63 protein-coding genes (1 of these 63 running past the window's edge) are annotated in these 55,715 nt (G+C 48.2%); 42 read left to right on the top strand and 21 right to left on the bottom strand.

From position 1 onward, the window contains the following. From AC58UW_RS17655 to AC58UW_RS17675, 5 genes are all read right to left on the bottom strand, one after another. Positions 1–290 carry the 5' portion of a spore germination protein GerPE gene (locus AC58UW_RS17655; protein WP_497421930.1) on the bottom strand. Its footprint begins 172 nt before the window's first position, so the window shows 290 of its 462 coding nt (coding positions 1–290); its start codon is at positions 288–290; the stop codon falls past the left edge of the window. Between the two features lie 3 nt (positions 291–293). Further along, positions 294–473 (bottom strand): spore germination protein GerPD, encoded by a 180-nt coding sequence (locus AC58UW_RS17660; protein ID WP_497422027.1) that lies wholly within the window; start codon positions 471–473, stop codon positions 294–296. Positions 474–478: 5 nt separating this feature from the next. Continuing rightward, positions 479–1,210, bottom strand: coding sequence for a spore germination protein GerPC (gene gerPC, locus AC58UW_RS17665; RefSeq protein WP_497421931.1), 732 nt, complete (start codon positions 1,208–1,210; stop codon positions 479–481). Between the two features lie 71 nt (positions 1,211–1,281). Continuing rightward, on the bottom strand, positions 1,282–1,491 hold the full coding sequence (locus AC58UW_RS17670) for a spore germination protein GerPB (RefSeq protein WP_145667757.1): 210 nt from the start codon (positions 1,489–1,491) through the stop codon (positions 1,282–1,284). A gap of 35 nt (positions 1,492–1,526) precedes the next feature. Then, entirely contained in the window at positions 1,527–1,754 is a 228-nt protein-coding gene (locus tag AC58UW_RS17675; RefSeq protein WP_145667755.1) for a spore germination protein, read from the bottom strand. 135 nt (positions 1,755–1,889) lie between these two features. Between AC58UW_RS17675 and AC58UW_RS17680 the strand changes: the two genes are divergently transcribed. Continuing rightward, complete coding sequence (locus AC58UW_RS17680; protein WP_497421932.1) at positions 1,890–2,348, top strand: Hsp20/alpha crystallin family protein; 459 nt, start codon at positions 1,890–1,892, stop codon at positions 2,346–2,348. Positions 2,349–2,546: 198 nt separating this feature from the next. Here the strand turns inward: AC58UW_RS17680 and AC58UW_RS17685 are convergent, their stop codons facing one another. The 3 genes from AC58UW_RS17685 to AC58UW_RS17695 all read right to left on the bottom strand — a co-directional run bounded on the left by AC58UW_RS17685 (position 2,547) and on the right by AC58UW_RS17695 (position 5,394). Then, entirely contained in the window at positions 2,547–3,068 is a 522-nt protein-coding gene (locus AC58UW_RS17685; protein WP_497421933.1) for a C40 family peptidase, read from the bottom strand. A gap of 203 nt (positions 3,069–3,271) precedes the next feature. Then, a complete protein-coding gene (locus AC58UW_RS17690; RefSeq protein WP_497421934.1) occupies positions 3,272–4,639 on the bottom strand; it encodes a sensor histidine kinase in 1,368 nt (455 codons plus the stop codon). Next, positions 4,636–5,394, bottom strand: coding sequence for a response regulator transcription factor (locus AC58UW_RS17695; protein ID WP_497421935.1), 759 nt, complete (start codon positions 5,392–5,394; stop codon positions 4,636–4,638). Before AC58UW_RS17695 ends, AC58UW_RS17690 begins: the two co-directional genes overlap by 4 nt. Positions 5,395–5,687: 293 nt before the next feature. Between AC58UW_RS17695 and AC58UW_RS17700 the strand changes: the two genes are divergently transcribed. Further along, a complete protein-coding gene (locus tag AC58UW_RS17700) occupies positions 5,688–6,011 on the top strand; it encodes a hypothetical protein (RefSeq protein ID WP_497421936.1) in 324 nt (107 codons plus the stop codon). Positions 6,012–6,104: 93 nt separating this feature from the next. Here AC58UW_RS17700 and AC58UW_RS17705 read toward each other — a convergent pair whose 3' ends face one another. Continuing rightward, on the bottom strand, positions 6,105–7,070 hold the full coding sequence (locus tag AC58UW_RS17705; RefSeq protein ID WP_497421937.1) for an aldolase catalytic domain-containing protein: 966 nt from the start codon (positions 7,068–7,070) through the stop codon (positions 6,105–6,107). A 248-nt stretch (positions 7,071–7,318) separates the two neighbouring features. Here AC58UW_RS17705 and AC58UW_RS17710 point away from each other — a divergent pair, with 248 nt between their 5' ends. The 4 genes from AC58UW_RS17710 (at position 7,319) to AC58UW_RS17725 (ending at position 10,704) form a co-directional block, all read left to right on the top strand. Further along, a complete protein-coding gene (locus AC58UW_RS17710; RefSeq protein ID WP_497421938.1) occupies positions 7,319–7,699 on the top strand; it encodes a hypothetical protein in 381 nt (126 codons plus the stop codon). Next, the gene (locus AC58UW_RS17715) at positions 7,677–8,177 is read left to right on the top strand and encodes a hypothetical protein (RefSeq protein ID WP_497421939.1); all 501 of its coding nucleotides are present in this window, start codon (positions 7,677–7,679) and stop codon (positions 8,175–8,177) included. Before AC58UW_RS17710 ends, AC58UW_RS17715 begins: the two co-directional genes overlap by 23 nt. A gap of 216 nt (positions 8,178–8,393) precedes the next feature. Next, a complete protein-coding gene (locus AC58UW_RS17720) occupies positions 8,394–9,170 on the top strand; it encodes a hypothetical protein (RefSeq protein WP_497421940.1) in 777 nt (258 codons plus the stop codon). 178 nt (positions 9,171–9,348) lie between these two features. Further along, positions 9,349–10,704, top strand: coding sequence for a dicarboxylate/amino acid:cation symporter (locus tag AC58UW_RS17725; RefSeq protein WP_497421941.1), 1,356 nt, complete (start codon positions 9,349–9,351; stop codon positions 10,702–10,704). A gap of 376 nt (positions 10,705–11,080) precedes the next feature. On the opposite strand, the gene AC58UW_RS17730 is transcribed toward AC58UW_RS17725, so the two are convergent. Together AC58UW_RS17730 and AC58UW_RS17735 are read right to left on the bottom strand one after the other, a co-directional pair. Next, a complete protein-coding gene (locus AC58UW_RS17730) occupies positions 11,081–12,337 on the bottom strand; it encodes a BaiN/RdsA family NAD(P)/FAD-dependent oxidoreductase (RefSeq protein ID WP_497421942.1) in 1,257 nt (418 codons plus the stop codon). A gap of 156 nt (positions 12,338–12,493) precedes the next feature. Further along, positions 12,494–13,375, bottom strand: coding sequence for an FAD:protein FMN transferase (locus AC58UW_RS17735; protein WP_497421943.1), 882 nt, complete (start codon positions 13,373–13,375; stop codon positions 12,494–12,496). Between the two features lie 243 nt (positions 13,376–13,618). Between AC58UW_RS17735 and AC58UW_RS17740 the strand changes: the two genes are divergently transcribed. The 3 genes from AC58UW_RS17740 to AC58UW_RS17750 all read left to right on the top strand — a co-directional run bounded on the left by AC58UW_RS17740 (position 13,619) and on the right by AC58UW_RS17750 (position 17,768). Then, positions 13,619–14,302 carry a response regulator transcription factor gene (locus AC58UW_RS17740; RefSeq protein WP_167052859.1) on the top strand — a complete coding sequence of 228 codons (684 nt, stop codon included), beginning with the start codon at positions 13,619–13,621 and terminating at the stop codon, positions 14,300–14,302. Then, positions 14,299–15,822, top strand: a complete 1,524-nt coding sequence (locus AC58UW_RS17745; RefSeq protein ID WP_497421944.1) for a sensor histidine kinase — start codon at positions 14,299–14,301, stop codon at positions 15,820–15,822. Before AC58UW_RS17740 ends, AC58UW_RS17745 begins: the two co-directional genes overlap by 4 nt. 851 nt (positions 15,823–16,673) lie before the next feature. Next, entirely contained in the window at positions 16,674–17,768 is a 1,095-nt protein-coding gene (locus tag AC58UW_RS17750) for a hypothetical protein (RefSeq protein ID WP_497421945.1), read from the top strand. A 59-nt stretch (positions 17,769–17,827) separates the two neighbouring features. Here the strand turns inward: AC58UW_RS17750 and AC58UW_RS17755 are convergent, their stop codons facing one another. After that, positions 17,828–18,868, bottom strand: coding sequence for a metallophosphoesterase family protein (locus AC58UW_RS17755; RefSeq protein WP_497421946.1), 1,041 nt, complete (start codon positions 18,866–18,868; stop codon positions 17,828–17,830). A gap of 175 nt (positions 18,869–19,043) precedes the next feature. Between AC58UW_RS17755 and AC58UW_RS17760 the strand changes: the two genes are divergently transcribed. From AC58UW_RS17760 to AC58UW_RS17770, 3 genes are read left to right on the top strand one after another with little or no spacing between them, the layout of a single operon-like run. Continuing rightward, positions 19,044–19,412 carry a GntR family transcriptional regulator gene (locus tag AC58UW_RS17760; RefSeq protein WP_497421947.1) on the top strand — a complete coding sequence of 123 codons (369 nt, stop codon included), beginning with the start codon at positions 19,044–19,046 and terminating at the stop codon, positions 19,410–19,412. Continuing rightward, positions 19,412–20,308, top strand: coding sequence for an ABC transporter ATP-binding protein (locus AC58UW_RS17765; RefSeq protein ID WP_497421948.1), 897 nt, complete (start codon positions 19,412–19,414; stop codon positions 20,306–20,308). Before AC58UW_RS17760 ends, AC58UW_RS17765 begins: the two co-directional genes overlap by 1 nt. 41 nt (positions 20,309–20,349) lie before the next feature. Beyond that, positions 20,350–20,988, top strand: a complete 639-nt coding sequence (locus AC58UW_RS17770) for a hypothetical protein (protein WP_497421949.1) — start codon at positions 20,350–20,352, stop codon at positions 20,986–20,988. Positions 20,989–21,036: 48 nt separating this feature from the next. On the opposite strand, the gene AC58UW_RS17775 is transcribed toward AC58UW_RS17770, so the two are convergent. Further along, a complete protein-coding gene (locus AC58UW_RS17775) occupies positions 21,037–21,267 on the bottom strand; it encodes a spore germination protein (protein ID WP_127458720.1) in 231 nt (76 codons plus the stop codon). 189 nt (positions 21,268–21,456) lie between these two features. Here AC58UW_RS17775 and AC58UW_RS17780 point away from each other — a divergent pair, with 189 nt between their 5' ends. The 10 genes from AC58UW_RS17780 (at position 21,457) to nadE (ending at position 28,564) form a co-directional block, all read left to right on the top strand. Then, positions 21,457–21,777 carry a LiaF transmembrane domain-containing protein gene (locus AC58UW_RS17780; protein WP_497421950.1) on the top strand — a complete coding sequence of 107 codons (321 nt, stop codon included), beginning with the start codon at positions 21,457–21,459 and terminating at the stop codon, positions 21,775–21,777. A gap of 39 nt (positions 21,778–21,816) precedes the next feature. Further along, positions 21,817–22,512, top strand: a complete 696-nt coding sequence (locus tag AC58UW_RS17785; RefSeq protein ID WP_497421951.1) for a PspA/IM30 family protein — start codon at positions 21,817–21,819, stop codon at positions 22,510–22,512. Continuing rightward, positions 22,481–22,942, top strand: coding sequence for a PspC domain-containing protein (locus AC58UW_RS17790; RefSeq protein WP_497421952.1), 462 nt, complete (start codon positions 22,481–22,483; stop codon positions 22,940–22,942). Before AC58UW_RS17785 ends, AC58UW_RS17790 begins: the two co-directional genes overlap by 32 nt. Positions 22,943–22,945: 3 nt before the next feature. Then, positions 22,946–23,632, top strand: coding sequence for a PspA/IM30 family protein (locus AC58UW_RS17795; protein ID WP_497421953.1), 687 nt, complete (start codon positions 22,946–22,948; stop codon positions 23,630–23,632). 252 nt (positions 23,633–23,884) lie between these two features. Beyond that, entirely contained in the window at positions 23,885–24,406 is a 522-nt protein-coding gene (locus AC58UW_RS17800; RefSeq protein ID WP_497421954.1) for a DoxX family protein, read from the top strand. A 194-nt stretch (positions 24,407–24,600) separates the two neighbouring features. After that, positions 24,601–25,485, top strand: coding sequence for a polysaccharide deacetylase family protein (locus tag AC58UW_RS17805; protein WP_497421955.1), 885 nt, complete (start codon positions 24,601–24,603; stop codon positions 25,483–25,485). A gap of 64 nt (positions 25,486–25,549) precedes the next feature. Beyond that, a complete protein-coding gene (locus tag AC58UW_RS17810; protein WP_497421956.1) occupies positions 25,550–26,434 on the top strand; it encodes a prolipoprotein diacylglyceryl transferase family protein in 885 nt (294 codons plus the stop codon). Continuing rightward, a complete protein-coding gene (locus AC58UW_RS17815; RefSeq protein WP_497421957.1) occupies positions 26,431–26,817 on the top strand; it encodes a DUF3905 domain-containing protein in 387 nt (128 codons plus the stop codon). Before AC58UW_RS17810 ends, AC58UW_RS17815 begins: the two co-directional genes overlap by 4 nt. 346 nt (positions 26,818–27,163) lie before the next feature. Further along, positions 27,164–27,601 carry a BrxA/BrxB family bacilliredoxin gene (locus AC58UW_RS17820; protein WP_145669054.1) on the top strand — a complete coding sequence of 146 codons (438 nt, stop codon included), beginning with the start codon at positions 27,164–27,166 and terminating at the stop codon, positions 27,599–27,601. A gap of 153 nt (positions 27,602–27,754) precedes the next feature. Then, positions 27,755–28,564 carry an NAD(+) synthase gene (gene nadE, locus AC58UW_RS17825; protein ID WP_497421958.1) on the top strand — a complete coding sequence of 270 codons (810 nt, stop codon included), beginning with the start codon at positions 27,755–27,757 and terminating at the stop codon, positions 28,562–28,564. Between the two features lie 316 nt (positions 28,565–28,880). On the opposite strand, the gene AC58UW_RS17830 is transcribed toward nadE, so the two are convergent. After that, positions 28,881–29,858, bottom strand: a complete 978-nt coding sequence (locus AC58UW_RS17830) for an aldo/keto reductase (protein ID WP_497421959.1) — start codon at positions 29,856–29,858, stop codon at positions 28,881–28,883. Between the two features lie 297 nt (positions 29,859–30,155). On the opposite strand from AC58UW_RS17830, the gene acpS reads away from it, so the two are divergent. After that, positions 30,156–30,542 carry a holo-ACP synthase gene (gene acpS / locus AC58UW_RS17835; protein ID WP_497422028.1) on the top strand — a complete coding sequence of 129 codons (387 nt, stop codon included), beginning with the start codon at positions 30,156–30,158 and terminating at the stop codon, positions 30,540–30,542. Positions 30,543–30,547: 5 nt separating this feature from the next. Here acpS and AC58UW_RS17840 read toward each other — a convergent pair whose 3' ends face one another. Together AC58UW_RS17840 and AC58UW_RS17845 are read right to left on the bottom strand one after the other, a co-directional pair. After that, the gene (locus AC58UW_RS17840) at positions 30,548–30,949 is read right to left on the bottom strand and encodes a c-type cytochrome (protein WP_497421960.1); all 402 of its coding nucleotides are present in this window, start codon (positions 30,947–30,949) and stop codon (positions 30,548–30,550) included. A gap of 263 nt (positions 30,950–31,212) precedes the next feature. Further along, a complete protein-coding gene (locus AC58UW_RS17845; RefSeq protein ID WP_497421961.1) occupies positions 31,213–31,776 on the bottom strand; it encodes a hypothetical protein in 564 nt (187 codons plus the stop codon). 99 nt (positions 31,777–31,875) lie between these two features. Between AC58UW_RS17845 and mutY the strand changes: the two genes are divergently transcribed. After that, on the top strand, positions 31,876–32,997 hold the full coding sequence (mutY, locus tag AC58UW_RS17850; protein ID WP_497421962.1) for an A/G-specific adenine glycosylase: 1,122 nt from the start codon (positions 31,876–31,878) through the stop codon (positions 32,995–32,997). 35 nt (positions 32,998–33,032) lie between these two features. Here the strand turns inward: mutY and AC58UW_RS17855 are convergent, their stop codons facing one another. The 3 genes from AC58UW_RS17855 to yfhS form a co-directional block, all read right to left on the bottom strand. Beyond that, positions 33,033–33,716, bottom strand: a complete 684-nt coding sequence (locus AC58UW_RS17855) for a Crp/Fnr family transcriptional regulator (protein WP_497421963.1) — start codon at positions 33,714–33,716, stop codon at positions 33,033–33,035. 193 nt (positions 33,717–33,909) lie between these two features. After that, entirely contained in the window at positions 33,910–34,521 is a 612-nt protein-coding gene (locus AC58UW_RS17860; protein ID WP_497421964.1) for a superoxide dismutase, read from the bottom strand. A gap of 87 nt (positions 34,522–34,608) precedes the next feature. Then, positions 34,609–34,827: a mother cell protein YfhS gene (gene yfhS, locus AC58UW_RS17865; RefSeq protein ID WP_497421965.1), complete on the bottom strand. Its 219-nt coding sequence runs from the start codon at positions 34,825–34,827 to the stop codon at positions 34,609–34,611. A gap of 166 nt (positions 34,828–34,993) precedes the next feature. Between yfhS and AC58UW_RS17870 the strand changes: the two genes are divergently transcribed. From AC58UW_RS17870 to AC58UW_RS17880, 3 genes are read left to right on the top strand one after another with little or no spacing between them, the layout of a single operon-like run. Continuing rightward, on the top strand, positions 34,994–36,550 hold the full coding sequence (locus AC58UW_RS17870; protein WP_497421966.1) for a spore germination protein: 1,557 nt from the start codon (positions 34,994–34,996) through the stop codon (positions 36,548–36,550). Then, complete coding sequence (locus tag AC58UW_RS17875) at positions 36,550–37,659, top strand: GerAB/ArcD/ProY family transporter (RefSeq protein WP_497421967.1); 1,110 nt, start codon at positions 36,550–36,552, stop codon at positions 37,657–37,659. Before AC58UW_RS17870 ends, AC58UW_RS17875 begins: the two co-directional genes overlap by 1 nt. Continuing rightward, a complete protein-coding gene (locus AC58UW_RS17880) occupies positions 37,659–38,774 on the top strand; it encodes a Ger(x)C family spore germination protein (protein WP_497421968.1) in 1,116 nt (371 codons plus the stop codon). Before AC58UW_RS17875 ends, AC58UW_RS17880 begins: the two co-directional genes overlap by 1 nt. Before the next feature lie 45 nt (positions 38,775–38,819). On the opposite strand, the gene AC58UW_RS17885 is transcribed toward AC58UW_RS17880, so the two are convergent. Next, a complete protein-coding gene (locus AC58UW_RS17885) occupies positions 38,820–40,694 on the bottom strand; it encodes a PAS domain-containing sensor histidine kinase (protein WP_497421969.1) in 1,875 nt (624 codons plus the stop codon). 208 nt (positions 40,695–40,902) lie between these two features. Between AC58UW_RS17885 and AC58UW_RS17890 the strand changes: the two genes are divergently transcribed. From AC58UW_RS17890 to AC58UW_RS17955, 14 genes are all read left to right on the top strand, one after another. Further along, positions 40,903–42,258 (top strand): TrkH family potassium uptake protein, encoded by a 1,356-nt coding sequence (locus AC58UW_RS17890; RefSeq protein ID WP_497421970.1) that lies wholly within the window; start codon positions 40,903–40,905, stop codon positions 42,256–42,258. Between the two features lie 176 nt (positions 42,259–42,434). Next, complete coding sequence (locus tag AC58UW_RS17895; protein WP_497421971.1) at positions 42,435–42,824, top strand: hypothetical protein; 390 nt, start codon at positions 42,435–42,437, stop codon at positions 42,822–42,824. Continuing rightward, a complete protein-coding gene (locus tag AC58UW_RS17900) occupies positions 42,805–43,317 on the top strand; it encodes a hypothetical protein (protein ID WP_497421972.1) in 513 nt (170 codons plus the stop codon). Before AC58UW_RS17895 ends, AC58UW_RS17900 begins: the two co-directional genes overlap by 20 nt. Before the next feature lie 153 nt (positions 43,318–43,470). After that, the gene (locus AC58UW_RS17905; RefSeq protein ID WP_497421973.1) at positions 43,471–44,673 is read left to right on the top strand and encodes an MFS transporter; all 1,203 of its coding nucleotides are present in this window, start codon (positions 43,471–43,473) and stop codon (positions 44,671–44,673) included. Between the two features lie 586 nt (positions 44,674–45,259). Next, entirely contained in the window at positions 45,260–45,691 is a 432-nt protein-coding gene (locus AC58UW_RS17910; protein ID WP_497373911.1) for a GNAT family N-acetyltransferase, read from the top strand. A gap of 141 nt (positions 45,692–45,832) precedes the next feature. Further along, positions 45,833–46,387 carry a DUF402 domain-containing protein gene (locus AC58UW_RS17915; protein ID WP_497421974.1) on the top strand — a complete coding sequence of 185 codons (555 nt, stop codon included), beginning with the start codon at positions 45,833–45,835 and terminating at the stop codon, positions 46,385–46,387. Further along, entirely contained in the window at positions 46,388–46,993 is a 606-nt protein-coding gene (gene lepB / locus AC58UW_RS17920) for a signal peptidase I (protein WP_497421975.1), read from the top strand. Positions 46,994–47,040: 47 nt separating this feature from the next. Then, a complete protein-coding gene (gene queG, locus AC58UW_RS17925) occupies positions 47,041–48,243 on the top strand; it encodes a tRNA epoxyqueuosine(34) reductase QueG (protein WP_497422029.1) in 1,203 nt (400 codons plus the stop codon). Beyond that, positions 48,240–48,803 carry a methylated-DNA--[protein]-cysteine S-methyltransferase gene (locus AC58UW_RS17930; RefSeq protein WP_497421976.1) on the top strand — a complete coding sequence of 188 codons (564 nt, stop codon included), beginning with the start codon at positions 48,240–48,242 and terminating at the stop codon, positions 48,801–48,803. The genes queG and AC58UW_RS17930 overlap by 4 nt, the downstream gene beginning before the upstream one ends. A 66-nt stretch (positions 48,804–48,869) precedes the next feature. Next, the gene (locus tag AC58UW_RS17935) at positions 48,870–49,901 is read left to right on the top strand and encodes an HD-GYP domain-containing protein (RefSeq protein WP_497421977.1); all 1,032 of its coding nucleotides are present in this window, start codon (positions 48,870–48,872) and stop codon (positions 49,899–49,901) included. 90 nt (positions 49,902–49,991) lie between these two features. Beyond that, on the top strand, positions 49,992–50,201 hold the full coding sequence (locus AC58UW_RS17940; RefSeq protein ID WP_047687552.1) for a YneF family protein: 210 nt from the start codon (positions 49,992–49,994) through the stop codon (positions 50,199–50,201). Positions 50,202–50,334: 133 nt separating this feature from the next. Next, complete coding sequence (locus AC58UW_RS17945; RefSeq protein ID WP_497421978.1) at positions 50,335–50,913, top strand: TetR/AcrR family transcriptional regulator; 579 nt, start codon at positions 50,335–50,337, stop codon at positions 50,911–50,913. Positions 50,914–50,940: 27 nt separating this feature from the next. Beyond that, positions 50,941–51,531 carry a GTP cyclohydrolase I FolE gene (folE, locus tag AC58UW_RS17950; RefSeq protein ID WP_497421979.1) on the top strand — a complete coding sequence of 197 codons (591 nt, stop codon included), beginning with the start codon at positions 50,941–50,943 and terminating at the stop codon, positions 51,529–51,531. A gap of 234 nt (positions 51,532–51,765) precedes the next feature. Continuing rightward, positions 51,766–53,085, top strand: coding sequence for a deoxyguanosinetriphosphate triphosphohydrolase family protein (locus AC58UW_RS17955; protein WP_497421980.1), 1,320 nt, complete (start codon positions 51,766–51,768; stop codon positions 53,083–53,085). 503 nt (positions 53,086–53,588) lie between these two features. On the opposite strand, the gene AC58UW_RS17960 is transcribed toward AC58UW_RS17955, so the two are convergent. Continuing rightward, positions 53,589–54,590: an alpha/beta hydrolase gene (locus AC58UW_RS17960; RefSeq protein WP_497421981.1), complete on the bottom strand. Its 1,002-nt coding sequence runs from the start codon at positions 54,588–54,590 to the stop codon at positions 53,589–53,591. 310 nt (positions 54,591–54,900) lie between these two features. Between AC58UW_RS17960 and AC58UW_RS17965 the strand changes: the two genes are divergently transcribed. Next, positions 54,901–55,644 (top strand): IclR family transcriptional regulator, encoded by a 744-nt coding sequence (locus tag AC58UW_RS17965; protein ID WP_497421982.1) that lies wholly within the window; start codon positions 54,901–54,903, stop codon positions 55,642–55,644. Positions 55,645–55,715: the final 71 nt, after the last annotated feature.

Genomic DNA, 55,715 nt, shown 5'->3' on the forward strand with positions numbered 1-55,715 from the left:
ACAGAGGTCGAATTAACGCCAAGAACTCTGATGCCTCGCACTCGGATATAGGAGCCTAAGTTATCCACACACATTGTAAATGGCTCTGGTGGTTGAGGCGTGGGAATAGGACGTTGATAGAAGGGATAAGCTTTGAAGCTGCCTTCATTTCCATAATAGATCGGAACTTCGCGCTGCACGGCATAGACGTTGGTATCCAGTGTAGTGGTAACGTTATCTCCAACCTGCATGACGCTGCTGGCGCCAATGGAATTCACGTAGACATAGCCGACAATAGAGAGGCGAGCCATCATCTAAGCCTCAGGCGGAAGAGGGACAAATGGCGAGATGATGACGGATTCCGGAGGTGTGTCGAACATAGAAGACAAGGAGATGACTTCCGTATCGCCGATAAGAAAGACGGAGGAGCTGGCAACCCCGACGATGCGTACATCGCCTACGAAAATTTGTTTGTTTTCCACATGTAAGTTCATCATAATTAACCCTCATTTCTCGGCAGACTGGATATGTAGCTTTCAACGGCGCTGATAATGTCTTGCTTTGTTTTATCAATAATGCTGGTTGTTACAGCTTCCATGGGTTCTTTAAATCCTACGCCGCGGTATTGATTGACATAATGCTGGATACGGGCATCTAATTGCTTGCGAATATCGTCTATGATAAGGTCTTTGTAATCTTCGTCCAAATGGTACTGGTATTTGTTCTCCAAGTTCAGCATATCGGACTGGAGCCCATATTGCAGATAATGCGCAATGCCTTTCGAAACGTCCTGCTGCATCGCGGATCCTGAAGGGGCTTGCCCCTCTGTCCCTTGCTGCTTTCTCATATTATCGGTCTGCATGGGTCCAATCCCGAATTCTTGCCCTTGTCCTTGCCCCCCCATCCCCATCCCTTGTCCTTGGTAATAAGGATTCTGATTTTGCCCAGCATCCTTGCCGACTGAGGCGCCATTGACTGTGAAGTCGTCGACATTATCCAGCGAGGTCGGGCTGATGCCTATGGTTAAGGTTCCGTCCAGTTTTTCAACTTTCAGTTGGTCGAAGTTATATTCGATTTTATCGATGTGGAATCGTTTCTGGTCTTTTATAGCATCGAGGTCGGATCGCAGCTTCGTGACGGTTTCTTCCAGCTTATCGATACGCTGCTTCTGCATTTCAATATAGGCGGAAAGCTGCTGGGCCCATTGCTGCCATGTGATTGAGTTATGCATATATGGCACCTCCTTCCGGTTTCATTAGAAAACCATTCATGACACGCATGATGGTCATTTCATAGCGGCGATCAGGTAGGCGGCGGCAAACGAACGAGGGAAACGGGATTCACTTCACTCGAACCAAGCTCTGGCGTAGGCTCAACAAAACCGCCTGTATTATAGAGGTTAGATAAGGAACGGATAGAACCTGCGGTGCCGATTTGAAGAACGGAGGAGTTGGCAACGGAGTTCACTTTTAGCTGCTGAATCATGATGGTTTGGTGAATGATCATGTTCATAGTGGAACACCTCGCTGTGCTTGACATCGCTCATTCTAGACGATCACTCCGCTGGTGGCGTTCGCTTCGATGAGATCGGAATCATTAGTGATAGTAGTGCTGTATGCATTATAGACACGAGGGAAATCACCCGTATTAAAGGAGCCTGCTCCTGCGAATGTTTTGGAAGAACTGGTTGGTGCGATGATGAAGGTATCGCCGAAATGGACAACTGAGCTAGAACCAACGCTGATAATTTTCACGTTCCCTACAATAGATGGCATATTCGGCCTCCCTGACTTCAGGCTTCTCACACCTTTAGTATATGAGGGTATACGCCTAGAGGTGATCTGTTTTTCAGATTGGTGTCACATCAGGGCTTAGGCACATATACTGCAAGAGAAAACGAGGTGATAGGCTTGAGCGGGTTTAATCGCCATCCTTGGCTGAAATGGGATCATGTAGAGAAGTTTCTCGGGCAAAAGCTGCCTTTCGCTGAAAAAGGGCAGACCTTTCTAGATAATATGACGTGGGTTGAGGGATATGTACAGGACATGCTGAAAAAAGCTATGCCGGGCATGGATGCAAGCATTTCTTCACAGGGAGCGACCGGTGCCGAAATCTTTGAAACGCATGAACATGTCATTATCAAAGTGAAAATCGCCAAAGGCGAAGATCCAAGGGCACTTCGCGTGTTCGTAAAATCAAATCAGTTGAAGCTGACCGGATTCACCAGCGGCAAGGGCCGAATTATCAAATTTCCTACGCTTGTGCTTCCAAGATCGGCGAGAGTTAGTTACAAGCAGCGTTTACTCCAGATAAAAGTGCGTAAAAGAGGATTAAAGGAGAACTATACAGAGGCGTATATTCGTTATTAGCAGAAAAAAACCGTTCCTATCGTAAATGGGGTGGTGTATCTCAGGTACCCGCCATCTTACGAAAGAACGGTTTTTGTTTCTGTATGCCCAGGGGAACTGCGGGCGCTTTTTGAGTTGAATGGGCAGTTTTTCTGGTTCTGGGGATAATGGACCTTAGTTCTTATTAACACTGTATGAGGTGACGCTGAAAGGTTCTTCTTATAATACGCGGCGAGCGGTCATGTATCGGGATGACCAAGTCCCGCTATAAAGGTTCGTAATACGTACGCCGCCAGCCCCGTAAGTTTGCAGTAGGTTCCCGTTCCCCATGTAGATGGCCACATGGTTAATGACACCCGGTTTGCCGGGGTTTGAGAAAAACACGAGATCACCTTCGCGAAGGTCGCTTCTGGACACATAGCTGCCCACATGGGCTTGATTCTTAGATGTACGCGGCAGGTTGACGCCTACGCGATTGAATATATATTGCGTGAAGGATGAACAGTCGAACGTGTTCGTTTGACCTGATCTGGAACCGAATTGGTAAGGTGTTCCTAAGTAGCTTGTACCGATACTGATGACACTGTTCGCTTGGGAGGTTGCTATGATCGAGGCTTCAGTCATTGAAGCTTTGGCTGCATCAACTTGATGAGGCGTGGCTATCATTCCTGCGGAGAGTCCTATAGAAACAGTCAACGCCGTAACGACTAACTTTCTGTACCAGTTGATTTGGTTATTCATCATGGTAGCCTCCTAGAATTGAGTTGTTTGAAATTGCCTCACCAGCTCATCTATTGAGTGACGTTGTGTCTGTTTCGTTTGACATGCCCCCAGTATATCAGATAAAAAATACCCTAATATTTCCCTTGAAAACCCTTACACCATGCGGGTACTGGGTTACCTTCACTTTCTGAGAGAACGATGAGAATCTTATGAAAATGTTTTTATTGACATGTTGTAGGTAGTTTGATCATCACCGTAGTCCCTTCTCTCAAGCGGCTTTGAATCTCAATAGTGCCTTTATGCTTCTGAACGATATGCAGGGCTATTGCCAGTCCCAGACCCACACCGCCTTGCTTGCGATTCCTTGCTTTATCACTGCGGTAGAATCTGTCGAAGAGGTGGGGGATATCGCTTTCGGCGATACCGATGCCTTGATCGATGACCTTTATAATGACCCAATGATCTTCGGTGAGATCGATATGCATGACGATCTTTTCCTGGCTATATTTCAGCGCATTATCTAGCAAGATAATAAGCAGCTGCTTAATTTTATAGGGATCACCCGTCATAAGAAGCTCTTGCCACTCCGAGGCGAGCTGCACTTTAATTTCTCTCCCGGATGTGATGCGAAGGGAAGCTGCCGTTTGACGGGCAAGAGGAAGCAGGTCGAAGGCGACATCTTGCTCACAGTTTTCTCGGATAACATCCGTGAGAGAAAGCAGGTTTTGAGTCAGCTGCTTCAACTGAGCGGATTCGGAAATAATCGCTTCGAGCGCTTCTTCCCGCAGCTTTTCATCATGGAAAGCCCATCTTCTTAATAAACTCGCATAGCTCTCAATGATGGTCAGCGGTGTGCGCAGCTCGTGGGAAGCATCGGCAACAAATTGCTCCTGCTTTTGAAACATATCCTGCAGCCTGTCAATCATTCGATTGAATGTCGCGCCAAGTATCACCAACTCATCGTTCGTGTCCTTCGTAGGTAGGTTGATATGCCGGAAGGAGCCGCTCTGCTCAATGTTCTGCATCGTGCCTACGAAGTCTTGGAGAGGACGGAAGAGGACGTTCGTATAGAAATAACCCCCGATAAGAGCGAGAATCAGCGTTCCCGTTGAGGTTAAGAGGAGGACAGAGATAAGCATGTCCGCATATTGGCCTAATCTACGCAGGCTGCGGCCAATTTCGAGCGTAGCAATCTGATGTCCCTCTTTAAAAACGGGCATTTTCACAAAGACATAAATTCCGTCTGAAGCCGTTTCTACGGTTACCGTATCTTTGTTCACATAGGTGACGGGGAAGCGAATTAGTGTCTCATCGGAAAAAATTTGATAAATAACCTTGGAATCCGGTCCGATATAACGCAGCATTTCCTGCGGGATCAGGAGTTCTTCCATCTGGGAATTGTCCCGCCAATACTCAGGATGATTGGGCAAATCCTTTAGCAGCAGCGTTTTCGCCTTCTCTTTGAGCAAATCGGCTTCGCCTTTGGTTGTAACCCGAATGAACATGTAGTAGGCAAAGGTAAAGCTGATAAAAAGAATCAACATGAGACCGACGGTAACGCCCAGTGTAATCTTCAGCTTAAGACTCATAAGGGTTTCTCTTTGGGGACAGCTCCGCCTGAGGCTTCCTCAGATTCTTTGAGTGCATGCGCCGAATCAACCTTGATCAAATAACCGATTCCGCGGATCGTTTGTATAAGCTTGGAGGAAAAGGGCTTGTCTACTTTTTGCCGAAGATAACGAATATAGACATCAACGACGTTCGTATCCCCCACAAAATCATATCCCCAAACCTCGGAAATAATCTGTTCCCTCGTCATGACTTCATCCTGATGCTGAATCAGGAAACGCAGCAGCTCAAACTCCGTTGGCGTAAGCTCAATAGTGGTTCCCTCGCGGACTACGGATCTGCTTTTCAAGTCCATGGTTAAGTCATCAATTTTCAGCAAATGGGGCTGCTCGGCCGGCTGATCCTGCAGATTTCGCTGCCGAAGCAAGCTGCGAATGCGCGCCAACAGTTCAACGGTGGCAAAAGGCTTCGTCACATAATCGTTAGCGCCTTGATCCAGTCCGCTGACCCTGTCCGACACAGCATCCCTGGCCGTCAGCAGAATGATAGGCAGTGTAGCGTTAACCTGGCGTATACGGCGCAGCACTTCTAGACCGCTTAGCTCAGGCAGCATGACGTCCAGCAAGACAAGATCCCACTCGGGTCCAGACAAGGCAGCATCCAGCCCTGCGCGCCCGTCTGACTTTGTATGTACGTCATAGCCCTCATGCTCAAGCTCAAGCTTCAGCACGCGGGCGATGCGTTCTTCGTCCTCGATCAGCAATATGCGGCTCATTCGGAAAAATATTCACTCCCAGCTCCCGCCAGAACAGCGGCATCGATTCATCGTCTTAGTTTCTCAGGTAAGGCGCTTTTACATACATAGGTGCTCATGTCCTTGCGGGCAGCCGTAAACGATAGAATGGAAATCGGGCCTGAACAGACCATAGGTTGCATTTTCATGGTAAAAAGATGCTGAAAAGGCGGGTCCTCCAGCCCAGTCTTTCATTGTGTGTTCATTAGCCTAGTCCGCGTTTAACCTTCTTGACATAAACTAGCACAGAGAATGCTGATAAAGGAGCCGAACAGATGAGCATATCACCGAATAAAAGAATACGCGCTAAGGCTATACAGAAAGTAGTGATTTTGCTGCAGGACCAAGATGCGGTAGGAAAAGTTTATGTACAAATTGAAGGTGGATTAAAGTCGCGCGAAGTGATGGCTGAAGCGATCAAACGTTTGGAGAGCGGCCTGATTTATGCGGATGAGGATTGTACGCAGCTTATTGACAGTGAATATATCGAGGTGTTCCGTAAAAGAGGGGCTGTTCGCGTGAATGGAGAGGAATTTACATTCCTTATTGATCGGGAATATGCCGAGGATTACGTTGTTTCAGCCAAAATCATCAAATGAGAACCTGCTTGTGGCCATAAGAAAAACCCCTTGTTGCTCATCCGAAGGCAATGCCTACGGGTGGCTGACAAGGGGTTTCTTTAGGAGAACGAATTAGCCTTTGTGAGTCATAGGCACGGTCTCAACGGAAGTCAAACGGTCATAGAAATCGACGAAGTTATTTCTTTCCGCAGAGCTGAGTTGCGCCATGGCTGTGCGCGGGTGCTCATCGAGCGCACCAACGATCATGTAAGGAATGAGGTAGCCCCAATCCCATTTCTCACGCATCGTGATCATGTGTTTTTCAATGATTTCGAGCACTGGACGAATATCGTAGCGCGCGCCTTTCAAGTGGCTGAGCAGCAATTCTGTCGTACAGTTTCCTGCAGCGCGACCCATGCCGTACACGGAGGAATCCAAGAAGGTTACACCACTAGATGCGCCAGTAATCGTGTTAGCAAAAGCAAGCTGCATGTTGTTATGCATGTGCAAGCCAAGCTCTTTCTCAGGAAGCAGGCGTTGGAATTTCGTTACAAGGTAATCAATATCCTTAGGAGCCATGCTGCCGTAGGAGTCTACAATGTAGACTACGTCAACTGGGCTTTTGTTAATTTCTTCGAAAGCTTCAATCAGCTCATTTTCCATTACGTGGGAAAGCGCCATAATGTTCAGGGACGTTTCATAACCCATGTCGTTGAATTTTTGAACAAGCTCAAGACCTTTATCCACATCTTTGATATAACAAGCGACACGGATCAGATCAAGTAAGCTGTCTTCACGGGGTAGAATGTCATTCTCATCGACACGGCCGATATCAACAAGCGCAGATAGCTTTGTATCTGTTTTCTTCGTAATGACATCACGCAGGAAAGCCTCATTCAAAAATCTCCATGGACCGGATGCTCCGCCTTTCAGCAGTTTTTCCGAGTTTTTGTAGCCAATCTCCATATACTCTACGCCGGCTGCACTTAAGCCGCGATACATGTCTTGGACAAACTCCACGCTAAAATCCCAATCGTTCACCAAACCGCCGTCCCGAATCGTACAATCCAAAATCTTGTGTTGATGATGCTTTACCATGCTCGTAATGCCCCTTTCGACTGCTCATATCGCTTAAGATTTTGCTATATTATCACTTATTAAGAGGTAGCTTGTCAATGCAAGGGGCTTCACACAGGGTAACTTTCGTAGGGAACATATGGTAAAAGGAAAAGCCGAGCGGAGCGCTTGTCAAATCCACCATCTCATGGATTCAAGGCCATGCCGTTGGCAAAGATGATCAGGAGGCGCTACGGCTCAGGCATCATCTCGAGCATTCGGTGAAAAGAGTGCTGCGCATGTGGGCGCCCTCTTTGACATGGGCGATGCTTGCCAGGGGCGACCTGCACACTATTGTCCTGTACAACTCCGAAGGGGAGGATTTGTACGCGGGATTGCTGCTAGCGCAGGAGGCGGGCGTGAAGGTGACGGATTTTGACGGGAACCCGATTGCTCTGCTGGGCGGAATGGATGTTGCAGGGGCTCGTGCAGGGGCAAGTACGGAGGCAGGTGCAGAGGCAAATACAGAGGCAAATACAGAGGCAAGAACAAATGCTCAAGCTAGGCTTGATGGAACTGGATCTGGGCAAGGGAAAGCGGTTTACATCGTTGCGGCAGTGCGAGAATACCATGCGGAGCTGCTCAAAATTGTGCAGGAAGCCAGGAAGTAGAATAGGCAGGGAACAAGTTGCAGAAGCTAATGGCAGACTTTTCATTTGGAGGAAGAAAGGATGCTATGCGATGAAGAACTTTGTTCCTATCTTTTTTGGTTTTGATAAGGAGCGGGATGCGCTGCTTGCGCTTGATACACTGGAGGAGCTCGGCTATAAGCCGGAGCTGCTGGAGGGGGAGAGGACGACGCTGCACATCCATCTCGACGACCAGGAAATGACCTCAGCGCTCGAGATCGCGCAGTCACACGGCGGGCGTCTAGTGGAACGCCAGCCTACGCAGTCCGAGCCAGATACCTTCGCTATGGCGTATGATCTGGAGGGCTCCATCCGGATTCCGGCTCACACCGTGAATGAGGATTGGCCTGACAACTACGCCTCCTCACGTGATGCCGACGCTGTGCCGAGCGAGGAAGAGGCGGCCTTTGACCCGTCCTCTGACGACTATAATCACTTCAGCGCTGGTATTCGAATCTGAAATGAATTTGTCCTGTCGCGCAGGCTCACGATTCAAACTTAAACGAAGTAGATGGAGGCTGTCACAACTGGTCAGGAATGACTTGAGGGGTAGCTTCTTTCGTCTGCGCGGAAGGCGAGTGCCTTTTTATTGTAGATACCTCAGGAGCTGTAACATTTGATGTATTGGAAGCGTCTGGTAGTTAGAGCGAAGGGATCATGAGGAGGAGTGGGTTATATGAGAGGACGCATGGCAGGGATTGTTCTGGTAACGGCGTTAGCATGTGTGATGTCAGGATGTATGGATGATCGAGCTTCAAGCGGAACCACTAACACGAATGATGGCGAGTTTCCCGGCCAAAGTCCATCCGTAAGTTCAACCCCAAGTTCAACAAATATAAACACAAGCAGCTCATCTACCAGTCCGATTTCTACGTCATCCTCAGCACCCAGCACGAATCCATCCACTACGCCAACTCCAACCTCATATGCCAAAGAAGCCGATGCAAGGAAAGCGATTGAGCAGCGTGCCAAAGAAACGATAAAAGTGATAAAGGATCACGACATGGCCAAGTTTGCCGAGTTGATCCATCCGAAGAAAGGCGTGCAGTTCTCGCCGTATTCCTATATCCGTGTAAGCAGTGATGTTCAGGTTATGGGCAGCGGGCTAGCCGCACTTTGGACCAGTACCGGTACCACGCACTGGGGAGAGTACGACGGCTCCGGCGATCCGATTGACCTTACTTTCCCGGATTATTGGGATAAATTCGTCTATAATCAAGACTTTGCAGCAGCGCCGCAAATCAGTTATAACGTGATTATCGGCAAAGGAAACATGATCAATAACGTATTCAGCATCTACCCGACGTCGACGGCCATTACGGTGGAGTATCATTTTCCCGGCATTGATCCGCAATATCAAGGGATGGACTGGACCAGTTTAAGACTCGTTTTCGAGAACTCCGGCGGGCAGTGGTATGTGGTCGCTGTCGTACATGATCAGCATACAATGTAAATTTCATTCGTAATCCCCTAAATATTATGCGAAAAAACCGCATTTTACCTCGTGTTTACGAGTGTAAAGTTCGGTTTTTTTATGTTTTTTTAAATTAACCATTGACATGTAACTTCTAATGTCATATTCTAATTCCATTAAACCAAGTAAGATCGTAGGAATTAAGGAGATGATTCTAGTGAAAAATAACCTAGTCACCGCATTGTCATCGAACTGGGTCAGCTTAGTCGTATCAATATTAATTATTGGTTTGCTCATTTTCTTGGGGAGAAAAAAAGTAAGCTTCGGTAACCGCGTTTTCATCGGGTTAGGTCTTGGTCTAGTCGCCGGTGTAGCGTTTAACCAACTGCATTTGGAGTACAAAAGTGTAAGCACGATCGGAACGATTTATGTTAACTTGATCAAAATGCTCGTAATGCCTCTGGTCCTTATCTTAGTTATTAATAGTATTTCTTCTTTATCCAGTCTTGGTCAGCTTCGTAAATTAGGTTTGAAAACGATCGGCTGGTTCTTGCTGACTACCGGGATCGCATCCGTAATTGGTTTGCTTATTGCGCTGGCGTTCGATCCGGGTAACGGGATTGCACAGGCTGTGCCGAAAGATTTTAAAGCAAAAGAAATTCCGACGTTCTCTCAAGTTATTCTGGATCTGGTGCCGTCCAACCCGATTAACGATATGGCAACAGGAAAAGTTGTACCCGTTCTAATCTTCGCCATCTTCGTGGCTGTAGCCATTGTACACGTTGGTTCCAAGAAGCCTGAGAGCGTTGCAGCAGTTAAATCGTTCATTACATCAGCAACAGCTGTGATTCACCAAGTCGTTAAGTATGTTATTCGTCTGACACCTTATGGTGTATATGCATTGATCGCAGGTATGGCGGCGAAATATGGTTTGGATACACTTGCTCCACTTGCCAAAATTATCTTAACTTCTTATGTCGCACTTATCATTCACTTCGTATTGATTTTCGGCGGTTTAGTCCTTCTCGTAGCGAAAGTTAACCCTATTAAGTTTTTCAAAAAAGCTTATCCGACGATCGCTGTTGCCTTTACAACTCGAAGCAGCTATGCAACGCTGCCAGTGAACTTGGAAGTGATCACGAAGCGTTTACGCATATCACCGCGTATTGCCAGCTTCGTAGCACCGCTCGGCGCGACAATGAACTTTAACGGTTGCGGCGGTGTGTGGCCGGCGGTTGTAGCGATTTTCGTAGCGAAGGTTTACAATCTTCCGCTTAGCGGATCTGACTATTTTATCCTTATCTTAGTAAGCGTAATTTCCTCCATTGGTGTTGCCGGTGTTCCAGGACCTGCTGCGATTTCGACGACAGTTGTATTGACAGCTCTTGGTTTGCCTCTGGAAGGTATGGGTCTTGTGCTTGGCGTTGAGGCGCTGATCGACATGGGTCGTACAGCCGTTAACGCAACTGGTACAACAGTTACAGCTTTGCTTGTGGCTGAGTCCGAAGGCGAATTCGACCGCGCGGCATTTGATCGTGACGAGGAAGATGATCTCGAAGCGGTAACAGCTTAATCGTATGTAAAAAGATGAAGGACCTGCATCCACTGGATGCAGGTCCTTTTTGGTTGGCCGTATTAACGGGGAATCCTCCCGTTAATTCAAGCAAGCCATGGCTTGGTAAGGCAGTCAAGCTAATTTTAGGTAATTAACAGGATTAACTACCGTTAATCCACGCTAAGGAGTGGCGGGGAATGAAATAGCGGTAGAATCTCCAGCTAAATCGCCGGTAGCTCCCCGAACCCTGCTGGATATGCCGATATTAGCGGTAGAAACTCCAGTTACTGCTGCAAAAGTGGAGCAATTGCGGAAAATAGCAGGAGTAATCGGCGTTAATGATAAGTACAGTAACAGCTTACCTGCGCCATCGTACCGGACCGCACCCACACGCCTACTGCTGCGCCGCGCTTTGGCCAGCCATAAAGCCAGTAGAGAAAGCAGCGGTGATGTTATAACCGCCTGTATAGCCATGAATATCTAGGACTTCTCCACAGAAATAAAGTCCATTCACCAGCTTCGACTCCATCGTGCTCGGGTCGATTTCTTTGAGGTGCACGCCGCCGCCCGTGACGAAGGCTTCTTCAATGGAAAGCGTCCCGTGAATGTGCACGGGAAAAGCCTTCATCAGCTTGCACATGTCGAGCCACTTCTGCTTCGGAATGTTGTCGTGCGTAAGTTGCTCGTCTAGACTGGATCGCTCCAGCAGCATAGGAATCAGACGCTCGGAGAGGAGAGGCTTGAGCACGTTCTTAATGGCTTTCTTAGCCTCTGCCTTCGTGAGAGCCATGCTTTCTTTGTACAGCTCATCCGTGCTCAGATCAGGAAAGAGATCCACGGTGAGCAGAACTTCCTTGCGCTCAGTTTTGGCTAGTTCCTTGACGACGAACTGGCTGCAGCGCAGGGCAATCGGGCCGGATAGCCCGAAGTGTGTGAACAGCATGTCCCCTCGGTGGGAGATGACAGCCTTTCCTTTGGCGTTCCACACGGAAAGTGTCACGTCCCGCAAAGAAAGCCCCTGCAGCTCGCGGCTGCGGATCCAAGCTTCCTTCGAGGTCAGCGGAACCTCGGTCGGGAAAAGCTGCGTGATCGTATGCCCGCCAGCCTCAGCCCACGCATAACCGTCTCCCGTGGAGCCGGTATGCGGAACGGAGCATCCGCCCGAGGCGATGATGACAGCCCGACTGTCCATCTTCTCGCCGGAGTGGAGCAGGACGCCTTGGACGCTGCCGTCCTGGAACAGGACCCTTTTGACCGGACTGTTCGTCCGGATCTCTACGCCCTGCTTGCGAACTTGGCCGACCAACGCGTCTACGACGGTTTTGGCCTTGTCGCTGACGGGAAACATACGTCCGTTGTCCTCTTCTTTTAGACGAATCCCGAGACTCTCAAAAAAATCGATAATGTGCTTGTTGCCGAACTGCGTCAAAGCACTATATAGGAAGCGCCCGTTGCCCGGGATATGCTGAATAAGCTCATCCATGTCTTTGTTATTCGTTACGTTGCACCTGCCGCCCCCGGAGATGCCAAGCTTGCGGCCGAGTTTATCCCCTTTGTCGAGGAGGAGAACCTTCGCGCCTTGGCGGCTTGAGGCAATACTGGCCATGAGGCCAGCGGAGCCCCCGCCGATGACAATGACATCATACTTCATACGATACCTCTAGTTCATTTTTGAAAAATTGTATCATGTTTTCGTTCTTACTAACAACCTGTGGATAACTTGTGGATAAAATAATCATGTTTGTGGGTAAATCATCTTAAAAGTGTGGATAATGTGCGCAAGTTTGTGGATAAAGGTTCCAACTACTTAAGATACCCTATCCTGAAAGTGAAAATGGTCGATTCGCATATCCAGCCATCTTCGGTGGAGAGAGGTTTTTTCCCCGAAATAGTGAAGTTCCTGTTCGGACGTGAGCACGACCGCTTCACACACGGAGGTGCGCTTAGCCAGCAGAGCCAGCCCTTCATTAACACCAAGTCTTGCAAGCGTCCTAGCCCATACTTGGCATTCCACAAGATCTTGACCGGCAACCGTGCACTGCACGACATCATGGGCGGAGCCTGCATCCGGTTCTTCGAATCGACTGTACGTAGAAAGGGATCCTTCGGGTAAAGCGATGGCGCCTAGCTTGGCGCTATCATGCCAGGGATTTTGAATACCGATAATCCAAGGATCTATGCCCCGCGAGCTGCGACCCCATACGGTGATTTCTCCTCCTGCAAGGATTAAGCCTTGCTCCAAGGAGAGCTTTTTCCGCATATATTCAGCTAATCGTTTGACCGCCCAGCCCTGTTCCAGGCCTCTCAAATGAATGTTGGCATTGTGGGGAAGCTTAATCGATTTCATAGAGGGATCTACTTCCCATTCCAAAAGGGCGGCAGCCTGCACACCTTTCGCATGGAGTGGATTGTAATAGCCATCGGTTACAGCTTGGTACATTTCAGCTAAAAAAAGCACCTCTAGCATCGTATTAGAAACCATGCAATTTTCCCCGGCCAATGTATTTAATAGAGAGATTTCACTGTCAGCAAGAGCAGGGCTGAAACGCTTGTCGACATTGTGAAACCAATCATCCGTTAATTTAGTAATGAGCGTACGCTCTTTCTCCTCACAGCGGAGCAATAATTCGATCTCAGATCCGAGCGATTGGAAATGAAACGAATGGAAGGAGGGGGCAATTGGCTCCATAAGGGTTTCCTCTTTTCTTTGGTGTCCTTACGCTGATGACCTAATTATAGAAGCGTTACCTGAGATTCAATTGATAGTTAGCTGAAAAATTACTGAAAAGTTCTGCGATCAAACGGATTTGGCGGCTGATGGCGAAATCATTCAGCAACCTTTCAGCTTTTGCTCAGGTTGCTTTTAGGCAGGATATGGGATACTGACTATAGAAAATGTCTGTATCGAATCGAACCCGGGAGGAAAGAGCCCATGCGCCAGTTAAAAGGAATCAAAATTCTGCTCGTAGACGACGAGCCTCATATTTTGGAATTTTTAGAATTAGGCCTGACGAATGAAGGCTTTGAGGTGATGACTGCAACGGATGGACTTTCTGCCATCACCACTTGCAATAAATTTCAGCCGCATATCGCGATTTTGGATGTGATGATGCCGGGAATGGACGGATTCGAAGTCTGCCGTATGATCAAAAAAACGGAAAATGTCGCCGTCATCATGCTGACAGCCAAGGACGAAATCGATGACCGGGTAAAGGGACTTACCATCGGCGCGGACGATTATATGGTCAAACCGTTCAGCTTTGAAGAGCTGCTTGCCCGCATTTATGCGCGGATACGCAATCATTTTCCAAACCTGTTCGGCGAGGTTGTGATTGGACCGCTTCGTATGGATGACCGGCGCAAAGAGATTAGCTTGCATGATAAAGTGCTGGAGCTATCCCCAACCGAGTATGAACTGCTCAAATTTATGGCGATTAATCATGGACTTGTGCTTAGTAAATCGATGATTCTCGATAAAGTTTGGGGCTATGATTTTGGAGGCGAAGAGAACATCGTGGAGGTGTACATCCGGTCGCTGCGCGATAAGCTGAACGATAAGGAACATAAGCTCATTCGCACAATTCGCGGGGCTGGATACCGGATGGATTTGACATGAAGAGGAAGGGCCGCTTTGCCGATCTCTTTGTGACTGGCTCTCTGAAATTTCAACTGCTTTCTAGAACCTTACTGGTGCTTTCCGCGCTGCTGCTGCTCATTGGTGTGTTTCAGTATGTAGTTATGCAGCGGTTCATGTATCAAAACAAAGCGGAGACGATCCGCAATCAGCTTGCTGCGCTGCCCCCGAATATGCTGCGTTTGGGCATGGGAGCTGGAGATGGGCAAAGTCCCGTGTTTCCCTCAAACCGTGATAACCGTCCTGGTTTTACGGGTGAGCAAGAGCGGATTTTCGTATCGGAATTATCGATTGCTTTTATTGATGACAAAGGAAATTATAAACTGATTTCTTCACCTTTTGAGCAGCCAACTCCTCAACTAAGCCAAGAGGAATATCTGAGTCTTCTGGCAAAGAAAAAGATGAAGCTGGAGCATCGCATCATCAAAGATGAAAGCGGCAATGATCAGCTAGTGGTCTTTCATCAGATTGGCGGAGAGCCTGAACGATCCCGTGGCGGCCCCGGCGGGCCGGGTTTTCAGGGCATTATTCAAGCCAGCACCAGTGTTGCACCGATTCGGGATGTGCTGGTGCAGCAGCTGCTGACCTTTATTTTTCTATCTTTGTTAGCGATGGTGTTTGGTCTTCTGGGCTTCCTTCCCGTCTTACGCCGAACGCTGGTTCCGCTCTCCAACATGGTGGATACGGTCAAGCAGATTGATGCAGGTAACCTGAACGAACGGTTCCCCGCACATCAAGGACAGTTGGAAATGGATCGTCTGGCCGCCTCATTTAATGGGATGCTAGAACGGTTGGAGGTGTCTTTTGAGGCGGAAAAGGAAGCGAAGGAGCGGATGCGCCGTTTTGCAGCAGATGCTTCGCATGAGCTTCGCACACCGCTTACATCCATACACGGCTTCCTAGAGGTGTTGCTTCGTGGAGCGTATCAGCAGCCGGAGCCTTTGCTGAAAGCATTGAAGAGCATGCATGGGGAATCCGTGAGAATTAACAAACTTGTCGAGGACCTCCTTTTGCTGGCGCGGCTTGACCGTTCACCCTCTTTTCAGAAGACGGAAGGAGTGCTTGATGAGATGCTGCATGAGATGGAGCCCCAGCTTCGTCTACTGGCAGGAGACAGGAAAGTTACTTTCCACCTAGCGCCCCAGACCCGATGTCTGTATGATCCGGATAAAATCAAGCAGGTTGTGCTTAACCTGTTCCATAATGCCGTTCAGCATACGAACCCGTTGACCGGGCAGGTCGGGCTGACGCTGGCGCAAACGCTAACTGGCGTGGAAATTGCGATCCATGACAATGGGGAGGGCATTGCCCCTGAGCATCTTCCTCGTCTGTTTGACCGGTTTTACCGCATCGATACCTCGCGTGCAAGACGGAGCGGCGGCGCCGGACTGGGCTTATCGATTACGCATTCGATTGTCCAGCTCCACGGCGGATTGATTGAAGTGCATAGTATCGTGGGAGAGGGAACCACCTTTAAGGTGATTCTTCCTGGAGTGAAATGAAGATATACCTACCCTGGCGGGATGCCGGGGTGGGTTTTTTTGTGTTTTGGGGGAGTGAGCCCCGCCCTCCGATGGTAGACACTCTTCTTACGGACTCAGAAGCCGTTAGACTGCCAAACTCAGCTAGTTTTGAAGAGCTATCGGACTGATTTGCTGATATCTATCAGCAAATAGAGTTATCTCAGTCCGTTAGCCCACAGAAGTAAGTTGGCGTTGGCGGTCGTAGTAATCCGAACCCCGCCCAAAGCCGCTCAATAGTTAAAGTACCATGAACCCCACCTAAAGCCGCTAACTAGTTAAAGTGCCATGAACCCCGCCCAAAGCCGCTAACTAGTTAAAGTGCCATAAACCCACCCAAGCCGCTAACTAGTTAAAGTACGATGAACCCCGCCAATAGCTCACCAGTCAGTCTTCCCTAGCACTCACTCCCCGTAACCCCCATTCCCCGAACTGAGACAATACCCCCAACCCCCGCGCTTGAAACAAAGGGAACTATAGGGTCTTAATCGAGCAAAATTGGCTCACTCCAGTCTTTTGGGGAACTACAGGGCGTTATTTACCCTCAAAAGCTTACAAACAAGCTGAAAAGGCCAAAATAGCGAACCCTAGTTCCCTTGACTGGCGAAAACACGGATTCTACGCAGAATAGCGACCTGTAGTTCCCCTCCACTGGAGCCTATCCAAGCACTTGCCCCCAAATGAGAACAAGGCATAAGGCTTCCTTTTTCAGCCAATTCTCAGTAACCTCTCAACCAACCTTCAGTTTATACTCAGATCCAATTCAGGTTAGGCATCTATACTTGGTTTTGTAAGGAACAAACAAAAAAATGAAAGAAAAGGTGGAACAAACGATGAAAACTATCTCCAGAAAAATTCTTACAGGTTCATTGATCGCTTCTTTTGTACTTGGTGTCGGTTTTGTTGGAGCCCTACATAATCAAGCATTCGCTGCTACAACAACAAGCTCTTCCGCGAGCGACATGACTCATAAAGCAGGTCCAGGCAAGGGAGGAAGAGATTTCGGAGATCGCGGAGGCTTCCGCGGTGGGAATGTGTTGAAAGAAACAGCAACGATCCTAGGTGTTGAGGAAAGCGCTGTGCAAGAGGCATTGAAAGCAGGCAAAACATTGGCCGCATTCGCAGAAGAGAAGGGCTTGACGAAAGCCGATTACCTGCAAAAACTGGTCGCAGCAGAGACGACATCGATTACAGCTCAGGTAACGGCTGGTAAACTGACGCAAGAGCAAGCAGACAAGATTGTGACGGGTCTCTCGGACCAATTGACGAAGCAAATCGATGGAACAGGGTTCAAAGGTGGCTTCCAAGGAGGGTTCCCAGGCGGCGACCGCGGCGGAAAAGGGCATGGCGGCGACAAACTTCTTGAGCAAACCGCAATGATTCTGAGCGTTGAGCCAAGCGCTGTGCAGGAAGCTTTAAAGGCTGGCAAAACTTTATCAGCGTTCGCAGTTGAAAAAGGCCTAACGGAAGCAGACTTCGTGGCGAAGCTAGTCGCTGCTGAAACAACGGCGGTCAACGCTGATGTTACGGCTGGCAAGCTGACACAAGAGCAAGCGGATAAAATGCTTTCGGATCTATCCGACCGTATTACGAAACAAGTGCAAAGCACTCGTCCTGAGGGCGGCCCTGAAGGCAGAGGCGGCGATCACCGCGGTCCTGGCGGATTTGGTCCCGGATTGTTCGGCAACCCTGAAGCGGTGACACAAATTCTGGGCATGACCCAAGAAGAGCTGAGAACGGAATTGGAAGCAGGGAAATCCCTTGCTGACGTGGCTTCTGCCAAAGGCATCAGCGAAGATGATCTGATCAGCAAAATCAAAGACAGCATGACGGATAGCATCAAAAAGCAAGTCGAGCAAAAAGGCTTCGGTCCTAAAAGCAAGCCTTCCAAAGATGAAGCAACTCCGACTCCAGCAACAACGAACTAAATAGAATAATAAGCCGCACTCCTTCCCTGTCGACACGGGGCAAAGGAGTGCGGCTTTTTTTATTTCACGTCGTAGCCTTTGGCGATGGAAGGCTCAATCCAGCGCTTCGTCGTATGCTCACGCCGCATGATAACCACGCGGTCCTTGTAGACGTCCACAATGAGACTCTGGCTGACGCCAATCGTCTCCGGTTCGTTCTGAGCGCTCCATACCTCTCGGATGGAGGCGCTGGAAGCGGCCAGAAACTTCAGCTGCTTGACTTGGTTGGTCGTCTCCAGGTTCCAGTGGGTATGGCCACTGAACAGAATAACGTTCGGGTGCGCATCGAGCAGCGCCCGCAGTTCCTGGTGCTGGACGACGCCCAGCTCCCGATCCGTTCCATCCAGCGTCTGCGGCAGCGGCTGATGAAGGAACACGAACACGGGCTTGCCGGCATCCGCCGTGCCCGCGACCGTAAGCCTGTCGCGCAGCCAGGCGAGCTGCTCGGCCGAGAGGAACGCATCCTCTTTGTAGGATGCGTTCACGTCACGATACGCTTCCCCGCTAAGGAAGAGGAAGCGGTAGCCCTCCACGATAAGCTCGTGATACGGCTTATCGTAGCCCCATACGCGGTCGAATAACGCGACCGCTTGCTTGCTGGACCAGGCTGGATTCATCTTCGATGTATCCATGCCACCCTCCGGCGTACGCCATACGCCGTAGTAGTCGTGGTTGCCCATGGTCGCGTGCACAGGGGCATGCGGCTGGCTGCTGAGCAGCCCCGTCAAGCTGCGATAGTCGCCCTCGCTGCCGCCCGTCAGGTCGCCGTTGAGAACGAGCAGCTTGCTCTCCGGGCGCAGCTTGTGGTGATCGGCTAGCGCGCGGGTAAGCAGCAGCTGGGACACATTATCCGTGGTCATGATATGAGTATCACTAAGCACGGAGAAGGAAAACAACGGGGTTCCCTGCAGGGCAGAAGGAGCCTCGTTTGTTCTGTTTCCGGCATGCTGGCTCCCAGCGTTCTGCACCTCTTGTACCATTGATTCTGCACGATAGGTGGTAACTGACGTTGATATAAGCATCAGGGCAACGAAGGCTAGACGTATTTTAGATAAAATCATAGGCTGATTTACCTTTCATGGGAGTAGTGGATGACGGTTTGCTCTAGTGGTATTCCCAGTTTGGAGGGGATTTATGTTTGAAGGAGTGCCCAAATTACACGTTGCCTGTTGACAATTAAGTCCTTTGGTTGTATGGTTAATTACATTAGTAACTAACCAATGTGGTGGTGAGGAAATGGATTTGACGATGGATGACAGCCGCCCGATTTTCGTACAGATCGCGGAACGAATTGAAGATGACATTATTGAGGCAAGAATGCCGGAGGAATCGCAGGTACCTTCTACGAATCAATTCGCAGCTTTTTATCAAATTAATCCGGCGACCGCGGCGAAAGGTGTTAATTTGTTGGTGGACCAAGGCATTTTGTATAAGAAACGCGGGATTGGCATGTTTGTAGCGGAGGGAGCGCGAACGAAGCTGATGGAGAAGAGAAAAGAATTATTTTATGAACAGTTTGTCGTGGCGATGGTGAAAGAAGCTGAAAAGCTAGGTATAACGGTGGAACAGCTAACTGAAATGGTGCGAAGAGGAGGAAAAGTGTGATGACCAACATCGTGGAAGTAAACGGGCTGACGAAGTCCTATGGGAACGTAACAGCAGTTGATCATGTTAGCTTCAAGGTAGAGGCGAACAAAATCTATGGTTTACTAGGCAGAAACGGTGCTGGGAAAACAACGATCATGCATATCCTTTCAGCCCAGCAATTTGCAACCAGCGGCGAGTTGAAGGTATTCGGCGAAGCCCCCTATGAAAATAACCGTGTTTTGAATCAAATCTGCTTCATTAAGGAAAGCCAGAAATATCCGGAGAGCTATCGTGTCGCAGATGTGATGGAGATTGCCAAAACGCTTTATCCAGATTGGGACGATGCGTATGCCAAGTCGCTAATGGAAGATTTTCGGTTGCCGCTGAAAAGAAGAGTAAAGAAGTTGTCCAGAGGGATGCTTTCCTCTGTTGGCATTGTGGTTGGGTTGGCCAGCCGTGCGCCGCTTACGATATTTGATGAGCCGTATTTAGGTTTGGATGCCGTGGCTAGAGCCTTATTCTACGATCGCCTGCTGGAGGATTATGCGGAGTATCCACGAACGGTGATTCTTTCTACGCATTTGATTGATGAAGTAAGCCGTCTGCTTGAGCATATCTTGGTGATTGACGACGGTAAGCTGATTCTCGATGAAGAAGCGGATGCGCTGCGCGGCCGTGCTTGCACAGTATCGGGTTTGGCTACGGCGGTAGAGGCGTTCTCAAGAGGCAAGGAAGTGCTCGAACGTCAGTCCATTGGTGCTGCTGCAACGGCTACAATCCTGGGGGCTTTAACTGATCGTGAACGGAAAGAAGCAGAGTCGCTGGGGCTGGAGTTCGCGCCGGTATCCCTGCAGCAGCTCATTGTGCATCTGACACGTACACCACTTGTGGGAAAGGGGTCTGAGCGGGTATGAATCGAGTAAATAACGTCATTAAGCTTCATATGAGGAATAAAATGTCGTGGTTATTAGTCCCATGGATGATTCTTGGATTGAACTTTGTTATCAGCTTTATCATTTCGCTGTCCCTGAGCTCGGAAGAGACTATGAATACTGGTGGCCTGGTCTCCATATTTATTTACACATTAGTTTCAGGCGCCGTGACCCTCAAGGACACATTCCCATTTGCTCTGGGACTCAGCATCCGAAGAAAGGATTATTTCGTTGGAACAGCTCTAACAACTTTCCTCTACAGTGTCTGTACAGCGGCGCTGCTGGTAATTTTGGCATTAATTGAAGAAGGCACGGGTGGATGGGGGGTGCGTTTGCATATTTTCAAAGTCGCTTTTTTGGGAGATCTCTCTCCCATCGCGGTTTTCGGTATCTATTTGATTCTCCTGCTGCAAATGTACTTTCTCGGTTTTGTTATTTCCAGCATTCATAGACGTTTCGGAGCGTTAGGCCTGATAATCTTCTTCGTGTTAACGCTTCTAATAGGTACTGGGGGATCTATGTTACTATCCCAGTTTGGACTGTGGGGAAGTATTTCCTCCTGGATCGTCCATCATTATCTAGCGTTATTTTGGTGGATGGTACCTTTGCTTGCTGTTTATTTACTAGCCGCGTATGGCTTGTTGCGCAGGGCAGCAGCTTAATAGTGAATAAGAAATGAACCCGGGAATTGTTCCCGGGTTCATTTTGCGTTATACCACATTATTGGTATTCGTATCGATGAGATCCGGATCACTCGTGTTGGCACTGCCGTTAAGAACATTCTGCACACTTCCAAAGCTATCCCCGGGGGAAAATGAGTTGGCGCCCGCATAAATCTTGGAATTACTCGATAGCCGTATTAAGGCGGTATCACCAAACTGGACATTCGAACCCGAGTTCACACTTAGAATTTTGACACCGCCATAGACCACTGAAGGCATTGGTTCGGCCCCCTTCCCAATCACTTCTTATTGTATGTACACGGCAGCCTATCTGCTACCGCATATTTCCGGTCAGAACAGAGGTCTTAGAAGCGCCCCGACTAAGGTCTAGTATCAAATACCGTCCTCGGTCCGTTTTGGAAAGGCTCAATTTTACCTAGAATAAAGACATGAACAAGAGCACAGCACATGACGAAAGGCGGTGACGAAATCATGAAAAGAAATACAGGCTTAGCCGCTCTGCTAATCGCATTCGGCGCACTGATTCTGCTTAACAAGCTGGGACTTCACTTGGGACCTTTTATTGGCTCATTGATGGGATACCTGATTCCGATTGGCATGGTCGGCCTAGGATATATTGGCATTAAGAACGGCAATAAATTCGGTTGGCTTATCGCAGGGATCGGCGGTATCATCCTGGTTGGCAAATTAGCTGGCTGGATCATTATTCTTCTGGCGATTGGATTGATTGGTTACGGAGTTTCGATGTTGACAAGAAGAACCGTGTAAATAGGATGGAAAAACAGAGTGGAAAAGGTGGTATGAGAGATGAGCCTTTTGAGGCGTATGAGAGACATTACCGTAGCATCCCTGAATGAACATTTGGAACGGTCCGAAGATCCGGTTCGCTTGATCGACCAATACTTAGCTGCTCAGCGCGAACAGCTTCAGCAATCCGAGAGGCTGTACCAGCAATGCGTTACCCACGCAGCTTCGCTAAGGCAGCAATATCTGACGGCGTTAGAAACCAAAGAGAAGCGCGAGCAGCAAGCGCTCCTGGCTTTGAAGGCCGGCGAAGAACATATGGCACGTATCGTGCTTCAAGAGAAGCTGCAAGCTGAGGAGAAAAGCGAGCAGTATCGCGAATTGTATGAGCAAGCTAAGCAATCCATCCTAGACTTGGATGAAGAGCTGCAGCAGCTCAAAGCAGATTACAAAGAAGTGGCAGATAAACGCAGCTACTACCTGGCACGAATGGAATCCGCTCGCTTGCAGCAAAGATTGCATGCTCGCAGCAGTGTGTCGCAAGATGCGTCACCACGGATGTTCGGCCGCTTGGAAGAGCGCGTATCCGATATGGAGCTTCATGCAAGAACGCTCCGAGATGTACGACGTATGGGCCGCGAAAGCTACTACGGAGCGGGAAATCCGGCTGTAGACGCTGAATTGGAAGCACTGCGGAGTAGGCTGAATCAGGAGGGAGCAAACGATCATGAGCAAAATATACCGCTCACGAAGAGATAAAAAAGTAACCGGACTTTGCGGCGGACTTGCCGAAGCTATGAACGTTGATGCTACGCTGTTAAGACTGCTAGTGGTCATTACGACTTTTTTCACAGGTGGAACGGTCATTTTCATCTACTTTATCGCCGCTATTGTGATCCCGAAGGAGCCTGGTTACGACCATCCACCTTTTGATCCTTATGCTGGCTCGTATTCCCGTCCTCCGTACAACGGCGGTTGGAACACGGCGGCTCATAAGCCGCACCCAAGTCACGTGCCGCCGCATCATGCAGGCTATAACGCATCTTACGAGGCAAGCAAAACCAACAACATCGATGAAATGATGAAAGATATTGAGAAGAAAGCTTTGCAAAGAGAAGTGGAAGAATTGAGAGCCAAAGTTGCTCGTTTTGAACAACAACCAATTGATATTAAAAAAGGAGACGTGTAAACCATGGGAGTATTTACAAGAATGAAGGATATGACAAAAGCATCAATTCACGAGGTATTGGATAAAATTGAGGATCCGATCGTCATGTTGAATCAGTATCTGCGCGACATGGAGCAAGAAATTGCGCAAGCTGAAGTAACAGTTGCTAGACAAATTGCAAGTGAGCGTAAATTGAAACAGCGCCTTGAGGAGTCCGTTCGTCTTGTAGCTGATCGTGAAGCGAAAGCTTCCACAGCGATCAAAAACGGTCAAGAAGGCATCGCTCGTCAAGCGGTTGAAGAAAAATTGTACCACGAAGATAAAATTGTCGAGTACACCGATCTATATGCTTCTGCCAAAGCGCATGCAGATGAGCTGACGCAACAGCTTCATGAAATGAAAGATGAGTTCTACAAAATGCGCAACAAGCGCAACGAGCTTGTATCCCGCGCTCAGCTTGCCAAAGCGAAAAGACAAATGGCGCAGGTTTCCTACAACGGCGTAATCGAGAGCGGCAGCGCATCCCGTGGCTTCCAACGCATGGAAGAGAAAATCATTCAATTGGAAGTCGAAGCGGAAATCGCTCGCAAGCCCTATGTGCCGGCTGGTACTGTAGGCAGCTACACACCTGTTGATGTTGCGAAGCAAGCAAAGGTTGATGAGCAAATGAACCTGCTGAAAGAGAAATTAAACGGTAACGCTGCTGAGTAAGCGGTTGGTTAGGAAGGGACTATTCTTAGGTAGAAATTTTACCTGAGGGTAGTCTTTTTTGTAATTCAATTATTTATTTACAAAAAAAGTTATTTAATATATATTAAAGTCATAAATTTTTACCTAGGGAAAAACTTTAGAGTTAATATCAAAAACATTCCCTTGGGAAACTTTTTTTGAGGAGGTGATCGCAGCAGTTTTAGTCCGTTTCGCTTTGATTACAGAGGTCAAAACACGTAATTTGGAGGGGTTATGATGATGAATTGGTTACGAAACAGCGTGACAGCTGCAGGGCTTTTGACTATGCTTCGTCTGTTTGTAGGGTGGAAATTTCTCGCGTCTGGATGGGGGAAATTGTCCGGCGACAAGCCATTTGATGCTTCTGGATTTATGAAAGGAGCGATTGCCAAATCAGTTGGAGAAAAACCCGTTGTGCAGCAATGGTTCGGTGACTTCCTGCAAGGTTTTGCTCTGCCTAATGCAGATGTCTTTAATTTCCTAGTCCAGTGGGGCGAGTTTCTAGTCGGTATTGGCTTGATCACAGGAACGCTAACAACATTCGCAGCTTTCATGGGGATTTTCATGAACTTTAATTTTTTGTTTGCCGGAGCGATCAGCAATAATCCTAATTTAATCTTGATTCAATTTTTTATCTTGGCTGCCGGTATGAATGCAGGTCGATTCGGTGGGGATTATTGGGTTATCCCTTGGGTTAGGAAGTATTTCTTTGCACTATTTCGAAAAGAGAAAACTTCCATTCAAGCTCCAATTTAAAAACAACTTGCGAGTAAAGCGCATGGACATGAAAGTTTATTTTTCATGTTCATGCGTTTTATATTTTTGTAGTCAAATAAAAGGGAGACGAGGGCGTTCCTGTCGGATTTCCCGGGAAATATTGGATTTAATGTCGAAAGCGAGGATAGCCATACTAAAATAACGCAGGAAACGCACGAAGAGGGGGAACATCAATGGGGGATCAGATACGGCGAACAGGTGTTTATTTAATAGGATTAATGATTGGTGCCAATTTAACAGGGTGTGGGACCGAACAAATACATACGGAGCAAGCAGCACAAGTACCTAAACAGTTGTCGGGAACAATAGCGAGTGACGTATCGGAGGGGAGTCCTCCTCCGTCATCGGGTGAAATAGAAATAACAGTTGTGGAGACGAGACACTTTTATACAGGACCTCCACATAAGCCGACTCCTGCAGCTAATAAAATCGCCTATTTGACCTTCGATGACGGTCCGTCAAACAGTACAAGGAAGATTTTACATATTTTAAAAACCTTTGGGGTAACAGCAACTTTCTTCGTCATAGGCACAGAAACGAGCGAAGGCAAATCGCTTTATAAAGAAATTGTTGCAGATGGGCACTCACTTGGAAATCATACCTATTCGCACGACTATAACCGTATTTATAAATCACCTGAAGCCTTCATGAAGGATGTGCGCAAGTTGGATCAGCTTCTGGAAGAGACGGTCGGCTATCGTCCTGATATTCTAAGGTTTCCGGGAGGCTCGAACAATCATTTGAGCCGTAGGTCCGGAGGCTGGGGAGTTATGAGTAAGGTGGCGGCTGAGGTAAAGGAGCAAGGCTATCAGTATTTTGACTGGAACGTTAGCTCAACGGACGCAGCCGCACCCGTGCAGGATAGAGACATGATTATCGACTCTGTGCTGAGCGCAAGCAAAGGGAAGAAGAGTATCATCGTACTGATGCACGATAACACGTATAAGACAACAACTGTAGAGGCGCTGCCTGTCGTGATCCGAAAGCTGAAAGCTGCCGGCTTCCGTTTTGACAAATTGCAGAAATCTTCCTTCACATTTCAGTTCTTGGAGCCTTGATAGTTGCACTTCTCGTCTCCTCTCGTTACGATGGAAGTAGTTGAGAGAGAGGATGGCGCAAATGATGCCAGATGTCATTCAGCTCGGGCCGCTGCAACTGCAAGGGAAACTGGCAGCGTTGCTGCTGGCTGGTGCTTTGGGCTTATGGTTGATTCGAAGAGCAGCGCGGCATTCAGGCAGTCGGGATGATAGCCATCGTACAAAAGCGCTAGATGATATCGTTTTTGTTGGTGCAATCATTGTCCTACTCACATGGAAGCTTGGCGTTATCTTTACACAGCCCTCATTGCTTTGGACAAGTCCTTTGAAACTTCTTATGATTGTAGGCTCTAGCACAGAAATAGTGATTGGACTGCTCTTGGCCCTCGTTTATATGTACGTTCAAATACGAAGACAGCGTATACCGCTGTACGTTTTTCTAGATATATTCGTTACTGGCTTGACTGCTGCCGTGTTTGTATATTGCGCGCTAGTCCCGGCATACGGATTGCCGACCTCATGGCCATGGGGCATCGGTATCGAAGGCACAATTTCCCGTTTTCATCCTTATCACGCCTATGTTTCACTGCTGCTTGTGCCGCTGCTTATTTGGCAGATCGGGTACGAGGGGCGCCGGAATCGCTTTGGGAGCGGGATGTTACTGAAATACTCGCTGATGTACGGTGGCGCGGCAGGAATGTTAGCTAGTTTTTTTGCCGCTGCTAAGCCAGAACTGTTCTATTTAAGCTTGGCACAGCTTATCTTTCTTTTCATGCTCGTGGTTGGAATGCTTCTACCTGCTTTGGCACATAATACTGGCAGAAGGGAGCTGAGTTTAATGAGTCAAAATGATTCCAAAACCCAAATTCAACAAGAGCAGCAAAACAAAGAACGCGAGAAGTCATCAGGCGCAGGTAAAGAGGGCTATGTGGACAAAAAACTGGACGGACCCAACCGGCCATCGACATGAGTAAGGAACCAAAGAAGGCAGCCAAAACCGATCAGGACCAAAGCAATCTCGATCCTTTCGAGATCGATTTCCTTCCGCAATTCGAGCAGGGACGCGGTCCGCGTGAGGCGTTCGTGAACGAACACGGTGTCGTCATCGGGGATCACGAGTACGAATCTGACAACTCCCCGCTAGAGCAGTGGACGGCTGAGACCGATCCCGAAGTCATGGCAGGAGATGATTGGGTTCATCCGTATAAGGACATTGGCTTTCAAAGCGCCGAGAACCGCCAATTATTCGAAGAAGGCATCTTACCGCAAAGCGGAATTTTTACGCATCCGGACAAAGATGTTTCCTATGAGCCGGGAGAGGCTTCTAGTACGAAGAAGAAGGATGAGGCATAGACACGGGCCGAATTTTCATACATCAGAGAGACCTGCCGATCTTATTCGGGAGGTTTTTTTTTAGGTGCGCAGCGACTTGCGGGCAAGCAAGTAACGGCTAATTTTAGCGGTGATGGCAATAATAAAGCTATTGATATGTATGCCGATTATGAAGGAACAGAAGCCGAGCTAGGAATCTTCTGGTATTATACGGAGAAACCGTATCAGATTAAAATGGTTCAAGTATTCCCTGCGAATTAATGGAACAGGTCGACTAGTACTTTGCATTCGCCGCCATCGGATGTATAATATAAGTTGTAACGATTACGTTTTGAGAGTAACTATTAAATCCTAAGGGGTGGAACATATGGCAATGTCTTTTGATTCTTACATGAAAGATATGGTTAAACCGATGAGGGAAGATTTGACTCGTCTGGGAATTACGGAGCTTCTGACTCCGGAGCAAGTGGACGAAGCGATTGAGAAGTCCAAAGACGGCACGATGCTGCTGGTTATCAACTCCGTTTGCGGATGCGCAGCAGGTCAATGTCGTCCTGGTGTAGCCAAAGCGCTTCAAAATGATACACTGCCAACGTACACATACACTGTGTTCGCGGGTCAAGAGAAGGATGCAACTGCGAAGGCTCGTGAATATTTGGCACCATACCCGCCATCATCCCCATCCATCGCATTGTTCAAGAACGGTGAGCTTACTCACTTCATCCAACGTCACCAAATTGAAGACCGTTCCGCAGATATGATCGCTGGCGATTTGATCGGTGCTTTCAACGAATATTGCAAATAAGGAATAACGACCCGCTATTGCAGCTGATGCATGCGGGTCTTTTCCTTTTTATGGGCAGAAAAATGCGATTATTCTTTGAAATTTCGGAGTTGAAAGTCTATACTAGATTTCAAAGAAGGTTGGTTTGACACTATAGAAAAGGTGGAGAGAGGCATGAGTTTGCAAGCAGAAATTATCGCGAAGCTTGGCGTTAAGCCGGAAATTGATAGTGACGAAGAAATCCGCAAACGTGTGGACTTTCTGAAGAATTATGTGCTTGGCGCGAAAGCAAACGGCCTGCTGATCGCAATCAGCGGCGGAATCGATAGCGCTGTAGCGACAGGTTTGTGCAAGCAAGCGACGGACGAGCTGACTGCGGAGAAGGGCACCGAGTACAAGACGGTTGGCGTGTTTCAACCATACGGTCAGCAAGTAGACATCGAGGATAGCTACGCGGTGGCCAAAGCGTTCGATTTGAAATATCAAATCGAGAACAATATTGAAGAAGCTGTCGACGAAATCGCCATTGAAGTCGAGTACGGGCTCAAGCATATCGGCGTTCACCAGCATGTGAGCCGTGGCGGCAAAGGCAACATCAAAGCGCGGACGCGCATGGTGATGCAGTATGCACTTGCCTTTGAACTGGGCCTAATCGTTGTGGGCACAGATCATGCCTCCGAAGCGGTTACCGGATTCTTTACCAAATATGGCGACGGCGCCGTCGACATCACACCGCTGAGCACGCTAAATAAGCGGCAAGTGCGCGCTCTTGCAGCGAAGCTGGGCGTTCCGCAAAGCGTGCTGGACAAAGCCCCGACTGCCGGATTATGGGACGGTCAGACGGACGAGAATGAGCTCGGCATTACATATGGCGATAACAGCGACTACCTGGAAGGCAAGCAAATCGATCCAGCGGTCCAAGAGAAGCTGGAGAAGCAGTATCTCAAAACGGAGCATAAACGCATTCCTATTCCGGGTATTTAAGCACGTAAATAAATACCCCCGGCCTTCTCAGGTCGGGGGTTGTTTGTATGCTCAGAAGCAGATCATCGGAGGAGTGACCGTGTGACCGAAATACGTTAGCTGGAAAATCTGGCGTTAATTCTACTCTGAAATGGGTGTTTATTCCAATTAACTGGATAAAGTACCGCTAAATTAGTAGAAATCTACTTGTTTGAGCCTAAAGCTTAATATTAACGGGAGAAATTCCTGTTAATTGCTCAGGTGGCGATCCTATCAAGAATTTAGCGGTAGGAATTCCATCTATTTGAATTTGCGGGACAGCGAGCAGGTGCGAAACCTAAGGAACGCGAACTCCACGTGAGCTCTCAAGCAGCGTATACCACTCTTCGCGTGTCATATTTTCAGAAACGCGGATCGCATCTTGGCAAGCCAGTATGCGCTCAACAGATGAAGTGCCGATGACCGGCTGAATGCGAGCCGGATGCTTCATTAACCAGCCGAGTACGATGGCTTCTAGGCTTGTTTCTTTCTCGGCAGCTAGCTTCTGAACGAGGGCTGCGGTTTTTACGACGTTGTCCGGCGCATCTTCCAACACTTTGCCGGAGAAAATGCCTTTCGCCAGAGGGCCCCATGCCTGAATTTGAATATCCGCCATCTGGCAGTGCTCTAGGATGCCATCGGCGAAGTTGACGCCTACGCCGGCTTTTTGATTGACAAGGATACCTTGTTCAATCCAGTCCAGGCGAGCCAAGCTCAGTTCCAGCTGGTTCACCACAAGCGGTTCCGGCAAGGAATTTTGAATGAAGCGCATTTGCGCAGCGGTCATATTGGAGACGCCGAAGTGACGCACTTTGCCGGCAGAACGCAAAAGATTAAAAGCTTCTGCAATCTCTTCCGGTTCCATAAGCGGATCTGGACGGTGTAGCAGCAGGACATCCAGGTGCTCCACGCCTAGACGGCTGAGAATGCCATCGACTGCGGGAATCATGTGATTTTTGCTAAAATCAAAACGCTGTGGATTCGCATCATCCTGGAAACGAATGCCCACTTTGGATTGAAGAATGATTTGATCGCGAAGATCAGGTCTTTGCTTAAGGACTTCCCCGAAAACAACTTCGGACTTTCCTCTTTTATAAATATCCGCATGATCGAACATGGTGATGCCAATGGAAAGCGCAGCTTCCACAGCTTTCTCGGCAACGATATAGTCTTCCTTAGTCAAGGGAGCTGCCGTCCAATCCCCGCCAATGCCCATACATCCAAAAGCAATTCGGCTATTCGATATTCCACGTTTTTCAAGTGGCATTATTCTCATATAAGTAGGCCTCCCAGCTCTTAATCTATGTACAGTATACGCCTAGTTCCTGCTTGGCAGAAGAACTGAAAATAGGGTAACTTACTTACCTGGAAGTAACTAGAAGTGATTTGGAGGTGGTTAGGAAGCAGTGTGGAAATACTTTGAAAGTGACTCGGAAGTTACTTGGAAGCAGCTTGGATGTAACTAGGAACCACCCTGTAAGCATGCTGAAAGTAAAAAGATCCCCTTGACCATGAGGAACGAATCGTGTACAGTGGACGCAAAACATGGCAAGAAAAGTGGTGCTCACGAGCGATGATTATTGGCGTCGGAACGGATTTAGTGGAAATTGCGCGAGTGCGCAAGATGCTGGAAGGATCAGCGGGCGAAAGGTTTCTGGAGCGGATTTTGACACCTCAGGAGAGAGAGCTTGCGCAGAAACGCCGAGGGCGGTTAGCGGAGTTTGCTTCCGGCCGTTTTGCGGCGAAGGAAGCGATTGTCAAAGCAATCGGCTGCGGCATTGGCAAGCAGATTGGCTTTCAGGACGTAGAGGTGCTGCCCGATGGGCTGGGCAAACCGGTATGCCACGTGCGCGAAGAAGCGCTGCAGCGGGCAGGCTTAATAGGCAGCCAGCGCATCCATATTAGCATTACGCATACGGAATCGATGGCTGCCGCCTATGCGATTGTGGAGCAGCTCTAGGGCTGCTATTTTTTGGAGCCGAGCCAGTCGCTCAGCAGGCCGATTTCTTCCTCGGACAGCTTACTGCTGTACGCAGGCATGCCGCCGCCGCCATTTTTGATCTGGCCGGTGATTTGCTCTTTGGTCATTTGGCTGCCGACCTTCTGCAAATTGGTCTTGGCGCCGGCTCGGCCAGCCAGATCAACGCCGTGGCAGCTGATGCACTTGTTCGCAGTGAAGAGCTCCTGCGCCTTCACGAACGCAGGGTTGCTCTCGCTTGCTGCGGTGGCGACCGGAGGCTTCGGTGTGGCTTCGCCACTTGAAGCCCCGCCGCACGCGGCTAACGCGAGCACCATCGGCGCCACGAAGAGTGCGCCGATTCGCCTCCGCCATGCTGTGCGCAGCATGGCTTCTTTGCTTTGTCTCATAGCGAGTGTCCTCCTATTTGCCGCTGAAAGTTCGCCTTACACTTCTGTGAATCATGTAAAAGGTACATCAAAATCTACATCCATGCCTCGATTTGATTAATTTCCTGTATTTTGTACATCTAATTTCGTTCAACAAGCTTTAATCGAGCCAATTTTGCGAAATTACCTGTAGGTTTTGCAGGTCTTTTTCTCTAAATGACTAATCCCTGCGAAATTACCTGCACTTTCTGCAGGTCTTTCTCCGGATACCTCCACGCAGCTTCCTAGTTCTGCCGCCCCCAAACGCGCAGCATATATCCGCTCACGATGAGACTGATGCCGCCCATGCCTTCGAGTATGACGGCGGAGTACCCCAAATACCACACGCCCATCACAGCGGATAGGGCGAACAGCCACAATCCCAAATAAATCAATGGTCTGCCCAGCAGCAGCCCAATCTGTACAAATCCGATCGCGAGAATGAATGCTCGCAGCACAGGGGCGAATAGTGGCCCAATAGCGCCAATTGCCTCGAGCAAAGCGATAGCGGCAATCAGCATCACGCCTGGCAGTAACAGCAAAGCCGGGTGACCCCAGCCGCTTTGGTCCTTCAAGCCCTCCCCGTCAGCTCGGAAATCCTTCCGCAGACTCCATAGCTGCACTAAGCTCGCTACGACAGCCGTAAGGAGAGCGGCTTGTTTGAGCCAATCCAGATCGTGCCAATAGATTGCTATATCCACAAGCGCACTGAATATCCACTCCGCACCCCAGATGAAAAGTAAAGGGAGGAGGGCGCGTGCTTCGCCGATCCATATTTTCCTTTTATGTACTTGCTTCTCGTTTTGCATACATTCACCTCTAGTTTTATGTTCCGCAATTCTCGTATAATGGAGTCATGTCCATTCATTCATTATAACTGGAACGCGCCCTATAGAGAAGGAGAGCTCATGTACAGTCAAGAACAAATGCTTTATTTTTCCACAAATTTACTGGATTGGTACCATACGCACAAACGTGATTTACCATGGCGAAGAAGTAAAAACCCTTATTATATATGGATTTCCGAAGTCATGCTGCAGCAAACCCGAGTGGATACGGTCATTCCTTATTTCCATCGGTTCATCGATCAATTTCCAACAGTAGAAGCCCTTGCGACTGCACCTGAGGAGAATGTACTGAAGGCCTGGGAGGGGCTAGGCTATTATTCGCGTGCAAGGAATCTTCAAAATGCGGTGCGCGAAGTTCACGAGCGTTATGGCGGCGTCGTGCCGCAGACGAAAGAAGAGATTTCATCGTTAAAAGGTGTTGGGCCCTATACGTCTGGAGCGGTTCTAAGCATTGCCTACAATAAGCCGGAGCCGGCTGTAGACGGTAATGTCATGCGCGTGTTGTCGCGATATTTCCTCATTGAAGAAGATATCATGAAGCCGGCGACTCGGACCCGCATGGAGAAGCTGGCGCGCGAGCTGATTCTGGAAGGAACGGCGAGTGACTTCAATCAAGCGCTGATGGAGCTTGGGGCTATGGTATGTACGCCTCGGTCGCCGCACTGCTTGACGTGCCCAGTCATGGCGCATTGCTCTGCGCGTGAAGCCGGCATGGAGGAAGCTCTGCCCATCAAAAAGAAAGCCAAACCGCCTCGTCCTGAGCTGCGGGCAGTGGCTTTAATTGAAGGCACGGGTGAGAATGAGGGCAAATGGCTGATCAGACAGCGTCCGCAGGAGGGCTTGTTAGCCCGCATGTGGGAGCTGCCGCATGTGGCGTGGGAGCCTGAGGGATGGCTCTCCGATGAGGAGAACAAGGATGTGCTGCGCAAGGCGCTTGCAGATCAGGAGCAAATCATCATTCAGCCTGGCGAATGGTTCATGGATACAGAGCATATTTTCAGCCATATTGTTTGGAAAATGAAAGTTATTCGCGCTAAGCTGACCAGCTTGAGCCATCCCACAAACGGGGGGGAATGGATTCCGTTCCATTACCGCTGGGTAGGCCCGGATGAGCTGCAGCAGTACGCTTTCCCGAATGTGTTCATTCGAATTATGAAAGAGTGGCAGGAGAGCAGCGAGTAGGCACTCTCTGCTCCATCGCTCCTAATCCTCTGGATTTAGCGAATCTCGGCCTTAATAGCTTCCACATTGATTAATGTGATTAACTTTTTATCAATATGTATGAGTTCATCGTCCTGCAGCTCTTGCAGCACCTTGGTAACGGACTCCCGCACGGTGCCAACCATATTGGCGAGCTGCTGATGAGTCAGTTTGACATCAATCAGCAGGCCGTCCTGTGCAGGAACACCATGCTGCTCAGAGAGGCGGATGATCGTTTTAATAATTCGTGAGCGTACACCCAGAAACGTTAGATCGTAGATTTGGTCATTGGCTTGACGCAGTCGCCCCATAGTGGTTTCCAAGAGCTTTAAGCATAGCTTAGGGCTCTTTTCCATGTATTGCACGAAGGAGGTGCGCTTCAAAGCATAGAGTGTGCAGGCTTCCAGCGTTTCTGCAGTTGCCGACCGGGTAAGACCAGCGCTTATCAGAGACATTTCACCAAAAAAATCCCCGTCCCGAAATAAAGCCAGAATGATTTCCTTGGCTTCATCCAACCGATATATTTTGACGACACCTGATTTGATAAGGAATAACTCCTCGCCTGCATCGCCTTCCAAGAATAGAATGCTGCCCTTCTTCACTTTTTTTTCTACAAATAAAGGGGCAATACCTAATAAATCGGTTTGTGAGAGTTCTTGAAAAAGAGGAACGTTTTGAAGTAGGGGGACGATTGTTTTCACCTTGCTCTCATCTCATTTCAGGATAATATTGGTTACCGTTATCGTACTACTTTCCCGAAAAACCGTAAACAACTTCCGCCATTAATAGTCCCTAAGGAGGATATCTTTAGGTCACCACAGGGTGGCTCAAATGAAAAAGGGCTGCCCCCAAGTAGATAGATCTACTCGTAGGACAGCTCCTTGTATGGCTAGCTTATTTCGCAGCGTCGTAACGCTTGCCAACTTCAGCCCAGTTCACAACGTTCCAGAACGCTGCGATGTAATCAGGACGTTTGTTTTGGTAGTTCAGGTAGTAAGCATGCTCCCAAACATCAAGTCCAAGGATTGGCGTTTCGCCTTCCATGATCGGGCTGTCTTGGTTAGGCAAGCTGTATACTTTCAATTTGCCAGCTTTGTCAACAGCTAGGAAAGCCCAGCCGGAACCAAAGCGTGTTGTTGCTGCTGCAGCGAAGTCAGCTTTGAATTTGTCAAAACCGCCAAGCTCGCTTTCGATAGCTGCTGCAAGCGTACCTGCAGGTGCTCCGCCAGCTTCTGGTCCGATAACTTCCCAGAACAGGGAGTGGTTCGCGTGTCCGCCACCGTTGTTGCGAACAGCAGTGCGAATATCTTCAGGAAGGCTGTTCAGGTCAGCAATCAGATCGTTAAGGGATTTATCGTGCAGTTCAGGGTGCTTGTCCAAAGCTGCATTCAAGTTAGTCACGTAAGCGTTATGGTGACGATCGTGGTGAATTTCCATCGTTTTAGCATCGATGTGTGGCTCAAGTGCATCGTTCGCATAAGGAAGAGCTGGTAGTTGATGTGCCATTGTATAAATACCTCCTAAAATTATGTAGATTCAACTTCTTCATTATGAAGGAATTTCGATAATAAAGCAACATCTATGTTTACTAAGTCAGACGCCGCGACGTTCGATTTCCTGAATGACTTGACTGTGGATATGGGTGCCCTGCTCACTCAGCCAAGGGGATAAATCGCTCATTTGCCTGTGGCTGTTGTGGAGCTCAATCTCCGTCCATTCACTGGGCTTTATCGTGCTGAGTACTTGGAAGTCGCGGATTTTCCGCGGATACTCTGAATTGGATTCTGAATTGGATTCCTCGTGGGTAGACATGGTTTCACCTCGCATTCCTCCTATATACTCCGAAATTTTTCCACTTTTTATACACAGCTAATTACAGAAAACTGAATTTCTCTGGTCCAGTAAAATAAGCATGAATAATCCATGGAAATTCAAGGGAAAATGAGACGACGACAATGGATGAGGTAAGAGGGTGTACATGATGAGTTTTGTTCGCCGATTATTTCGTTGGACGAACCGAATATTCATTCAAGCGGCCGAACCGGGGCAGAACAGTAATATTGCACAAGCGAGTAATTCACTGCATTCAACTCTTACAGAGAATGTAAAGTCACTGCAGATGATTTTTAACAAAACACCGGATTTGGTCATCCGTACATTTATTTATAAACAAACCGATAGTCAAGCGGCACTTGTGTATCTGTCTGGACTTGTAGATAAAAATTCCATCAACAACAATGTCTTGCGTCAGCTCATGTTTCACAATGTAGATACAGAGGGCGAGCTGCCTGTAACGCTTGGACTTATGAGCACCATCGTGACATGGGAGCAGATAGAAACATCTATTTTGCACGGGTATAGCGTCCTATTCATTGATGGACTTCCTCAAGCCTATGCCATGGATACGCAGGGCTGGCCGCAAAGGGCGATTACGGACTCGCAGATCGAAGCGTCATTGAAGGGAGCTCACCAAGGCTTTGTCGAGACTGATGCTCAAAATATCGCCTTAATTCGCCGGTATATTAGCAGCACGGAGTTGAAAATCAAAGAGTATTACGTAGGCCGAAGAGCCAAAAGCAAGGTTTCTATTTTGTATTTAGAAGATATTGTTTTGCCCGAACTTTTGGTGGAGATGGAAAATAGACTTACGAAGCTGGATGTGGATTGCATTTTAAATACAGGAGAACTAGCGGAGTATATCGAGGATAATGCCTTTTCTTTGTTTCCGCAGTTTATTACAACAGAGCGTCCGGATACAGCTGCCTCTCAAATTTTGCAAGGAAGAATTTGCGTTGTGTTAGACCGCTCGTCGAGCGTCTTGATTGCACCGATGAGTCTCGTCTCCTTCTTCCAAGGTATTGATGATTACAGTATGCGCTGGCCTGTTGCGACTTTTCTTCGGTTGCTGCGCATTTTGGCATGCTTTGTTGCCGCATTCTTGCCAGGTATCTATATTGCCTGTATTTCTTTCAATCATGAGGTGATTCCCTTAGATCTCATATTATCGATCGGTGAATTCAGGGCTGCAGTTCCGTATCCACCGCTGATCGAGGCATTAATCATGGAGATTATGCTTGAAATGCTCCGTGAAGCCGGCATTCGATTGCCAGCTCCTGTAGGCCAGACGGTAGGCATCGTGGGTGGGATTGTCATCGGACAAGCGGCTGTTCAAGCCGGGCTCGTCAGCAACCTTATGGTTGTGATCGTGGCATCCACGGCGGTGGCTTCCTTCATCCTGCCTAACTATGACATGGCCTCTTCCATTCGGTTAATTCGATTTCCTATGATGATTATTGCCTCTATTTTTGGCATTGTCGGGATCATAGCGGGATACATGGTTCTGATCGCGCACCTCATTAATGTAAAATCACTTGGTCAGTCCTATACCTCACCTATTGCCCCCATACGTCTAGGGGATTGGAAAGACAGTTTCGTACGTCTGCCATTGTGGAAGATGGTTATGCGCCCCCAAAGTATAAGAACTCTTCAGAAAAAGAAGATGGCTCCAAAACGCGCAGAAGGTGATGACAACTAATGCCACAGACAGGAAATACCTATATAAACAACAAAATAACGCGTTTACAGTTTATCTTTTTGATTCATGGGATGCAGGTAGGGGTAGGCGTGATAACGATGCCATCTGATTTGGCAGGAATTAGCGGTACAGATGGGTGGATCGCAATTTTTGGGGGCTGGGTATGTTCTGTTGTGGCGAGTCTGGCTATGATCCAGGTCATGGAAAAATACCCTAATGGAACCGTTATTCAGTTGGTGAGGCATTACTTTGGCAAATGGTCCGGCACCCTTTTAACGATAATCTTTGCGGCCTATATGATGATGTTCGCCTATTTAATTTTTGGCAGAATGGCTTTACTCATTAAAACGTGGATTATGCAGCAATCTTATACTTATGTACTCATGTTGTTGTTTGTTGTGCCAGCCTTTATGGTCGTGAAGGGAGGCGTTCGAAGTTTAGGACGTTTCGCGGAGGTCGTGATTTTAAGCACCATATGGATGCCGTTCATCCTGCTATATGTATTTAAGGAGGCAAATTGGATCAATCTGCTTCCGGTTCTAAAAGAGGGTTGGATGCCGGTCTGGCATAGTGTAAGCTCGACGATCCTCTCCTTCTTGGGATTTGAAGGCGTGTTGTTTTTTTACCCTTATTTAGAAAATAAAAAGTCAGCTTCCGCCAGCGTGGTAATCGCTAATACCCTAACTCTTGCGGTGTATTTATTTGTAACGATCATTTGTTTTGTTGTCTTCAGCCCGGATGAAATCACCCAGTACCAACTAGCACCGCTTTCCGCTGCGAAAATCATCGAATTTCGTTTTCTGGAGAGATTCGATATTATTTTTTTATCCGTGTATGTACTCCTTATTTGTAAAACGTGGTTTCCAGCTCTTCATATTGCCGTACAATGCACGGAGCAATTGGTTGCAAAAGGGAAAACGAATGCACATATGATCGTTCTGCTGGCTGGCATGATCGTGCTTACCTTCTTTTGGGATCTGAGTTGGCACCAAAGTAAAGTTTGGATCACGCGTTTTAATCAGTTTGGAGTGGGTGTAGCGTACTTGCTTCCCTTTGTTTTATGGGGACTTCTTATCATGAGGAATTGGATAGTGAGGTGGCGGAATTGATGCGGGTTCGAAGAGCAATGCTGCTCCTGATCGCCATGCTGTTGGTACTTCCAGGATGTGATGATCGGACTGACTTGGAGGATATTTCCCTTCTTCTTATGTTGGGTATAGATCTGGACAAGGACAATAATCTTGTATTTTATTCTTCAAGTCCTGTCTTCAATAAGGAAGCGAAGGAAAAAAATGAGCAAACCAAGGTGTATTCCCCGACCGTGAGAGGAGCGAGAAACGAATTGGATGCTCGTGTTTCAGCGCTTATAAGTTCTGGTAAAGTCCAAAGTATTCTTGTTGGATCGCGCGTTCTAGAGCACGAGGGATGGCTCAAGATGCTGGACATCTGCTTCCGAGATTCCAAATCGAATATTCTGGCGAAGGTTATTGCTGTTGATGGTCCAGTTGAGGATATTATTTTCTTTAAGCCCCTGAATAAAAGGAGGCTTCCTTTGCATGTGGCTACGCTTATTGATACAGCAAAGGAGAGAAATCTGATTGCGGCGACAACACTCCATAATCTGCACAGTCAGGTGTATGAAAAGGGAATAACGCCATACCTCCCGCAATTGCGCAAAAATGGAGAAATTGTCGCGACGGGGACCGCACTGCTGAATAAGAAAGGAAAATATGTAGCTAGGTTGAACGCGAGAGAAAATCAACTTCTGCTATTGCTGCAGGGAGGGATAGAAGGCAGTCTTTCCTATTCCCTTCAATTGCCGGAAGAGAGCAGGGACGACCTTTTTTCGGAAGGTGCGGTCACTTTTTATATCATGCATTTCACGAGGAAAGTGAAGGTGTCTTATTCACAAGATCAATTCCATTTTGATATCGGGCTGACTCTACCTATTTTCATAACGGAGAAGTTATTCGCTTTGGATGTAGAGAAGGAAGGGAAGAAACTGGAAAAGATGATCAAAACGCAATTGGACAAGCAGATGAAAGAACTCATTGACAAGTTTCAGCAGCACCAAATCGATCCGATCGGACTTGGTTTGTTCGCACGTGCACATCAATATGAAGAATGGAAGAAGGTAGATGATCGTTGGGGGGAGGTATTTGCCAAGGCAGAAGTAAATGTGCATGTAAATGCGATAGTTAAGGATGTAGGCGAAGTTAAGTAGGGTAAGAATAGAGCCATCCTGCCAGGGCAGAATGACTCTATTCACTTAGCTAAAGGTCGGAAGACAAACTTCGACCGTTGTTCCCTCATTTTCTTTACTGAATACGCTTACCGTTCCGTTGTGACTTTCAATAATTTTTTTGCTGACCATGAATCCAAGGCCTGTTCCTTTTTCCTTCGTTGTATAGAAGGGCTGTCCAAGCTTAGTTAAAATGTGCTCGGGGATTCCGCAGCCATGATCGATGAAGCGCAGAATCAGGCTGTTCTCGTTCTGTGTTTTCACTTGAATGAGGAGGGTTCCGCCAAGTTCCATAGCCTCTATCGCATTTTTAATAAAATTGATGCAAACCTGCTTCAACTGATTCTGATCGCACAAAATCGGAGAAAGATCTGATTCACACTCCGTTATGATTTCGACATTATTAAGAATTGCTTGGGATTCTAACAAGGTAGTTACTTGCGCCAGAAGATTACGAATATCTTTGCGATCGGAGTGGATCATTTGAGGCTTTGCCAAAATTAGCAGCTCGCTGAGAATCATTTCGATGCGCTCGATCTCCGATGACATAATCTCGTAATACATTTTTTTATCGGAAACCCCCGATTTTATGAGCTGAATGAAGCCTTTAATCGCTGTGATCGGATTACGGATCTCATGGGCGATTCCCGCAGCTAATTGACCAGCGATAGAGAGCTTCTCCGAGTTAATTAGCAGTTGCTCGGCCTGTTTCTTTTCCGTAATGTCGTGACAGGTGCCGGCTATGCCAATAATTTGGCCCGTAGTGTCATGAATAGGAGATAGCGTCGTGCTCACATCAACCAGGGTTCCATCTTTGCGCATTCTAATCGTTTCGAAACCGATGACCGATTGCCCCAATAGAACTTGCTCGTGAAGCCTCTTTGTTTGATCAACGAGATTCGGTGGTGTGATGGGCAGCGTATGATTAATAATTTCTTCGGATTCCCACTGAAAAAGCTTGCCGAAAGCTGCATTGACTTCAACGACCTTCGCGTCACGGTCAATGACCCAGATCGCGTCCCCGTTGTTTTTGATGAAGGACTCAAGTCTTTCCTTGGTCGCGCACAGCTCATCTTCGGCTTGTTTGCGTTTCGTAATATCCCGGCCGACGGCGACTATTTTTTCGACATCGCCGTCTTCATTGCGTATCATTTTGACAGTCGTTTCGAACCAAACGTAATGGCCCTGTTTATGACGAACACGGCATATAAACATGTCGACATCCGAATTTACAAGGAGACAGCGCTGATCCAAAGCGAGCAGATCATCCGGATGCCAAAGATCCATCATTTTGCTGCCTACGATTTCGTCCATTTCATAGCCGAGCAGATTCCGAATAGCAGGTGAAATGTGACGCGTTACACCGTCTGGAGACGCAATCGTAATGATATCCAGCGCATGATCTGAAATCATATGGTATAGCTCATGGATTTGCTCCAGATGTTTCAACATATTGAATCGGTAGTGTAGATCCTTATCATGAAGAAGGCGTTCTTTCTCCCGCAGCTCGATTTCCGCATGCTTTTGATCGCTGATATCGATAATTTGAGATACGAAAAATGGGGAGTGACTATCCTCATCGTGGGCAAGGGAAACAGCCAATAGGGACCATACGATACGTCCGTCTTTATGAAAGTACCTTTTTTCCATTTGGTAGGAATCCCGTTTGCCTGCAAGCAGTTCTGTCATTAATTGTAGATCAAGGACCAAGTCCTCGGGATGGGTGATTTCCTGAAAAGTAAGGGTGGACAACTCCATCTCTGAATACCCTAAGATGGAGCAAATAGCTGGATTAGCTTTGAGAAAGCGCCCATTGGGTGCAACGAGAACCATGCCGATCGGAGCATATTTAAAAGCTTGTATAAATAAAGATTCATTTATTAATCTTTGGTCTATGGACATGGCTAAAACTACCTCCGCTAAGGGCTTAACTCAAGATTCCAATGAAGTGTTCTACCAGGGAAGGGCTTATTCCTGCCTCTACGACTTATAATTTAGGTGGAAAGTCTTAGAGTGAGGCGAAGATTCCTCTTAAACTGACAGTTCTTTACATTGCTTCTACCAAATTATACAATTGTCGCAAACTCATTTATGTACGGAGCTGCCCGCAATGATAAATAATTCGAGAAAGAAATTCCGCTTAAGTCCTCCTCAAGTGCTCGCTATTGGGTTTGTTTTAATCATATTCGTTGGGTCTATCCTGCTGTCTTTGCCCGTTTCCTTAGCGGGGGAAGGCCAAATGACATGGACAGATGCTTTGTTCATGTCCACCTCTGCCACTTGTGTAACCGGTCTGTCTGTGATCAATACAGGCGCGCATTTATCAGCCTTTGGGGAAATTGTACTCATTTTTCTTGTCCAAATTGGCGGTCTCGGTTTTATGACCATGTCCACACTCATTGCACTCGTTCTGCGTCGACGTATCTCCTTCCAGGAGCGTCTCATTCTGCAGGAAGCGATGAACCATGAGTCCACGGAAGGAATCGTCCGGCTTGTTCGAAAAGTATTGATATACGCGCTCTATATTGAGCTTGCTGGTGCTGTACTATATGCGATTCGCTGGTCGTTTGAGATGCCTATCGGGCAGGCGGTATACTTCGGCATTTTCCACAGCATCTCGATATTCAACAATGCCGGCTTCGATCTATTTGGCAGCTTGCCTGACCGGCCGGGGAGTTTGATGCATTATGTCGAAGATCCTTTCATCAACATCGTCTCTATGCTCCTTGTCATTCTAGGCGGAATCGGATTTATCGTGATTTCCGACTTGCTGACCTATCCTAAGAATAAAAAGCTTACCCTGCACAGCAAGGTGGTGCTCAGCGCTTCTGCGGGGCTAATCTTCATCGGTGCTCTGGTCATCCTTATATTCGAGTTTACGAATACGCATACGCTGCAGCCGCTCTCCGCCATGGGCAAGCTGCTCAGCTCGCTGCTGCAGTCCGTTTCGTCACGTTCAGCAGGCATTAATACCATCGATATTCCCTCGATGCGGCAGGCGACGCAGTTCTTCGTCATTATCATGATGTTCATCGGGGCTTCACCCGGTTCCTCCGGAGGGGGCATCAAGGTGACGACCTTCGTCATTCTTGTCGGCGCGGTAATCGCGATGATGCGCGGCAATGAGGAAATCGTGCTGTTCCGCCGGCGCATTTCGAAGGATCGGATTTATAAAGCGATTACGTTTACGCTGCTGTCCTTTTCATTAATTGTCATTAGCACGATTGTTCTTACAATAACAGAGAGCTACCCGTTTCTTGGCGTATTGTTTGAGGTCACATCGGCTTATGCCACAGCGGGGATGTCGATGGGACTAACTTCGCAGCTGACGGAGTTTGGCAAGGTATTTCTTGTTATTCTGATGTTCATTGGGCGGCTTGGACCCGTTACACTCGCCTACATTTTGATTCCACTGCCGGAGAAAGAGCACTTCCGCTACCCGGAAGGGAAGATTACGATTGGATAGCTGATTGTATATGGAGCCTTCAACTGGGAATAGTAAGGTAAAACTTTTCCCGATTGGAGGTTTTTTCTATCGTGTTCTTATTGAATGTTTGTACGTGTTTGATATCCGCTCTCGCAGTGGTTTCCTTGAGAAAGATGCCGAGGCTTTTTAACCGTTTCGAAAAGTGGGTTTACTACATGGTTATCTTAATTGCGATTGAACAGCTGCACTCAGCGATTTTAGATAATTTCAAATTGATCCAATTTACGGAATCGTATTCGGCCTTTTTCTTTTATAAGCTCAATCAACTTATTATTTTCCCGATTGCCACCTTGTGGCTGCTCGTCCCTATTTTTCAAACGAATACACGGTTTCTGATCAAAATCCTCTATATAAGCATCTGGTTTTCAGCCTTAACCGGCTCTTATCATTTATTTCAGCTCTTTGGTATTTTGAAATTAACGGGGTGGAACGTCGGTTATTCCGCAGTAATCTGGTATATCGCTTTGTTGGAGTCAACTTGTTTCTGTCTGGTTTTTAGAAAAATGCTTGGAAAGTGTGACGGCCATGATCCTGTATCCACCTGAACGCTTTGATATCAATGAGTGGTTCACTTTGATTTCACTCGCTGTCACATTAATCTTCGCTTTTCTACTTCCCAAACGTTTTTCTCCAGTTGCAATTACCGTGTATACTGTGTTTACAGTATTTATATCTCAGTCGGTTGATTCGCTGATTGCCGTTAAACCTTTTGATATGTACGACGTAAGTGATAGCTCCAAGTATGAGTTGATGGACATTGTTATCTACTATATTAGCTATCCTCCATACACCTACATCTTTTTGTACTTTTATGATAAATGGAAACTTAAAGGCATAGCCCGAATGGGTTATGTGGTCATATTCTCGGGGATGTCCGTGTTTTTTGAATGGCTGGCTAGCCTCTGTCACGTGTTTACGTATAATGGCTGGAAGCTTTGGTATTCACCTTTTGTGTATCTTGTCGTGTTTACGTTGTACATTTTTGTATATCATCTAACACAGAAATTTTTGAGGGAGCGTGCAGCGGGGAGCCACTGAAATCAAGTGGCTTCTTTGCTTTGTTGATTTAAAATTTCTACTATCGGGATAAAGATGATAAAATAAGGTTATCGTTTCGCGGTTGTCGGGAGAGACAAGGAGAAGTGGGAAAAGCACTTACGTGCAGAATGAAGCATTTGGAGGGGAAATGAAATGGAGTTTTCTTGGAAGCGAAATCTGGTTACATTATGGATCGGCGTTTTTTTCTGCGGGATGGCTTATACCATATCGGTTCCATTCTTGCCGATATTCCTGCACACAGAGCTCGGAATTGATAAAGGGCTCGAAGCATGGTCGGGCATTACATTTGGCATTACTTTTCTAGCCAGCGCTTTAATTGCACCCTTCTGGGGATCACTTGCTGACAAATATGGTCGCAAGCCGATGCTCATTCGTTCAGGGTTCAGTTTAAGCGTTCTTTATTTCGCGACGTTTTTCGTGCACGATCCTTATCTGTTCTTAGTTGTCCGCATATTGCAAGGGCTGCTGGCCGGGTTCGTTCCGGCCTCCATTGCGCTGGTTGCCACGAACACCCCGGAGAAAGAAGTCGGTTATGCCCTCGGCGTTATGTCTACGGCGGGAGCTGCAGGAAGCGTGATAGGCCCGCTGGTTGGCGGTTTCGTCAGCCATTGGGTAGGGAACAGGGAGTCCTTCCTGGTCTCCGGCTGTGTCGTACTAGTTGCGGCTTTCATTGGGCTGTTCGGAGCCAAGGAAAAAAACTTCAACCGCTCGGCCGTGCGTTCCGGCGTCTGGGATGACTTGAAATCGGCTGCGCACAATCAATCATTCATGATAATCCTCGGTGTCACCATGCTGGTGGCTACCTCAGTCATGATCGTTGAGCCGCTGCTTACCATCTATGTCCTCCAAATGGGAGGCACCCAAAGCTCTGCGTCCCTAAACTCGGGCATCATCTTCTCAGCGGTTGGCGTAGCGACAGTTATAGCAGCACCTCGATGGGGCAAGCTTGGGCAAAAGCTCGGCTACTCCAAAACGCTGTTCATTGGCCTTCTAGGCGGAGGAATAGGTAGTCTGCTGCAGCTGGGCACTCATCATTTGTTGGCATTCGGTATTTTGAGATTTAGTTACGGGCTGTTCTTCGCGGCCGTCTATCCGGCGTTAAATGCTTTGATTGTGAAGTTTACAGATTCCAGCTTTCGAGGCAGGGCCTTCAGCTTGAACCAGTCTGCAACGCAGCTGGGGACGATGAGCGGACCAATCATTGGCGGCTTCTTGGGCGGCTGGATCGGGATTCCTCTCGTTTTTGCCATCAACGGACTTGCGCTGATCGGCGTGGCATTTTTCTACAAATATCGCGGCCCGCAAGCGGTCGTTACAGAGTCGACAGCGACTTAGCTAGCATCGAAGCCTGACGGAGTTTGATCCGTCAGGCTTTTATTTGTTGGTGGCGGTACGGTGAGTAGCATGATTGGATAGTGAAAGTTGGGGAAAGTAGCTAGGTATCAAAACCTGGCGGAAGTCTGATTGAAGCAAGGGGGGTAACTCACGTAAAGGGAACTATGGTCCGTTATTTCTTAGAAAAGGCACATTTTCAACTTGGCAAGGGAACTACAGTCCGCTATTTTGGCCTATTTTACCTGAAAAATATGCCTTGGAGCCCGGTTAAGACCTTGTAGTTCCGCTCATAGAGGAAACCCCCTCGTTTTCCTCCGAATAGAGGACTCCAGCTCCCTTAATCCCCGAACGATGCTAAATCGTTGCAGTGTCCAACATCGTATGCGACATCGATCTGCGCATCGATCCACGCGCAATTTGGTGAAAACGCTTGCATTTAAGCGCTTTCAAGAGGTTTTTAGTAAAAAACAAAGATTTTTGTGAATTTTAACACATTTTCAGCAGGATTCCGTCCTTTTTTGTCGTATTTACTAAATTACCATAAAATTAATCCTAACAAATTCATAGGGGATTGGGAGAGAACCGTATGCATGTTCGTTCATTTCAGCTTGGTGATACGTCTTCGGTGACATCACTTTTGCAGGATGTTTTGTCGGAAACCTGCTATGAGGAAACGATGGAAGCATTTGCTCGTCAACTTTCTTGGGATACGGAGCTTGTGCTAGTTGCACAAGAAGAATCAGAAATCGTGGGCATGATTATTGGCACCATCGATAACAACAACGGCTATTACTATCGAATTGCAGTTGCCACAGAATATCAGCGAAAAGGTATCGGAAAAGCTTTGATCGAAGCAATGAAAATGAGGTTCCTCCAACGGAACGTGAACAAAATTATGGTAACGGTGGACGTCCATAATGAAGTCGTACTTCCTGTGTATGAGTCTGCGGGTTACAGTACATCTGATTTTTCCCGTGCTGCGCATCGTTTGAGCATTGTGAAGAAAGTCAGCGTGTAGCCACGGAGTAACGCAGTGAAATTTGAATACATGTGGATCTAGGGAAGCATATCTGTGCCGCCATTGCATTTGGGGGTCAGATATGCTTTTCTATATAATAGGGGAACTTATCGGCAGCTATCAATAGAGGAGCTTTGAGACATGGATAATTTCGCGCCGTATGTGATAAAAAGCTTCAAACATGACGGACATCTGCACCGGATGTGGCTCACGAATTGGCGGGTGCCGCCGCACATCCTGCATGCCGACCATCTCCAGCAAGACATGATGGTGTTTATTAACAGCCAGACGAAGATTCAGGAAGCTGACGGTAAGGAATGGGTCAGCCGTATTCCTGGCGTTTCTTTTTTTATTCCTAAGCAATGGTTTAACATTGTTGCCCTTATTGAAGATACAGGCGTGAGATATTACTGCAATGTGGCGTCTCCTATGTATGTGACGGGGCAAGTGCTAACTTATATTGACTACGACCTTGATGTGATTCGAATGCCGGATCGTTCCGTGCATATCGTAGACCAAGATGAATATGAACGTCATAAACTGAATTATCACTATTCAACACTTGTGGAGTCAAAAGTGAAGGATGGACTTGCCGCCATTCTGGAACTGGCAAGTACGGACAAGTCGCCATTTCAAGATGACTTGGTGATGCATTATTACGAGCAGTGGGAAAAGCATAGGAACGGAGGAGCATAAATGAGCTTCTTTGTAGGCCGCAATGAATCGAATCAAGCAGCTTCACAGCCCAGAAATGTCAAACAGGCAGAGGTAAGAAGCCTCACCCATGAGCTGTGGGATTGGACGAAATCCATCCTCGTAGCTCTTCTTGTCGTTATTCTTGTTCATCAATTTGGATTTAATTTATCCACGGTTCGGGGACATTCGATGGATCCAACGCTGCAAGAGGGAGAATGGCTGTTTGTGAACAAGGCGATTACGTACTTTAAATCGCCGCAACGCGGTGAAATCGTCATCCTGAAGGAGACGGAGGAGTATGCCTTTACACACCACCCTTTCTTAGTGAAAAGGGTCGTAGCCGTTGGAGGCGACGAGGTCAAAGGCCGAGGCGGCGCTTTGTATGTTAACGGCGAGAAGGTCGACGAGCCGTATACGGATTCGCCCATCGAGGACGGCGATTTTGGCCCGACGCAGGTTAGGGAGGGCCACGTCTTCGTGATGGGCGATAACCGCCATGCGGCGGCGAGTGCGGACAGCCGCAGGTTTGGGGAAGTTCCGGCCAGCCTGATTCAAGGCCGGGCCGAGTATGTGCTGTGGCCATTCGCAATGGCCGCTAAGCTTTAAGGTAGAAACGAACGCATAAGAGAGGTGAGGGTGTTTTGGCGGTTTCCATCGTCGCAGCGTCAGAGACAGATATCAGAAAACTACAGCAAGAGATCGTGGAAGCCGCGCCGTCCCTCGGTATAGATAAGATCGGCTTCACGTCAGCTGAGCCGTTCACAGAACTGAAAGACATCCTTCTCCGTCACCGGGAGAAGGGGTTTGAATCCGGCTTCGAGGAGCCGGATATCGAGAAGCGGGTACATCCCGAGCTGAGCTTCGACGCGCCGCGGTCGATCATCTCCATCGCGGTGGCGTACCCGTCGAAGCTGGCCAACCCGCCCCGATCCGAGCCAGGGGCGTATCGGGGGATCATTTCGCGCTCCTCTTGGGGGAGCGACTATCATGATGTGCTCCGCGACCGGCTCGCGAAGCTGGAGGCTTTCATCGCGGAGCGCATGCCTGACGCGCGATTGCAAAGCATGGTCGACACCGGCGTGCTGGTCGATCGCGCTGTCGCGGAGCGGGCCGGCATCGGCTGGTCCGGCAAAAACTGCGCCGTCATTACCCCGGAATGGGGCTCATGGGTCTATTTGGGCGAAATCATCACGAATATTCCGTTTGGACCCGGTACGCCGATGATGGATCAATGCGGCGACTGCACGATCTGTATCGACGCTTGTCCCACAGGGGCGCTTGTTGGCCCAGGACAGCTGAACTCATCTCTCTGCATTTCTTTTATCACACAAACGAAAGGATATGTCGATGATAAGTATAAGCTTAAAATCGGCAACCGGCTCTATGGCTGTGATACCTGCCAGATCGTCTGCCCGAAGAATAAGGGGATGAACTGGACGCATCATCCGGAGTTCGAGCCTGACCCTGAGAAGGTCAAGCCGCTTCTAATTCCCTTGCTCACGATGTCGAACAAGGATTTCAAAGAGCAGTACGGACGCATCGCGGCGTCCTGGCGGGGCAAAAAGCCCATTCAGCGCAATGCGATTATCGCGCTGGGGAACTTCAAGGACAGTTCCGCTGTGCCTGTCCTTACTGAGCTGCTGCACAAAGATCCGCGGCCTGAGATTAGGGCAACGGCTGCGTGGGCGCTTGGGCGCATAGGCGGCGATGATGCCGCTGCTGCTCTGGACAAAGCCCAAGGAGCAGAGCAGGAATCAGCTGTGCAGCAAGATATTGAGAAGGCGATCACGGCTATTCAGCAAGCACATCAAACCAATCAAGCAAGCTCGCATATAGGGGAGAAGAATCCGACATGACACAAGATCAACAAGCTGCTTCGAACGTTCTGTTCTATACGGAAGTTGCTACGCCCATTGGCGCGCTCGTTCTCATTACAAGCTCTAGAGGACTGTGCCGTGTTGCCTTCGGCACTATGACTCAGAATCAAGAGAGCTTGCAAGAGTGGATCTCCCGTTGGTTTGGCAAGGGGACGGAGCTCCAAGAGGATGCAGCCAACCTGGCGCCAATCGTGCATCAGCTGGAGGAGTATTTTAGCGGCGAACGCTTAGGCTTTGAGGGAGAACTGGATTTGCAGGGAACGGAGTTTCAGAAAAAAGTTTGGACCGCCCTGCTTGCCGTCCCATACGGAGAGACAGTTTCCTATAAGCACATTGCTGAGGCGATTCAATCACCGAAAGCCGTCAGAGCGGTCGGCGGCGCGAATAATAAAAATCCGATTCCAGTCATCATTCCATGCCATCGCATCATTGGCGTAAGCGGCGACCTGGTGGGTTATGCCGGAGGATTGGACATGAAAATACATTTGCTTGATTTAGAACGCGTAGAACGCGTAGAACGCATAGAACACAACGCATAGAACGCATATGAACGCCAAGAACGGCCGAATATGAATCCAAACAATAACTAACCGTGGAGTGATCCTATGAAATATGTACATTTGGATTCCGTTGAGTCGGGTCAATATTTAGGTCGCACGATATTTGCCAGCAACGGTTCAATTTTGCTTTCTGAAGGCGTGCAGTTAACCGTATTCATGATCAATACGCTCAATCGCATCGGTGTTACGATGATCTATATCAAGGATCCGAACTTGGAAGATGTGGAGATTCCTGAAATTATTTCAGAAGAAACGAAACGAATCGTTATGCAGCAAATGGGGCAAACCTTCGCGGCACTCCAATCCGGCAAGGAATTTAACTCTCGCGCTATGAGCATTTCGATCAACACCTTGTTAGATGAGGTGATGAAAAATCGGGATGTGCTCGTCCAACTGACCGACATTCGGACCAAGGATAACGAGATGTACGTACATGCTACCAACGTCTGCATGATGGCGGTGCTCGTAGGCATTAATATGGGGTTCAATGAGAGTCAATTGAAAGAGCTTGCCGTAGGCGCCCTGCTGCATGATGTGGGGAAGGTTGAGCTCACCTGTGACGATGAATCTTCTGACCTCAGGAAGCACCATACTTGGCGCGGGTTTGAGCTTTTGAAAAACAAGCGTGAGTTCAGCTTACTTATTGCCCATGTCGCTTTCCAGCATCATGAAGAATTAACTGGCCAGGGCATTCCAAGAGGCTTAACCAGCGATGAAATACATATTTATGCCAAAATTACAGCTGTTGCGAACATGTACGACAACTTGCTCTTCGATACATCCTTGGGACGCCGAATGCTTCCTTATGAGGCATGCGAGCATATGATGGCGCTGACGGGGACAAAGCTGGATCGAGAGGTTTTGATTCAATTTTTGAAAACCGTATCGATCTATCCGACTGGGGCTTCGGTTCGTCTATCGAACAGGGAGACTGGCGTCGTTGTTGGTCAGCATCGCGGATTGCCGAGCCGTCCGATTGTCCGAATCGTCAAGCAGGATCAGATGGATAGGGAGCTGGATATTAAGGAAGTCGATTTGGCCAAACATACGACGATATTTATTGAACAAGTTCTATGATTTATGACCAAGTCATTTGTAAAGCGATAAGTAGAAATGGTATGATAAGGCAAGCAATCTAACCAATTAACACTTGCAGGGGGCAACGTTATGTGGAGTTATCTTATTCCTATTCTCACTTTGATTGTGGGCTTAGTCGGGGGATTTTTTATCGGTGTGTTTTATTTGAAAAGGCAATTGGAATCTATGCAAAATAATCCCGAGATGCTGGCCAAAATGGCCAAGCAAATGGGCTACAACATGAATAAGCAGCAATTAAACAAAGCGCAGCAAATGATGAAAAACCAAAAGTGGAAATAATACAGGGGTGTGAATCCCCTTCAAAGGGCTTTGCTGTCTAACCGTACAATCGGCGGACAGCAGGAGCCCTTCGTATTATAGTCAGGTTTTGTAAAATTAGGACATACCAGTACGATTCAGAGGTGGCTAGTCGATGGCAAGCAACAAAGACCGCATTCTGGAAGCTGCGATGGATCTATTTCATGATCATGGCTACCAAGGAACGGGACTAGAAGACATTTTGTCGAGCAGCGGGGTATGTAAAAGCAATTTTTACTATCATTTTAAAAGCAAAGAAGAATTGGGATTAAAGGTAATTCAGCGTAAGGTAGATGAAATGCGGCAATCAGTGTTGGAACCAAGTCTGGGCAATACTAAACTATCGCCTAAGCAGCGCGTGCTGGAATTGTTCGAACGCATGTTAAGCTTCTGCGATGAGAACGAGTGCCGTAAGGGATGCTTTTTCGGGAACTTGGCGCTAGAGCTTAGCGATTGCTCAGAGGAGCTGCGTAAGCCGCTCAGCCGCTTTTTCAGCGAGATGGAGTCAGAGATTGAGGCCTGTCTGAAAGAAGGACGCAGACAAGGAGAGCTATCGCTGCAGGGGCTAGCCCCTGTGGAGCTGGCTGCTCCTATCGTTTCCCTTTGGCAAGGCGGGATGCTGCTCACCAAAACGCATAAAGACAGCAGGGCTATGAGAGACGGGATCAAGGTTTTGACAGTCTGCATGGGTTAAAGGATATGAATGAGGAGAGTGGAGTAGTTGGCATCAGTCGAATACAAAAATGCGAGAGTAGCTGAGAATCGTGAGTTAATTGAACAGCATGTGCGGGAGATTTTGCGATTGATCGGGGAAGATGTGGACCGCGAAGGTTTGTTGGACACACCTGCTCGCGTAACGCGCATGTATGAAGAAATATTTTCGGGCTATGAGGCGAACCCGCGTGACGTTCTTGGGGTAACCTTTGATGAGCAGCATGAGGAGCTTGTGATAATTAAAGATATTATCTATTACAGCCAATGCGAGCATCATATGGCGCCATTTTTCGGCAAAGTGCATGTTGGGTACCTGCCGAGTGGCAAAGTTGCGGGGTTAAGCAAATTTGCTCGTCTAGTCGATGTAATAACACGCAAATTGCAGGTGCAGGAGAGAATAACGTCTGAAATCGCCGACATTCTCGATGAAGTACTGAAGCCGCATGGCGTGATGGTCGTTGTAGAAGGCGAGCATATGTGCATGTGCTCCAGAGGCGTCAAAAAGTACGGCAGCGAGACGATCACATCGGCTGTGCGCGGTTCTTTCCGTTCGGATTCAACGCTGCGCTCTGAATTCTTATCTTTGATTAATAGGTAATTAGCGTGTAAAAGGGGTGTGCATGGAGACAATCGTCTTGTGCAGCATCCCTTTTTTTGCGGGGAATGTGCACGCATGGCTTGTTGCCGAATGGACGAATATAGTATTCTTTTATAAATAAATAGCCCCAGGGTGACTAGCGTACATGCTATAGCATAAACTGATGATAGCAAGTATACAAATCGCTTGGTGTACAATCCGGGGGTTGGCAAGAGCGCCAGAGGGGGCAAGCTGATGAATAACATACGGAAATTTCGGCCCGGAGAGGCCGCTTCCTCTAAAGTGAGTGAAGAACGGGATGAATTTGAGCGGGATTACGCAAGACTGATCCAATCTCCGACCTTTCGTCGGCTGCAGGGCAAGTCACAGGTGTTCGGGGCTGGATCAGGCGACTACTATCGGACACGGCTGACCCATTCGCTAGAGGTTGCCCAAATTGCAAGGGAAGTCGCGAAACGACTAGAGCGGACCAATCCTTTTCTCCAAAAAAGAGAGCATCCGGGTCTCATTATTGACCCAACTGTTGTGGAGTGCGCGTCTATTGCACACGACTTCGGTCACCCGCCTTTTGGCCACAAGGGGGAAGAGGTGCTGAACCACATTCTGCTGAAGGATCATGGCTTGAAATATGAGGGCAATGCCCAGAACTTCCGGATCCTGATGTTTCTCGAAAAAAGGGCAGGCAGTGAAAGCGGTCTGGACCTTACCGCGGCTGTGCTGCTTGGTATTAATAAGTATCCTTTCCTGCTGGAGGAAGAAGGGCGGCTCAAGGGGGTATACGCGTCCGAGTGGGAGATTATCCGTGAGCTGCGGAGGGAATGGAACATGCCGGAGGGCTGCTCCACATTAGAAGCGCAATTGATGGATTTATGCGATGATATCGCGTACTCTACGCATGATATTGAAGACGGCATTCGGGCTGGCAAGATCCAGATGAATGCTACATTCTTTGAGGATCAACGATTGATCCGGCATTTGGTTATGGAAATTTTGAATGATCCCAACAAGATTAGATTCGGCTGGGAGCAGGTGGATATCGAGCAAATGGTTAGGAAGGTGCTGACCGACTATCTGGAGCAGTGGCAGCAGATTTTCGCCGAATGCAATCGGGAAGAATCGCGTACGCGCAGAGAGATGAAAGCACGCTGGGTGAGCTCTTTTGCAAGCCGTTTGGACATTCTGGACGATCCTGAACGGGGCTGGAAAAAGGTCGCGATGGTGAGAGACGGGGCAGAGGATATGAACCTCCTGCGAACAATGGAAATTTTGAAGAAGCTGGCGTGGGTTACGCTGATTAAAGATTTCCGAGTGCTGCGCCTCCAGAAGCGCAGCGAGATCATCGTCGAGCGGTTGTGGGAAAGCTTTATCGATCAAGACAGGGGAATGTGGATCATTCCACCTGATTGGATCGATAGCTACGAGCGCCGGATGGGCAGCTGGAGCTGGCCGCGGTTCGTCGCGGACTATATATCCGGCATGACCGACGCGTACGCAGAGAAGGTGTATGCAGAGCTGTTTGCGAGCAAGTCTGGCTCGATCTATGAGATGGACTAGACGAGGTGCGAAGTAGAGGGCACTGTGCGATGCGAAAACTTGCAAAAAGTACATCAAATCGCGGGTAAATGGGGTTATTCCTAGGATAAGATGTAAATCGTACATCAAAATTGGCGTAAGTGGCGGGCTTTGGCCTGAAATGCTGAAATTTGATGTACAAAATGCATGATCCTGCACGCATATGGGTGGGTAACATGAATTTTGATGTACAAAATGCATGATCCTACACGCGAATAGGTGGGTAACATGAATTTTGATGCACAAAATGCATGATCCTGCACGCATATGGGTGGGTAACATGAATTTTGATGTACAAAATGCATGATTCTATTCGCGAATGGGGAGGTAACATGAATTTTGATGTACAAAATGCATGTTACCTTCCCCAACTTCGGAGTATGACGGGCTAAGCTGCAGACCATTAGCCGACAGTGCTGGTATCCCCGCAAAAAAATATCGACCCCGCAAGGGGTCGATTTTATAGGGAGGAGGGAATACCAGAGTCAGTTTACAGCTACAGCTTCTTTCGGTGTCGGTGTCAGGCCATTAAGGAAGCTGAGCGTGCTGCGCACATACTTTTTAGGTTCTGCGCGGTATAACAGCTCGTGCTGTGCTTTGGGGATGATCCATAGCTTCGATTGCGCATCCGTTTGCACCTTAAAAATGTCCTCTACCATTTCATATGGAGCTTTGTAGTCTTCTGTTCCATGAATGAAATAAATAGGCATCGGATAAGCGGTCGAAGTGACCTTTTTATAAGGAACTTCATGCAAGCTCACTCCGTTCAGGAGAGGGAAAAATAAACGGACAAGCGGTAGAGATGGGAATTTCGGAACATTCACGACTTGCTTCATATTGTGATAGAGTGTATCCGGATTCAGCATGAACGTGCTGTCCAGAATCATCCCTGAGATATCAGTACCATTTTGGAGAGCGGCTTGCAGCGCGGTTCCAGCCCCCATCGAGAAGCCCCAGATATAAATAGGACCATTGGATAAATGCTTAATGTAGTTAACCGCTCCGAGCAGCTCCTGTGATTCCTGAATGCCACCGGTCATGACGTGTTCGTTGCCGGGGTGAACATACCCATAATCAAACATCAGCACATTGTAATTCTGCAAATGCAGCTCGCGGGCCAAATTATACAGCGGAACCCACAACTCTTCGCGATTGCCGCCGTAGCCGTGCGAGAAGATCACGGTTTTGTCGGAAGGAGCGGGAATGAACCAACCGTCTAAATTGGAGGATGCGTTCAAACTTGGGAACGTAACGCTGCTGTAGGGAAGACCAACGGCTCTCATGGGATCCGAATGAAGCGGATCAATATGCGGCCGCGCCAGGGTCCAGGCAATATAAGCGTGAAAAGCAAGCAACAAAGAGGTACATAACGTCAGGAATGAAATTAGGATGGTGAGAACCAGCCTTTTTTTGCGTAAAAGCGGACGGGTAACGACCTGTTCGAGCGTAGGTTGAAGTGAGCCTGGGGATAGTGATGTTGATGACATCGCAGTACCCTCCCTCCAGAAAAGTAGTGTGTTCAAATGGGCTGCTCTGAGATGTTATAAGGAGAAAGGAATAATTATCTAAATTTTCAGATAAGTAATCTATTATCTTAATATTATTCTGAATGCGCTTACAAGTCAATGAGGGTGCGGGAAATGTAAAGCCTCTGTAACCTTTCTGTAACAATTCAGGAAACAGATGTTTGACCTTTACGCAACGTTGGAGTTTGGTTATACTAGATATAACTGGGTTTCATATAGTGAAACTATTTGATGCTTCCGCAGACAGTTGACTATGAAAGTGGTGTTCGTCATGGAAGATAATAAGCTGACGGTGCGAGCTGTAGAACGTGCTTTGGATATTATGCTCTGTTTTACCGAATCGACCGAATTGACGTTGACAGAAATTGCAAGTCGCGTGGATTTACATAAAAGTACGGTGCATCGTCTGCTTGCTTCTTTGGAAGGCAAGGGTTTTATTATGCGCGATGCAGCCACTGATAAATACAGGCTAGGCTACCGATTATGGGAGCTTTCCGCCAACCTCTCCCAAGAGGGAGACCCCGGCATCATTCTGCTGCCGGAGATGGAAAGACTGCGCAATCTCCTCGGCGAGACGATCTCGCTTTACGTGCAAGACGGCCTGGAGCGTATCCGCATCCAAGCCGTGCAGAGCAACCATGCCATTCGCCGTGTAGCCCCTGTGGGGGCGCGAATGCCGCTTTACGTCGGCGCCTCGAGCAAGGTGCTCGTCGCCTTCGCAGAGCCCGCAGTGCAGCAGCAGCTGCTAGCCTCGGCCGACTGGCCGACCGGGCTGGAACAGCAGGCGTTCCTGCAGCAGCTGGGCGACACCAAGCGCGCTGGCTTCGCCACGAGCGTGGAAGAGCGCGAGCCCGGTGCGGCGGCCGTGTCCGCGCCGATTATAGACCGCGGGGGCCGGCTTGTGGCCGCCCTCGCCGTATCGGGCCCAGCGAACAGGCTTACGCTGGAGCTGATGCAAGAGCAGGCGCCGCTTATTATGGAAGCGGCGCGGCGCATGGGCACGATGCTGCGTTAGCGCATCGTCCTTCAATCCTCTATCCGAGTACTTGGATAGAGGATTTTTTGCTTCTAGGAGGCCATACTAGA

The organism is Paenibacillus sp. J22R160, assembly GCF_059692135.1.

What these genes read in the sequence shown, in the direction of transcription:
- AC58UW_RS17660 (WP_497422027.1), bottom strand. Translation starts at nt 473, where the DNA reads ATGAACTTACATGTGGAAAACAAACAAATTTTCGTAGGCGATGTACGC.
- gerPC (WP_497421931.1), bottom strand. Translation starts at nt 1,210, where the DNA reads ATGCATAACTCAATCACATGGCAGCAATGGGCCCAGCAGCTTTCCGCC.
- AC58UW_RS17670 (WP_145667757.1), bottom strand. Translation starts at nt 1,491, where the DNA reads ATGAACATGATCATTCACCAAACCATCATGATTCAGCAGCTAAAAGTG.
- AC58UW_RS17675 (WP_145667755.1), bottom strand. Translation starts at nt 1,754, where the DNA reads ATGCCATCTATTGTAGGGAACGTGAAAATTATCAGCGTTGGTTCTAGC.
- AC58UW_RS17685 (WP_497421933.1), bottom strand. Translation starts at nt 3,068, where the DNA reads ATGAATAACCAAATCAACTGGTACAGAAAGTTAGTCGTTACGGCGTTG.
- AC58UW_RS17690 (WP_497421934.1), bottom strand. Translation starts at nt 4,639, where the DNA reads ATGAGTCTTAAGCTGAAGATTACACTGGGCGTTACCGTCGGTCTCATG.
- AC58UW_RS17695 (WP_497421935.1), bottom strand. Translation starts at nt 5,394, where the DNA reads ATGAGCCGCATATTGCTGATCGAGGACGAAGAACGCATCGCCCGCGTG.
- AC58UW_RS17700 (WP_497421936.1), top strand. Translation starts at nt 5,688, where the DNA reads ATGAGCATATCACCGAATAAAAGAATACGCGCTAAGGCTATACAGAAA.
- AC58UW_RS17705 (WP_497421937.1), bottom strand. Translation starts at nt 7,070, where the DNA reads ATGGTAAAGCATCATCAACACAAGATTTTGGATTGTACGATTCGGGAC.
- AC58UW_RS17720 (WP_497421940.1), top strand. Translation starts at nt 8,394, where the DNA reads ATGAGAGGACGCATGGCAGGGATTGTTCTGGTAACGGCGTTAGCATGT.
- AC58UW_RS17730 (WP_497421942.1), bottom strand. Translation starts at nt 12,337, where the DNA reads ATGAAGTATGATGTCATTGTCATCGGCGGGGGCTCCGCTGGCCTCATG.
- AC58UW_RS17735 (WP_497421943.1), bottom strand. Translation starts at nt 13,375, where the DNA reads ATGGAGCCAATTGCCCCCTCCTTCCATTCGTTTCATTTCCAATCGCTC.
- AC58UW_RS17740 (WP_167052859.1), top strand. Translation starts at nt 13,619, where the DNA reads ATGCGCCAGTTAAAAGGAATCAAAATTCTGCTCGTAGACGACGAGCCT.
- AC58UW_RS17745 (WP_497421944.1), top strand. Translation starts at nt 14,299, where the DNA reads ATGAAGAGGAAGGGCCGCTTTGCCGATCTCTTTGTGACTGGCTCTCTG.
- AC58UW_RS17750 (WP_497421945.1), top strand. Translation starts at nt 16,674, where the DNA reads ATGAAAACTATCTCCAGAAAAATTCTTACAGGTTCATTGATCGCTTCT.
- AC58UW_RS17755 (WP_497421946.1), bottom strand. Translation starts at nt 18,868, where the DNA reads ATGATTTTATCTAAAATACGTCTAGCCTTCGTTGCCCTGATGCTTATA.
- AC58UW_RS17760 (WP_497421947.1), top strand. Translation starts at nt 19,044, where the DNA reads ATGGATTTGACGATGGATGACAGCCGCCCGATTTTCGTACAGATCGCG.
- AC58UW_RS17765 (WP_497421948.1), top strand. Translation starts at nt 19,412, where the DNA reads ATGACCAACATCGTGGAAGTAAACGGGCTGACGAAGTCCTATGGGAAC.
- AC58UW_RS17770 (WP_497421949.1), top strand. Translation starts at nt 20,350, where the DNA reads ATGTCGTGGTTATTAGTCCCATGGATGATTCTTGGATTGAACTTTGTT.
- AC58UW_RS17775 (WP_127458720.1), bottom strand. Translation starts at nt 21,267, where the DNA reads ATGCCTTCAGTGGTCTATGGCGGTGTCAAAATTCTAAGTGTGAACTCG.
- AC58UW_RS17780 (WP_497421950.1), top strand. Translation starts at nt 21,457, where the DNA reads ATGACGAAAGGCGGTGACGAAATCATGAAAAGAAATACAGGCTTAGCC.
- AC58UW_RS17785 (WP_497421951.1), top strand. Translation starts at nt 21,817, where the DNA reads ATGAGCCTTTTGAGGCGTATGAGAGACATTACCGTAGCATCCCTGAAT.
- AC58UW_RS17790 (WP_497421952.1), top strand. Translation starts at nt 22,481, where the DNA reads ATGAGCAAAATATACCGCTCACGAAGAGATAAAAAAGTAACCGGACTT.
- AC58UW_RS17795 (WP_497421953.1), top strand. Translation starts at nt 22,946, where the DNA reads ATGGGAGTATTTACAAGAATGAAGGATATGACAAAAGCATCAATTCAC.
- AC58UW_RS17800 (WP_497421954.1), top strand. Translation starts at nt 23,885, where the DNA reads ATGATGATGAATTGGTTACGAAACAGCGTGACAGCTGCAGGGCTTTTG.
- AC58UW_RS17805 (WP_497421955.1), top strand. Translation starts at nt 24,601, where the DNA reads ATGGGGGATCAGATACGGCGAACAGGTGTTTATTTAATAGGATTAATG.
- AC58UW_RS17810 (WP_497421956.1), top strand. Translation starts at nt 25,550, where the DNA reads ATGCCAGATGTCATTCAGCTCGGGCCGCTGCAACTGCAAGGGAAACTG.
- AC58UW_RS17815 (WP_497421957.1), top strand. Translation starts at nt 26,431, where the DNA reads ATGAGTAAGGAACCAAAGAAGGCAGCCAAAACCGATCAGGACCAAAGC.
- AC58UW_RS17820 (WP_145669054.1), top strand. Translation starts at nt 27,164, where the DNA reads ATGGCAATGTCTTTTGATTCTTACATGAAAGATATGGTTAAACCGATG.
- nadE (WP_497421958.1), top strand. Translation starts at nt 27,755, where the DNA reads ATGAGTTTGCAAGCAGAAATTATCGCGAAGCTTGGCGTTAAGCCGGAA.
- AC58UW_RS17830 (WP_497421959.1), bottom strand. Translation starts at nt 29,858, where the DNA reads ATGAGAATAATGCCACTTGAAAAACGTGGAATATCGAATAGCCGAATT.
- acpS (WP_497422028.1), top strand. Translation starts at nt 30,156, where the DNA reads ATGATTATTGGCGTCGGAACGGATTTAGTGGAAATTGCGCGAGTGCGC.
- AC58UW_RS17840 (WP_497421960.1), bottom strand. Translation starts at nt 30,949, where the DNA reads ATGAGACAAAGCAAAGAAGCCATGCTGCGCACAGCATGGCGGAGGCGA.
- AC58UW_RS17845 (WP_497421961.1), bottom strand. Translation starts at nt 31,776, where the DNA reads ATGCAAAACGAGAAGCAAGTACATAAAAGGAAAATATGGATCGGCGAA.
- mutY (WP_497421962.1), top strand. Translation starts at nt 31,876, where the DNA reads ATGTACAGTCAAGAACAAATGCTTTATTTTTCCACAAATTTACTGGAT.
- AC58UW_RS17860 (WP_497421964.1), bottom strand. Translation starts at nt 34,521, where the DNA reads ATGGCACATCAACTACCAGCTCTTCCTTATGCGAACGATGCACTTGAG.
- yfhS (WP_497421965.1), bottom strand. Translation starts at nt 34,827, where the DNA reads ATGTCTACCCACGAGGAATCCAATTCAGAATCCAATTCAGAGTATCCG.
- AC58UW_RS17870 (WP_497421966.1), top strand. Translation starts at nt 34,994, where the DNA reads ATGATGAGTTTTGTTCGCCGATTATTTCGTTGGACGAACCGAATATTC.
- AC58UW_RS17875 (WP_497421967.1), top strand. Translation starts at nt 36,550, where the DNA reads ATGCCACAGACAGGAAATACCTATATAAACAACAAAATAACGCGTTTA.
- AC58UW_RS17880 (WP_497421968.1), top strand. Translation starts at nt 37,659, where the DNA reads ATGCGGGTTCGAAGAGCAATGCTGCTCCTGATCGCCATGCTGTTGGTA.
- AC58UW_RS17885 (WP_497421969.1), bottom strand. Translation starts at nt 40,694, where the DNA reads ATGTCCATAGACCAAAGATTAATAAATGAATCTTTATTTATACAAGCT.
- AC58UW_RS17890 (WP_497421970.1), top strand. Translation starts at nt 40,903, where the DNA reads ATGATAAATAATTCGAGAAAGAAATTCCGCTTAAGTCCTCCTCAAGTG.
- AC58UW_RS17895 (WP_497421971.1), top strand. Translation starts at nt 42,435, where the DNA reads ATGGTTATCTTAATTGCGATTGAACAGCTGCACTCAGCGATTTTAGAT.
- AC58UW_RS17900 (WP_497421972.1), top strand. Translation starts at nt 42,805, where the DNA reads ATGATCCTGTATCCACCTGAACGCTTTGATATCAATGAGTGGTTCACT.
- AC58UW_RS17905 (WP_497421973.1), top strand. Translation starts at nt 43,471, where the DNA reads ATGGAGTTTTCTTGGAAGCGAAATCTGGTTACATTATGGATCGGCGTT.
- AC58UW_RS17910 (WP_497373911.1), top strand. Translation starts at nt 45,260, where the DNA reads ATGCATGTTCGTTCATTTCAGCTTGGTGATACGTCTTCGGTGACATCA.
- AC58UW_RS17915 (WP_497421974.1), top strand. Translation starts at nt 45,833, where the DNA reads ATGGATAATTTCGCGCCGTATGTGATAAAAAGCTTCAAACATGACGGA.
- lepB (WP_497421975.1), top strand. Translation starts at nt 46,388, where the DNA reads ATGAGCTTCTTTGTAGGCCGCAATGAATCGAATCAAGCAGCTTCACAG.
- AC58UW_RS17930 (WP_497421976.1), top strand. Translation starts at nt 48,240, where the DNA reads ATGACACAAGATCAACAAGCTGCTTCGAACGTTCTGTTCTATACGGAA.
- AC58UW_RS17935 (WP_497421977.1), top strand. Translation starts at nt 48,870, where the DNA reads ATGAAATATGTACATTTGGATTCCGTTGAGTCGGGTCAATATTTAGGT.
- AC58UW_RS17940 (WP_047687552.1), top strand. Translation starts at nt 49,992, where the DNA reads ATGTGGAGTTATCTTATTCCTATTCTCACTTTGATTGTGGGCTTAGTC.
- AC58UW_RS17945 (WP_497421978.1), top strand. Translation starts at nt 50,335, where the DNA reads ATGGCAAGCAACAAAGACCGCATTCTGGAAGCTGCGATGGATCTATTT.
- AC58UW_RS17955 (WP_497421980.1), top strand. Translation starts at nt 51,766, where the DNA reads ATGAATAACATACGGAAATTTCGGCCCGGAGAGGCCGCTTCCTCTAAA.
- AC58UW_RS17960 (WP_497421981.1), bottom strand. Translation starts at nt 54,590, where the DNA reads ATGTCATCAACATCACTATCCCCAGGCTCACTTCAACCTACGCTCGAA.
- AC58UW_RS17965 (WP_497421982.1), top strand. Translation starts at nt 54,901, where the DNA reads ATGGAAGATAATAAGCTGACGGTGCGAGCTGTAGAACGTGCTTTGGAT.